Origin of the sequence: Serratia sp. 2723 (genome assembly GCF_050434425.1) — a bacterium.
Taxonomy (GTDB): Bacteria; Pseudomonadota; Gammaproteobacteria; order Enterobacterales; family Enterobacteriaceae; genus Chania.
In genome coordinates, this window is the sequence record NZ_JBNDIN010000011.1 from 1 (window position 1) to 57,671 (window position 57,671).

Consider the following 57,671-nt stretch of genomic DNA (forward strand, 5'->3'; position numbering starts at 1 on the left):
CCATTGATTAGCCCATGACGCTTCGGCAGTGATGAGTAAGAAGAAGGAAGAAGTATTACACAGGGAAAGTCGCGAGCTCGATCGGTTCCCTCTCCTGGGGGAGAGGGTTAGGGTGAGGGCACTATGCCTTTGTCTGCTTCAGCCACTGAACGATAAACCCAGCGATCGTTTCAGGCTGATTGATATCTAACAACGGCGCAATACCTTCAATTTTCTTATCGCTAGCTACGCCAATAACGTATTGATCCAACATATCTGCAAGCGGTTTACCGACCTCCTCGCGATAGAGAACAATTTTGCTGATCTGCTCATGCTTGAACCCTTCCACCAGGATCAAATCCACCTTGCTGTGATCGAATCTGCTGGCCAGATATTGGAGATCCAAAGGCTGTTGCTCCGGTGTTTCGCTCATTAATGCCCAGCGCCTATCGCTGGCAACCAGCGTCTGGTCTGCACCCGCCTTGCGCAGTTCATAGCTGTCCTTGCCAGGCGTATCTACATCCATATCATGATGGGTATGCTTGATCAGGCCAACTCGCACCTGTTGCTGTTTTAATAGCGGGATCAATTGCTTAAGCAGAGTGGTTTTACCTGTACCGCTATAGGCGGCGATAGCCAGCAAGGGGGGCAATAACCTCGTCATTGATCTCCCCCCTTTTCCTGCTGCCACTGTTGGCAATCTTCCAGGGTATTCAAATTACGGAAGGCATCTTGCTGCCCGCTGAATACCACCTGTTGTGCACCAATAGCCGCCATGAACAGCATCAATTTGCGTTCCCCTCGGGCTAGATAACGGGTGAGCTCCTCTGCCAGACTGATATGCAGTAAAGCAAAGGTAGGATGTTCACGTTCACCATCGCAAGCAAAGGCGGCCAAGGCAGTGCCCTTGTGCAGCCAAAGCCGTTCTACCAGATTGAGAGGGAAGTCGGGTACATCGCAGGGTGCGCAGACAATCCATGGTGTGCGGGCATAAGTGAGACCTGCCAATACACCGGCTAAAGGGCCTGGGTAATCTGCCGTCAGATCGCCGACGACCTCTAAGCCGCTTTGCTGATAACATTGCTGATTACGGTTGGCACTGATGATCACCTGGCTCACTTGCGGTGTTAATCGGCTCAGCACATGCTGGTACAGGGGTTTATCTCCCACTGGCACCAATCCTTTATCTTTCCCACCCATGCGGGTAGCGCGCCCACCGGCCAGAATAACGCCGGTTATATTTGCATGCATAGTCATCATCCAGCCCCTCTCTAATCCCCTGATTGTAGCGCTAAACCTGTTCAGACATCATGATTTACCTTTATTGACACGCTGGTTCTTTCACTAAGCAGTTAAGCCTGCTACTTTGTGGGTTTATCACTTCATTGGATGATATCTTGTTATGAAAACGCATCGCGTAAACGAATTGATTGAGCTTTTGCACCCGGCCTGGCAGCAGGATCCCGATCTCAACCTGATTCAGTTTTTGCAGAAGCTGGCGCAGGAAGCGGGTTTTCAGGGTGAGTTAGGCGATCTGAGCGATGACATCTTGATCTATCACCTGAAAATGCGCGGCAGTGCGGGCACAGAACAGATCCCAGGCTTGAAGAAAGACTACGAAGACGATTTTAAAACGGCGTTGCTGCGTGCTCGTGGCGTGATAAAAGATTAGCATTCATGCGTGGCGGTGATGTGATTAGCGCTACTATTTCTTATTCTTGGCACGCTGTTGTCAACTGGCGAACTGAACGGTTGTTATGAACAACTCTGCATTTAATTTTGAAACCCTTTCTCCCGATCTGATTATGGATGCGCTGGAAGGGATCGGCTTGCGTGTTGATTCTGGGCTGACAGCGCTCAACAGCTATGAAAACCGCGTTTACCAGTTTATGGATGAAGATCGTCAGCGTTACGTGGTGAAATTTTATCGCCCCGAACGCTGGAGTGCAGAGCAAATCGGTGAAGAGCACCGGTTTGCGCTGGATTTGTCGCACAACGAAATCCCGGCGGTCGCGCCACTGGTATTACAGGGAAATACGCTGCACACCCATGCGGGCTTTTTCTTTACCGTATTTCCGAGCGTTGGTGGCCGACAGTATGAGATCGATAATCTGGAACAGCTGGAGTGGGTTGGGCGTTTTCTTGGCCGTATCCACCAGGTGGGTAGCGAAAGTCTGTTTACCGAGCGGCCGACCATTGGCATTGAAGAGTATCTCACGCAGCCACGGCAGGTTTTGGCCAGCTGTGATTTAGTCCCCAAGGCCCAGCGCGAGACTTTCCTGCGGGCTACGGATACGCTGATTGACGCTATCAAACCGCACTGGCAGCTGGATTGGCAACCGCTGCGTTTGCATGGCGATTGCCACCCAGGCAATATCTTGTGGCGTGATGGGCCGCTGTTCGTCGATCTTGACGATGCACGCAACGGGCCGGCAATACAGGATTTGTGGATGTTGTTACACGGTGAACGTCGCGATCGGCTGATGCAGCTGGATATCCTGCTGGAGGCCTATGGCGAGTTTGCCGAATTTGATCAGCGTGAGCTGGCGTTGATTGAACCCTTGCGGGCCATGCGCATGGTGTATTACCTGGCATGGGTAGCACGCCGTTGGCAGGATCCCGCGTTTCCCAAAAATTTCCCGTGGATGGCGGAGTCTGATTTCTGGTTATCTCAGACTGCGGCATTTACTGAACAGGTTAAGCTGTTGCAGGAACCCCCTCTGCAGCTAATGCCAATGTATTGAAGCTTTAACATAATGGAGAGTTTAGTTTTATGAAAAAAATTTGGTTGGCACTCGTTGGTATGGTGATGGCATTCAGTGCTTCCGCTGCGCAATTCAGTGACGGTACGCAATACATCACTTTGGATAAGCCGGTAATTGGCGAGCCACAGGTGTTGGAGTTCTTCTCTTTCTACTGCCCGCACTGCTACCAGTTTGAAGAGACTTACCATATCTCTGATGCGGTCAAAAAAGCGCTGCCTGAAGGCACCAAGATGACCAAGTACCATGTGGAATTCCTGGGTCCATTGGGTAAGCAATTAACTCAAGCCTGGGCAGTTGCCATGGCACTGGGTGTAGAAGACAAAATTACTCAGCCAATGTTTGAAGCGATTCAGAAAACTCAAACCGTACAAACGCCTGATGATATCCGTAAGGTCTTCGTCAATGCTGGCGTAGCAGGCGAAGACTATGATGCGGCTTTAAACAGCTTCGTGGTGAAATCTCTGGTGGCTCAGCAAGAGAAAGCGGCAGAAGATTTGCAACTGCGTGGCGTGCCAGCGGTATTTGTTAATGGCAAATACATGGTGAAAAACGATGGCCTGGATACCAGCAGCATGGACGTTTACGTCAAGCAATTTGCTGATGTCGTTAAGTTCCTGACCGAACAGAAGTAACCTGCAGCAAGAAATCAACGCCGGTTAACCCGGCGTTTTTTTTAACTTATTAACGCTTGAGCCTGTCTAGCAAACCATCTTTTTCCTGCCATAACCTATTCAGCCAAATCTGGAATTTACGTTTAAACAGTTTGTCATTGAAGTAATCCCCGTGCAGTGACTCATCAATCGGCAGGCATTCAATCCTGACGACAATCCTTTGCAAACGGCCACACAACATATCCCTAAAGGGATGCTCACGGTTATCCGGATAGCACAAGGTGACATTCAGGATCTTATCAAATTGCTGACCAAGCGCGCTAAGCGTAAAGGCGATCCCGGCAGCTTTGGGGGCGAGCAAATTACGGTATGGGGAGCGGGTTTTAATTTTCTTGGCCTCGGTGAAACGAGAGCCCTCAACGAAATTGACGATAGTGGTCGGGCGCAGGCGAAACTTGTCGCAGGAACGCCGCGTAGTTTCGATATCCTTGCCGCGTTTTTCCGGATGTTTGTGCAGATAGGCCCGCGAGTAACGCTTCATAAAAGGCATATCCAGCGCCCAGCAGGCCAGACCGACGAAGGGGAACCAGGCCAATTGCTGCTTCAGGAAGTACTTATTCATAGGTATATGGTGACGGAATAACACACACAGCACCACAATGTCCGACCAGCTTTCATGGTTGCTGATCAGCAAATACCAATTCTTTTTCTCCAGCCCGTGTAGCCCTTGTATATCCCACTGCAATCGGGGATTAATTCGTAACAACACCGCAAGGCTTTGGCACCAGCACCACATCATCAGGTCAGCAAAGGCTGAAATGTATCGCCAAACGGCGGGCATGGGGATCAAAAGCTTAATGATACCGGCCAAAACAATCGGGATAGAGCACAGCATCGTCACGCCAACGGCAAGCAGCGCAGAAAAGATAAAAATAACAGGGGCTAGCAATTTTGGCATGGGTTTAGCGCTGACGGTTGAGGAAAACATCATTATACCCGTCGTCTTTCGAGCAGCAGCTTGAAATTCATAGGGTATAGATATGTCGGTACGTATCAACAAAAAATATTTTAACAGAATTTCGGCCAAGAACATGTGGCTAAAAGTAAGCGATTTTAACCAGGTAGAAATTGCCTGTTGTTTGCCGTTGGCGTGCAGGTTTTCAATCTTGTGCTATGGTGATTGAGGTAGCAAAATTGATTGCACATGCGATTAAACTCCGGCCCCAGTTATATCCACAAATTAACTGAAACACGATAAATAGCAAAATTGTCACTCCCCTCCTTCAACATTGTGATTTATCTATAAAATTTATTTTTCATTATAACGATATTCTCTTCGTTATAATTCAGTTGCCAAACTATGCACAAAGTTATCCACAGGTGGGATCTTGCGGATCGCTTCACAGGATCTCATCTAATTTGGCCATATTGCACGCTAAGATTCGTCACCAGCGGCTAGCTATGGCATGCTTACCCCAGTCCTTTTCACGAAAAAGAAACGTTATGGCCCAGATTGCAGAAAACCCATTAATCCTGGTGGATGGTTCCTCTTACCTTTACCGCGCTTACCACGCCTTTCCACCGCTGACAAACTCGGTCGGTGAGCCGACGGGAGCGATGTACGGTGTGCTGAACATGCTGCGCAGCCTGCTGCTACAGTATACCCCCAGCCATGTGGCGGTGGTGTTTGATGCCAAAGGGAAGACCTTCCGTGATGAGCTGTTTGCCGAATATAAATCACATCGGCCACCGATGCCGGACGATTTACGAGCGCAGATCGAACCGCTGCATCAGATGGTTAAAGCCATGGGGTTACCGCTGTTGGTCACACCTGGCGTAGAGGCCGATGACGTGATCGGTACCCTGGCGCTAGAGGCAGAAAAAGCGGGTCATGCCGTTTTGATCAGTACCGGCGACAAAGACATGGCTCAGTTGGTGACGTCGAATGTCACCCTGATCAATACCATGAACAACACCATCCTCGGCCCGCAGGAGGTCTGTGATAAATACGGTATTCCTCCTGAACTGATCATCGATTTCCTGGCGTTGATGGGGGATTCGTCAGATAACATCCCTGGCGTACCCGGGGTCGGTGAGAAAACGGCCCAGGCGCTGCTGCAAGGGCTAGGGGGTCTGGATCAGCTCTATGCCAATCTGGAGAGTATCGCCACGCTGAGTTTCCGCGGTGCCAAGACCATGGCGGCCAAGCTGGAGCAGAACAAAGAGGTGGCCTACCTCTCTTACAAACTGGCGACGATCAAAACCGATGTTGAACTGGATCTGACATGCAGTGAACTGGAAGTTAGCCCACCGGATGTCGATCAACTGCAGGCACTGTTTAAGCGCTACGAGTTCAAACGCTGGATGGCCGATGTTGAAGCGGGGACCTGGCTGGAAAACAAAGGGTCAGGCCGTAAGGCCAGCGCGGCAGCCAAACCAGCTGCAATGGCTGAGGCACCAAGAGCCGCTGCAGAACCTACCCTGTCGCAGGAAGGCTATGTCACCATTCTGGATGAGGAAACCTTCGCCGATTGGATGCAGCGCCTGAAACAGGCCGAAGTTTTCGCCTTCGATACCGAAACTGACGGTCTGGATACCCTGACGGCCAACCTGATCGGCCTGTCCTTCGCCATTGAGCCTGGCGTGGCGGCGTACCTGCCGGTTGCGCACGATTATCTGGATGCTCCCCCACAGCTGGATCGTAACCACGTGCTGGCCACCCTGAAGCCGCTGCTGGAAGACGAGAAGGCGTGCAAAGTCGGGCAGAACCTGAAGTTCGATAAAAGCCTGCTGGCACGCTATGACATCGATCTGCGCGGGATTGCCTACGATACCATGCTGGAGTCCTACGTACTCGACAGCGTCAGTGGCCGTCACGATATGGATAGCCTGGCCGATCGCTACCTGGGCCATAAAACCATCACCTTCGAAGAGATCGCGGGCAAAGGCAAAAAACAGCTAACCTTCAATCAGATCGTCCTTGAAGAGGCGGGCCCTTATGCGGCAGAAGATGCCGACGTTACGCTACAGTTGCATTTGGCGATGTGGCCGCAGTTGAAAGAGAGTGAGGACCTGCTAACGGTATTCAATGAGATTGAAATGCCGCTGTTGCCGGTGCTTTCCCATATCGAACGCACCGGGGTGCTGATTGATCCTAATATCCTTGCTGCTCACTCCATTGAGTTGACCAAGCGCCTGGCTGAGCTCGAAATACAGGCCCATGAACTGGCAGAAGAGCCGTTTAATCTGGCCTCGACCAAGCAGTTACAGACCATTTTGTATGAAAAGCAGAAGCTGCCGGTGCTGAAAAAGACCCCAGGCGGTGCTCCTTCTACCAATGAGGAAGTGCTGGCCGAGTTGGCGCTGGATTATCCGCTGCCGAAAGTGATCCTGGAATACCGTGGCCTGGCGAAGCTGAAAACCACCTATACCGACAAGCTGCCGTTGATGATCAACCCGGTTAGTGGGCGGGTGCATACGTCTTATCATCAGGCCGTCACCGCCACCGGTCGCCTGTCATCCAGCGATCCAAACCTGCAAAACATTCCGGTGCGTAACGATGAAGGGCGTCGTATCCGTCAGGCATTTATTGCGCCTGAGGGCTACCGTATTGTCGCTGCGGACTACTCGCAGATTGAGCTGCGCATCATGGCCCATTTATCGCAGGACGAAGGCTTGCTCAAGGCGTTTGCTGAAGGTAAGGACATACACCGGGCAACGGCGGCAGAAGTCTTTGGTCTGGCGTTGGATAAGGTCACCAACGAACAGCGCCGCAGTGCCAAGGCGATCAACTTTGGCCTGATCTACGGCATGAGCGCATTCGGTTTGGCTCGCCAACTGGGGATCCCGCGTGGCGAAGCGCAGCGCTATATGGATCTGTACTTCGAACGTTACCCTGGCGTGCTGGAGTATATGGAACGCACCCGTCAGCAGGCTGCCGAGCAGGGCTACGTCAGCACGCTGGATGGCCGCCGGTTGTATCTGCCGGACGTTCGCTCCAGCAACGGTATGCGTCGCAAGGCGGCCGAGAGAGCGGCGATTAACGCCCCTATGCAGGGCACTGCTGCGGATATCATCAAACGTGCGATGATTGAGGTGGATGCCTGGCTGCAAGGGCCTGAGCAGCCGCTGGTGCGTATGATCATGCAGGTACACGATGAACTGGTGTTTGAAATCCACGAGTCGGCTATCGAAGAGGCCAGCCAGCGCATTCATGAGTTAATGGAAAACAGTATGCAACTGGCGGTTCCGCTGCGGGTGGACATCGGCGTAGGTAAAAACTGGGATGAGGCTCACTGATTACCCTGGGTGATGCGTTATGGCCAGTTTCCCCTAACTGGCGAAAACCTAAGCATTTTTGGTAATTGAGCAACATTCTGCGGCGATTTTTTCGACTAAATTGCCGTTGTGAGTGCCCGGAACGTGTAACTAAACTACAAAAAATTCTTTTGCAGCGCGAAAAAATGATGTAGAGTTACAGGCGTAGGGTACAGAGGTAAGATGTTCTATCTTTCAGACCTTTTACTTCACGTAATCGGATTTGGCTGAATATTTAGCCGCCCCAGTCAGTATTGACTGGGGCGTTTTTTATTGTAAAAACAACGACAAACCATCGATTTTTGTTATCCCTTCTTTCTCTTCTCCCGCCGTTTCCCTGGCTGATTTATCTGCATTTATCCCCTGACAGCGTCGCATCTGCCATAAGTTTTGATGATGGCTTTTAGTCAAAATTGTAATTAGATAACGAAATGCGCCTCGTGCGGGGGTGAAAACGGACATAAAAAAGCCGATGTCTCGGCATCGGCTCTGCATGCATGTCCCTACGAAATACCCGCAGCGGTTATTATTCCCCGCCGAAATCTTCTTCCGGCAGCACTTCCGGTGGGATCTCGTTAAACCAGGTATTCAACTTCTGGCTAAGTTTATCGACGCCGATCTTTTTCGGTGACGAGAAGGCTTCTACCTGAATGTCTCCCATAAATGGCAGCACGGCCTCACGTACCATATTGAGTTGCGCTTTGCGGGCACCAGACGCCAGCTTATCGGCCTTGGTCAGCAGGACCAGCACTGGAGTACCAACGTCGACGGCCCATTGGATCATCTGTTGGTCCAGGTCTTTGAGCGGATGACGGATATCCATCAGCACCACCAGGCCTTTCAGGCAGTTACGCATTTGCAGGTATTCACCCAGCGCCCGCTGCCATTTCTTCTTCATCTCTTCCGGCACTTCGGCATAGCCATAGCCTGGCAGGTCGACCAGGCGAATGCCTTCTTCGACTTCGAACAGGTTAATCAGCTGGGTACGCCCCGGCGTTTTACTGGTACGTGCCAGGCTTTTCTGATTGGTCAGGGTATTCAGTGCGCTGGACTTACCGGCGTTGGAGCGGCCGGCGAACGCAACTTCAATACCTTCATCCCCCGGAAGGTGGCGAATATCGGGTGCACTGGTGACGAAATGGGTCACATGGTAATTGTAGTTCTTGCTGGTCAAAATTTTTCGTCTCCGTGAGGATGGCTATCTGGTGGGCGATTATAACTGCATCAGCGGTAAAAGGGTGTGTTTCTCGGTTTTTAAGCGATTAACCACAAAATCCTTATGGCAAAAAAGTACCTGCCGTGTGAGACATTGACCATTCGAATAGGGGGTAATGTCGCTTTATTCGAAAGTTACAGGTATTTTATGTGTTATAAAACAATGCATTATATTTTTTAAAAGCAAAAGATCGCCGTAAGCCGCCTGTAGGTATCTTGAGCATACCCCATAAAAGCGTAAAGTAGGTTGCAAGGCAGGAGGCCAAGGAAACAGGAACATCCAGGAAGGATGACAAATCTCAGGGAATACACAGGCAGTGTAATGAGTACCAGGATGATGTCAGATGGAATTGAGACTATTGGTGCCGGAGCGCATAAATAGTACACGGATGATGAAGTGACTGCAATTGGGATGCTCGCGGGAAGCGCACTCAGGAAGAGTGGAAGCGAATGGATCGCAGCACGGATGATTTTTTCTTTCAGGATGAAAGACGTAGTAGCAGGGAGCGCGGTTATCGCAGATGGAAAGACCGGGATGTTGAGTGTGCGCATGGAGCGCGGAGCAGGAATATCCTTCGACTGAAGGTGCGAAATAGGCGGCAGGTTTTAACCTGCCGCCTTTTTTCTTTGTCTGCTTTCTGCTAGATTCCGCCGCAACCGTATAGCAATTCTATACTGGATCTACATACCTAAGAGTAAAAGCCATGAACCAGCCATCAAAAGCACCTCGCAGCCCACGCAGCAGCGCGGCGACGTCAAAAAGTAAAAAGAAAAGTCGTGTGGAGCTCGATCAGGAAGCGCGTGAGCGCAAGCGTCTGAAAAAGCGCCGTGGCCTGGCTTCCGGTTCACGTACCCAGGTTGAGTCCGCCAACCAGAAAAATAAAACTGGTGCGCAACCCAAAGATCCTCGTCTCGGCAGTAAAGTGCCGGTTGCGCTGGTGGTTGACGCTAAAGTGAAGGCGACCAAGCCACAGCCAAAACCGAAGGCAGAAAAACCGCGCCTTACGCCAGAAGAAGAACTGACCAAGCTGGAAAACGATGAGCGTCTGGATGCCTTGCTGGATCGCCTGGACGAAGGTGCCACGCTGAACGCAGAAGATCAGGCTTACGTCGATCAAACCCTGGATCGTATCGATGCACTGATGGAACAGCTGGGCATCGAACTGGGTGATGAAGACGACGAAGAGCAGGAAGAGAAGCAGGAAGATATTCTGAAACTGCTGAAAGGCGGCAACCCGAAAGACGTATTTTAAGCGGTTATGTCGCTGATCCCGGCAATAGCCCTACTGTTGACATGTTATCTACTGTGGTTATTAGGTAAACTATGGCGGCTGTCGAAGCGCAAAACGCGTTTTCGCAGTGCTTCCGCGGCCAGACAGCGTAGACAACTGCCCATTTCCCGGCCCGGTAGGAAAAAATATCGGAAGGAGTGAGCAAGCATGTCAGAACAGACCATTGTCTGGGATTTGGCCCTGATCCAAAAATATAACTATTCAGGCCCGCGTTATACTTCATACCCCACGGCGCTGGAGTTTAACCAGGACTACGACGAAGCCGCGTTTCAACGCGCGGCTACGCGCTACCCTGAGCGCCCGCTGTCGCTGTATGTCCATATTCCTTTCTGTCACAAGCTCTGCTATTTCTGCGGCTGCAATAAGCTGGTTACACGCCAGACTCACAAGGCCGATGAATACCTGGCCGTGTTGGAGCAGGAAATCATCGCCCGTGCCCCCCTGTTTGCCGGCCGCAAGGTCAGCCAACTGCATTGGGGCGGTGGTACGCCAACCTATCTGGATAAGCAGCAAATCAGCCGCTTGGTCGCCATGCTACGCCAGCACTTTGATTTCCAGCCAGAAATGGAGATGTCGATCGAAGTTGATCCGCGGGAAATCGAGCTGGACGTGCTGGACCACCTGCGTGCCGAAGGCTTCAACCGCCTCAGCATGGGGGTGCAGGACTTCAATAAAGAAGTGCAGCGTCTGGTTAACCGCGAGCAGGATGAAGAGTTCATTTTTGCCCTGATCGCTCGGGCAAAAGCGCTAGGTTTCAACTCGACCAATATCGATCTGATTTACGGCCTGCCGAAGCAGACGCCAGAGAGTTTTGCCTTCACGCTGCAACGGGTGGCGGAGCTGAGCCCGGATCGCCTGAGCGTATTTAACTACGCCCATATGCCGAACCTGTTTGCTGCCCAACGTAAAATCAAGGACGCCGACCTACCGAGCGCCCAGCAGAAACTCGATATTCTGCAGCAAACCATCGCTTCGCTGACGGAATCGGGCTATCAGTTTATCGGTATGGACCATTTTGCCCGGCCGAACGATGAGCTGGCGATTGCCCAGCGCGAAGGCAAGCTGCACCGCAATTTCCAGGGTTACACCACCCAAGGGGACAGCGATCTGCTGGGCCTGGGGGTTTCCGCCATCAGCATGCTGGGTGACAGCTACGCGCAAAACCAGAAAGAGCTGAAGGTGTATTACGCTAGTGTGGAAGAGCAGGGGAACGCCCTGTGGCGTGGCCTGGCGATGACGGAAGATGACTGCCTGCGCCGTGACGTGATCAAGACGCTGATCTGTAATTTCCAACTGGCCTATCAACCGATTGAGCAGCAATACGGCATTGCGTTTGCGGATTACTTTGCCGCCGATCTGGAATTGCTGGCACCTTTCGAACGTGACGGGCTGGTGGAGCGCGATGACCACGGTATCCGCGTTACGCCTCGTGGGCGCTTGCTGATCCGTAATATCTGCATGTGCTTCGATATCTACCTGCGTAAACAGGCCCGCGCCCAACAGTTCTCTCGGGTTATCTGACGCGCAACACCACGGCGGATGTGTAGGGGCGCAGCGTGCTGCGCCCTGTTAACTGAAGAAATTTATCAGTGCGGCGCACAACACCGTGGCAACTGCCGCCTGCGGTGAATGGCTGACGGCAGAGCCGACGTCTGCGCCTTGGGTAAGAAAGACGATGAGTGTATCCAGCATTAAAAACCTCCTGAGTTTGCGTTTCGATCATACTGCTGTCGCAAACCCGGTAAAAGCCTTGAATCGCTGGTTTTTTGTGCGCTGGATTGTATTTTTAATCATCAATTACCCCTCACCCCAACCCTCCCACAGGGAGAGGGAGCTGGCACGGAGTTGATATCAGGTGGGGCGTTATTCTGTGACACTTCCCAAGAACAATGTAGCAACTGAGTGCAGGGGTAAATCAGTGGCACGTTCGGTCCCCTCTCCTTTTGGGAGAGGGTTAGGGTGAGGGGATATTATTTACTCCATCCCTAATTCTTTCAGCTTGCGCGTCAAGGTATTCCGGCCCCATCCCAACAGGCGGGCGGCTTCCTGTTTGTGCCCCTGAGTATGTCGTAGCGCGGTGGTGAGCAAGGTGCGCTCCATTTCCGGCTGAGCTTCGGACAACAGGTTTTGATGACCGGAACGCAACGCGCGGTCGGCCCATTGTGCCAATAACGTGGCCCAACTGTCCGGCAGGCCGTGGCTACTGGCTTGCGGCGCTGCGGTTTCAAACAGCTCCGAGGGCAGATCCTGGATCAGTACTTCTTGCCCGGCGGCCATCACGGTCAACCAGCGGCAGGTGTTTTCCAACTGGCGTACGTTGCCCGGCCACGGCAGGCGAGTGAGGGCAGTTTCGGTTTCCGGATGCAGGTTCTTCGCCTCCACACCCAACTCTTTCGCAGCCACCTGCAGGAAATAGCGTGCCAAGCGCGGAATATCCTCACGGCGTTCGCGCAGCGGGGGCAGATGTACGCGGATTACGTTCAGGCGGTGGAACAGATCCTCACGGAATTTGCCCTCCTGGACGCGCAACTCCAGGTTCTGGTGGGTGGCGGCAATGATACGTACGTCGACCTTCACCGGCGCATAGCCACCCACGCGATAGAACTGGCCGTCCGCCAGCACGCGCAGCAAGCGGGTTTGCACATCCAGCGGCATATCGCCGATTTCATCCAGGAACAGCGTGCCGCCGTCGGCCTGTTCAAAACGGCCCTGACGGATCTGATTGGCGCCGGTAAACGCCCCTTTTTCATGACCGAACAGTTCAGATTCGATCAGGTCTTTGGGGATCGCGGCCATGTTCAGAGCGATAAACGGCGATTTGACGCGTGGGCTGTGGCGATGCAGCGCATGGGCGACCAGCTCTTTCCCGGTTCCCGACTCCCCGTTGATCAGCACGCTGATGGAGGAACGCGACAGGCGGCCAATAATGCGGAACACATCCTGCATCGCCGGGGCCTCACCAATAATATCGGCGACGGGATCGTTGGCGGGCTGGCTGCGAGCGGGTTGCTGCTGCTCCTGATAATGGCTGATGGCACGTTCTACCAGCGCGACGGCCTCATCAATATCAAAGGGTTTTGGCAGGTAATCGAACGCCCCTTGTTGATAGGCGCTGACCGCCGCATCCAGATCGGAATGCGCGGTCATTATGATGACCGGGAGCATCGGATGACGCTGTTTGATCTGCTTGAGCAGCGCCAGGCCATCCATACCCGGCATACGGATATCAGACAGCAGCACGTCGGGAGTTTGCGTGGCCAATGCTTCCAACACGGCATTGCCGCTGTCGAAGGTGACGCTATTCACCCCGGCTCCGGTGAGCGCACGTTCGAGCACCCAGCGGATGGAGCTATCGTCATCGACGATCCAGACTATCCCTCGTTGCATAGCACAAACCTCACTGGCGAATAGGCAGGAAAACCGAGAATTCGGTGTGACCTGGCCAACTGTTAAATTCAATTTTTCCGCAATGCTGATCGATTAGATTACGGGCGATGGATAACCCCAGACCGGTACCGCCTTCGCGGCCGCTGACCATTGGGTAGAACAGCGTGTCTTGCAACTGGGCCGGTACGCCCGGGCCGTCATCCTCAACATCGATCCGTGCCGCCAGCCGGTAGCGGGTGCCGTGCAGGGTGATCTGAAACGCGGTACGCGTGCGCAGCGTGATGGTGCCACCGGTTTCGCTCAGCGCCTGCAGCGCGTTGCGGGTGATATTGAGCAACACCTGCTCTATTTGGTCGGGATCGTGTGCCAACTCCGGCAGGCTAGGGTCGTAATCACGCACCAGCGTGACGTTATCAGGTTTCTCCAACGACACCAATTGGCAGACCCGTTCCGCAACCTGATGGATACTCTGGGTAATATGTTGGCCGGGGCGCTGTGGCCCTAGCAGGCGATCTACCAGATTACGCAGCCGGTCGGCCTGTTCGATGATCACCTTGGTGTATTCCGTCAGCGAGGGGTCTGGCAAGGCTTTGGCCAGCAACTGCGCGGCACCCCGCAAACCGCCGAGCGGATTTTTGATTTCATGGGCCAGGCCGCGCACCAGATCGCGAGCCGCAACCTGTTGAGCGTGCTGTAACTGCTCCTGGCTGAGGCGACGCTGATTGTCCATTGGGGCCAGCTCGAGCAGAATAAAGCCTTCAGGCAGCGCTTGAGCGGTCAGGGAGAGGATATGGGCGCGGCTGTCGACCACCAGGGTCACTTCGTTATCGGTAAAGCCCTGGCCAGCATGCAGGCTCTCGCGCATCAGATCGATATTCAGCGAAAAATAGCCAAGTAAATCGGGCAGCGGTGTACCGAAAAGTTTACGAGAACTCTGTGCCAGCAGCTGTTGTGCCGCCGGGTTGGCGTAGTGGACCGCCAGTGTGTCATCCAACAGCAAAATGCTGTTGATGAGAGAATTGAGGATCTGCCCAGCATCGGGCAGCTTGCCGGTTGCCATACAGCAGTCTCCTGCACCTTTTTAGTGCATCCATCCTACTCCATCCGTAACCATCACGGTATGAAATAGTTTTGCAGAACATACGGTGGAGAAAAAAGCCCATCCGAAGATGGGCTAAAAGTTTCCACGGCAACAAAAAAACGGCTTAGATAAATAGCGAGCGATGCGCCATCCGTAGACAGCGCGGGTATGGCTTAAACGCTGTAGTACAGTTCGAACTCAACCGGGTGTGGCGTCATGCGCACGCGATCCATCTCTTCCTTACGCAGTTCGATGTAGGCATCGATCGCGTCGTCGGTGAATACGCCACCGCGGGTCAGGAATTCACGGTCTTCGTTCAGTGCGGCCATTGCTTCATCCAGTGAGCCAGCCACTTTTGGAATTTCAGCTTCTTCTTCCGGCGGCAGGTCATACAGGTTTTTATCCATGGCATCGCCAGGGTGGATCTTGTTGATCACGCCGTCCAGGCCAGCCATCAGCAACGCGGCGAAGCACAGGTATGGGTTAGCCGCTGGGTCCGGGAAGCGAGCTTCGATACGGCGCGCTTTCGGGCTGGCAACCACTGGGATACGGATAGACGCAGAGCGGTTACGGGCAGAGTAAGCCAGCATAACCGGCGCTTCGTAACCTGGGACCAGACGCTTGTAGGAGTTGGTGGTCGGGTTGGCCAGGGCATTGATCGCTTTAGCGTGCTTGATGATGCCGCCAATGTAGAACAGCGCCATTTCAGACAGGCCGCCGTACTTGTCGCCAGCGAACAGGTTGGTGCCGTTCTTGGACAGTGACATGTGGCAGTGCATACCTGAGCCGTTATCGCCGAACATCGGTTTTGGCATGAAGGTCGCGGTTTTGCCAAATGCGTGAGCCACGTTGTGAACCACGTATTTGTAGATTTGGATTTCGTCGGCTTTCTTGGTCATGGTGTTGAAGCGGGTAGCCACTTCGTTTTGACCGGCGGTTGCCACTTCGTGGTGGTGAGCTTCAACCACCAGGCCCATTTCTTCCATGGTCAGACACATGGTAGAACGGATGTCCTGTGAAGAGTCGACCGGTGGCACTGGGAAGTAACCGCCTTTTACCGCTGGACGGTGGCCTTTGTTGCCGCCTTCGTATTTGGTGCTGGTGTTCCAGGCGCCTTCGATGTCATCAATGCTGACATGGGAACCACGGATGCTGCTGCCAAAGCGCACGTCGTCAAACAGGAAGAACTCCGGTTCCGGCCCGAACAGCACGGTATCGGCGATGCCGGAAGAGCGCAGGAAATCTTCGGCACGCTTGGAGATCGAACGTGGGTCACGATCGTAGCCCTGCATGGTGCCTGGCTCGAGGATGTCACAACGGATGATCAGGGTAGATTCTTCGAAGAACGGATCCAGAACCGCCGTGCTGGCGTCTGGCATCAGGACCATGTCAGATTCGTTGATGCCCTTCCAACCACCGATTGAGGAGCCGTCAAACATTTTACCTTCTTCGAAGAAGTCGGCATTTACCTGATGAGCAGGGATGGTGACGTGTTGTTCTTTACCCTTGGTGTCAGTGAAACGCAGGTCTACGAATTTCACTTCATGCTCATTCAGCATCGTCAAAACGTGTTCAGCGGACATACTTAACTCTCCCGGATTTATCGTTGTCATCGTCGTGGAACGAATCTGTGTACTGGCCTGTTTTGCCCTGTCTAGGCTCTTATTTAAAACAAAGCGAAAACTGTGCCAACTTTTAAAAAGCGAAAAAATCGCCGGTTTGTGCGGGTTTTGCCCATCGCCAGTATGCACCATTAGCGATGCAATGCACTATGGTGGTGCAAATAACCTGGGGTAGAGCACTGGAATGGTGCAAAACATCATCGATTGCTGCTTTTTGCACCGTGAAAGGGATCACAAACTAGCCTGTACACAGTTGTTTATAAGAGAGTGTTGTGATCTTGTTTAGTCCCTCGCTTAATACGTGTACAATAGCGCGCTATTTCTAATGCCTGAGGCAAAGCTGTGATCGAAAATTTGCGTAACATCGCCATTATTGCCCACGTTGACCATGGTAAGACCACCCTGGTTGACAAGTTGCTGCAACAATCCGGTACTTTCGGAGAGCGTTCAGAAGCGACAGAACGCGTAATGGACTCCAACGATTTGGAGAAAGAGCGTGGGATTACCATCCTCGCAAAAAACACCGCCATTAATTGGAAAGACTACCGCATCAACATCGTGGATACCCCAGGACACGCCGACTTCGGCGGCGAGGTAGAGCGCGTGATGTCAATGGTCGACTCGGTGCTGCTGGTTGTGGATGCAATGGATGGCCCAATGCCGCAAACCCGTTTCGTGACCAAAAAAGCGTTTGCTAATGGTCTGAAACCGATCGTGGTAATCAACAAGGTTGACCGCCCTGGCGCGCGTCCTGACTGGGTTGTGGATCAGGTCTTCGACCTGTTCGTAAACCTGGACGCTACCGACGAACAGCTCGACTTCCCAATCATCTATGCATCCGCATTGATGGGTATCGCGGGTCTTGACCATAACGATATGTCCGAAGACATGACTCCGCTGTACCAGGCGATTGTCGATCACGTCTCTGCGCCGCAGGTTGAGCTGGAAGCCCCCTTCCAGATGCAGATCTCCCAGCTGGACTACAACAACTACGTGGGCGTTATCGGCATCGGCCGTATCAAGCGTGGTAAAGTGAAGCCTAACCAGCAGATCACCCTGATCGACAGCGAAGGCAAAACCCGTAACGGTAAAATCGGTAAAGTGCTGACCCATATGGGCCTGGAACGTATCGAAGCCACCGTTGCCGAAGCGGGCGACATCGTTGCCATCACCGGCCTGGGCGAACTGAACATCTCTGACACCATTTGTGATGTGAACGCGGTTGAAGCGTTGCCAGCACTGTCGGTTGATGAACCTACCGTAAGCATGTTCTTTAACGTCAATACCTCACCGTTCTGTGGTAAAGAAGGCAAGTTCGTGACTTCACGCCAAATCCTTGAGCGTCTGAACAAGGAACTGGTGCACAACGTGGCGTTGCGCGTTGAAGAAACCGAAGATGCTGATGCATTCCGTGTTTCAGGCCGTGGTGAGCTTCACCTGTCGGTCCTGATCGAAAACATGCGTCGTGAAGGTTTTGAACTGGCGGTTTCCCGTCCGAAAGTTATCTTCCGTGAAATCGATGGCCGCAAGCAAGAGCCGTTCGAGAACGTGACGCTGGATATCGAAGAGCAGCACCAGGGTTCTGTGATGCAGGCGATGGGTGAGCGTAAAGCTGACCTGAAAAACATGGATCCAGATGGCAAGGGCCGTGTGCGTCTTGACTACGTGATCCCAAGCCGTGGCCTGATCGGTTTCCGTAACGAATTCATGACCATGACTTCGGGTACGGGTCTGCTGTACTCCACCTTCAGCCACTATGACGATGTGCGTCAAGGTGAAGTGGGCCAGCGTCAGAACGGCGTGCTGATCTCTAACGGCCAGGGCAAAGCGGTAGCGTTCGCTCTGTACGGTCTGCAAGATCGCGGTAAGCTGTTCCTGGGCCACGGTGCTGAAGTGTATGAAGGCCAGATCATCGGTATCCACTCACGTTCTAACGACCTGACCGTGAACTGCCTGACCGGTAAGAAGCTGACCAACATGCGTGCATCGGGTACCGATGAAGCGACTACCCTGGTTCCGGCCATCAAAATGTCTCTGGAGCAGGCTCTGGAATTCATCGATGATGACGAACTGGTAGAAGTCACGCCAATCTCGATCCGTATCCGTAAACGTCACCTGACGGAAAACGATCGTAAGCGTGCCAACCGTGGTCCTAAAGAAGCTTAATTCGCCGATTTAATCCGCAATACTTAGGGCGTGCACAGCGCCCTGAGTTTTTTACTCTGTCTTTCCCCCTTTCTGCGGCGCGCCATGCGCTTTTCACTCCGCTCTCTGTTCAGCTTTAACTTTTCCCGTTACAGTGAAATCTCACTGGCCCATGGGAGAGGACTATGCTGTATATCTTTGATTTAGGTAATGTGATTGTCGATATCGATTTCAAACGTGTACTGGGCGTATGGAGCAACCTGAGCGGCACACCGCTGGCGACGTTGTCCGAACGCTTTAGCATGGGCGAGGTATTCCAACAACACGAGCGCGGCGAGGTCAGCGACGAAGACTTTGCAACCAAACTGTGTGAGGAGATGGGGATAGCGCTCAGCTTTGAGCAGTTTGCTACCGGCTGGCAGGCGGTGTTTGTCGCCTTGCGCCCTGAAGTGATCGAGATTATGCACCGTCTGCGCAACGAAGGACATCGCGTGGTGGTGTTATCGAATACCAATCGTCTGCACTGCAATTATTGGCCTCAGCACTACCCTCAGGTTGCCGAAGCGGCCGATCACATGTACCTGTCGCAGGATCTTGGCATGCGCAAACCCGATGCCAACATCTATCAGCACGTACTGAAGGCGGAAAATACCCCGGCGGACCAGGCGGTATTCTTTGACGATGTGGCGGCTAACGTAGAAGCGGCCGCAGCGCTGGGGATCGAGGCGGTGCACGTCATCGATCGCCAGGTTGTACCGGCTTATTTTGCTCAATAAACACCGTACGTTAAGCTTAAGGCGTCCAGACTGACATTTAGGATGAAGAAGCCATGTCGTTTTTCCGCCGCAAAAAGCTGCCATCGTCGATCAAACCCGGAATAACCTTCGGGCGGTTGCTGATTAAACGTATTGATGAGGATGGCCTGACCATGTTGGCGGGCCATCTGGCCTATGTTTCGCTACTTTCGCTGGTGCCGCTGATCACCGTGGTGTTTGCGTTGTTCGCCGTTTTCCCGATGTTTGCGGACATCAGCGTCCAGCTGAAAAGCTTTATTTTCTCCAACTTTATGCCCGCTGCCGGTAATGTGCTGCAACGTTACCTGGAGCAGTTTGTTGCCAACTCCAGCAAGATGACCGCCGTGGGGATCTGCGGCCTGATTGTCACCGCGCTGCTGCTGATCTCTTCGGTGGATAGCGTGTTGAACACCATCTGGCGCAGCAAGAATAAACGGCCGATCGTGGTTTCCTTTGCCATTTACTGGATGGTGCTGACCCTCGGCCCACTGCTGGTGGGGGCCAGTATGGCGATCAGCTCTTATCTGTTGTCACTAAACTGGTTGGCGCAAACCGGCGTTAACAGCCTGGTGGATGAGGTGTTGCGCATCTTCCCGCTGATCCTGTCCTGGGTCTCTTTCTGGTTGTTATACAGCGTGGTGCCTACGGTACGCGTGCCTGCGAAAGATGCGCTGGTCGGGGCGCTGGTGGCCGGGGTGCTGTTCGAACTGGGTAAGAAAGGCTTTGCGCTGTATGTCACCATGTTCCCCTCCTACCAGCTGATCTACGGCGTGCTGGCGGTGATCCCGATTTTATTTTTATGGGTCTATTGGAGCTGGTGTATCGTGTTATTGGGCGCCGAAATCACCGTTACGTTGGGCGAGTCCCGCCTTTACCGGCAGCAGAAAGCAGAACAACAGCAAAAACAGGAGCAGGAAGGATCGTTATGATTGCGTTAATTCAACGGGTATTAAACGCCAGTGTTACGGTAGAAGGTAAGACGGTAGGCAAGATTGGCCCCGGTTTGTTAGTGTTATTGGGCGTCGAACAGGATGATAACGAGCAAAAAGCCCAACGCCTGTGTGAGCGAGTGCTGGGGTACCGGATCTTCGGCGACGAGAATGACAAGATGAATCTCAACGTTCAGCAGGCCGGTGGTAGCCTGCTGGTGGTGTCGCAGTTCACCCTGGTAGCCGATACCCAGAAAGGCATGCGGCCGAGCTTTTCGCGCGGTGCGGAGCCCCAAGAGGCCGATCGGCTATACCGCTATTTTGTTGGGCAGTGCCAGGAACGTGGTATTGAAACCCAGACCGGTGAGTTTGCTGCCGATATGCAGGTGGCATTAGTGAACGATGGCCCGGTGACGTTCTGGCTGCAGGTTTAAAGATCACAAGAGAAGGCGTCTATGTATCACCTACGAGTACCCGTTACAGAACAAGAACTGAAAGAGTATTACCAGTTTCGCTGGGAGATGCTGCGCAAGCCATTACACCAGCCGGTGGGTTCGGAAAAGGATGCCTATGATGCCATGGCGCACCATCAAATGGTGGTGGATGAGAACGGCCGGATTGTGGCCATTGGCCGCCTGTATATCAATGCCGATAACGAAGCCGCTATCCGCTTTCTGGCGGTTGATCCAACTGTACAAGACAAAGGTCTTGGCACGCTGGTGGCGATGACTCTGGAGTCTGTAGCGCGTCAGGAAGGGGTGAAGCGGGTGGTGTGTAGCGCCCGTGAGGATGCGGTGGACTTCTTTGCCAAGCTGGGCTTTATCAACCAGGGCGAAATCACCGCGCCGCAAACCACACCGATCCGCCATTACCTGATGATCAAACCCGTGGCCACGCTGGACGATATTCTGCATCGCCCCGATTGGTGTGGACAACTGCAGCAAGCCTGGTATGAACATATCCCGCTCAGTGAAAAAATGGGGGTGCGCATCAGCCAATATACCGGCCAGCGTTTTGTTACCACCATGCCGGAGGTTGGCAACCAGAATCCACACCATACGCTGTTTGCCGGTAGCCTGTTTTCCTTGGCGACGCTGACCGCCTGGGGGTTGATCTGGCTGCTGTTGCGTGAGCGCCATCTGGGGGGCACGATTATTCTGGCGGATGCCCATATTCGCTACAGCAAACCGATCACCGGCAGGCCGAGAGCCGTTGCCGATCTGAGCTCATTGAGTGGCGATCTGGCCCGTTTGGCGCGCGGTCGCCGGGCGCGCGTGCAGGCAGAAGTGCATTTATTCGGTGACGACGACAAGGGGGCAGTATTTGAAGGAACCTATATGGTGCTGCCGGCCGAACCGGAAGAGTCGTTGGACAAGGGCGGTTCAGAGGCGATAGCGAGCTGAGCATCAAGCCGTGTGGGGCGGCTCTGTGACCAAACCTATCCAGGCGGGTGCTGCACATGCGGCGCCCACTTAACGGTTGGGCTTAATTGATGACTTAATCTGTCGTATAAATTGGGTACAGCGGCCGATTATTTTTTAACCAGAAAAATCCGTGCCTATTTGGCATAATTGACTATTTAATTTGCATGTAGCAAATAAAGTAAATGGATTGAAATGGTTTCAGAATATATACCCCTCCTCACTCTGAGATTTATTCCAATTACGATGCCTCGAAGTCCCGCAAAGTCACCATCTCTTGCTTGTCTGATGCCGAATTATGTCGCTAGAATGCCGAAAAATCATTAAGGCGATTTATCTGAATGGACTCAGTAACTCAGCGGTTGGCAGTATCATGGTTGTTTCTTTCTCTCAGTTCTGCGGCTGGTGCCAATATGCTCAGCCCGGCGGATCGAGATACTATCCAACAGCAACAACGTGAATTGTTGCAGCAAAACCAACAACAACGTCAGGAATTGCAACGCAGCCTGACGCCGGTGCTGCCACAAACGCCAGCAGCCACAGCCCCCGGCGGGCCGTGCTTCACCATTACGACCATTCATCTTGAAGGTGCCAGCCATCTGCCCGCCCGTGCGCGGCAAGCCTTGACGCAACCCTATCTGCAACGCTGCCTGAATCTGGCCCAGATCAACACTCTGGTGCAGCAGGTTTCCGATTGGTATATCGAACGGGGCTATATCACCAGCCGCGCTTTCCTGACCGAGCAAGACCTGTCCCATGGGGAGTTGAAGCTGCTGGTGCTGGAAGGGCAGTTGGAAAAGATCTTGCTGGACCAACGGGATGACCGAATGCTGAAGATGGCATTCCCCGGCCTGGTGGGCAACATCCTTAACCTGCGCGATATCGAACAGGGCATGGAGCAGATCAACCGCCTGCGTCAGCAACCAGTGCAGATTGAAATCCTGCCCGGCAGCCAACCGGGCTATTCGGCGGTCAACCTGACTGCCAAGCCCGAGTTCCCGGTGATGCTGGGGCTGGGTTTTGACAACAGCGGGCAGAAAAGTACCGGCACCGGACAGATCAACGGCTCATTGACCGGCAATAACCTGCTGGGGCTGGCGGATCAGTGGTTTGTGACCGGCGCGCGCAGCAGCGATTTCGCCAACGATCACGATGCCCGCAGCGTCCAGGCCGGTGTCAGCCTGCCATATGGCTACTGGCTGATGGATTACAACTACTCCTACAGCGACTACCTCTCGACGATCGACAATCAGGGCTTTGACTGGCGGTCTACCGGCGACAGCCAGACCCATCGCTTCAACATTTCGCGCGTATTGTTCCGTAACAGTGACATGAAAACCGGCCTGGCGCTGGGCCTGACCCACCGTATCAACCGCAACTATCTTAATGACACCCGGCTGGACAGCAGCAGCCGCAAACTGACCAGCGTATCTCTGGGCGTGAGCCATAGCCAAAAACTGTGGGGCGGTTTTGCCACGCTCAACCCCTCCTACAGCCGTGGCGTTCCCTGGTTAGGCGCGGAAGATGACAGCGGCAAGGCCAGTGAAGCCCCTAAGGCTGAATTTAATAAATACACTCTCTCCGGCAGCTATTACTTGCCGTTGGCGCAGAACTGGAACTACCTCACCAGCCTGTACGGCCAGTGGACGCCCGATCGCCTCTACGGCAGCGAGCGCCTGACCCTCGGCGGTGAAAGTTCGGTGCGTGGTTTCAAGGAACAGTATCTCTCCGGCGACAAAGGCGGCTACTGGCGTAACGAGGTCAACTGGTCGCCGCTCAGCCTGCCGTATCTGGGCGATATTTCCGTATTGGCTGCCGTAGATGGCGGTTATCTGCGCCACGACTCCGTGGACGCCTACGCTTCCGGCACGTTGTGGGGCGGTGCGGTGGGACTGGGCAGCCGCAACCGCTATTTCAGCAGTCAATTTACCGTTGGCTGGCCGCTGGCGCATCCGAGCTGGTTAGAGCCGGATCGGGTGTCGATTTACTACCGTATTAACATCGTTCTTTAATTCACAGGGAAGGGTTTCAAGGATGACGCAGAAAGAAAATCAACCCGTTCATGCCAGCCAGCGTTGGCTGAGTTATACCCTGTGCAGCCTGTTGGCTTGGCAGCCGTTGCTGCCTGCCTTGGCGAACGGTGTTAACGTCGCCGAAGGGAATGCCCGACTCGATCAGGCTGGTAATGGCGTGCCGGTGGTCAACATCGCTACGCCTAATCAGGCGGGCATTTCCCATAATAAATACAATGAATTCAACGTGGGCAAAGAGGGGCTGATCCTCAACAACGCCAGCGGGCAGCTCAATCAGACCCAGCTTGGTGGCCTGATCCAGAACAACCCCAACCTGAAAGCCGGGCAGGAAGCCCAAGGCATCATCAACGAGGTTGTCGCCCCGAACCGCTCCCAGCTGCAAGGCTATCTGGAGGTGGCGGGCAAACAGGCGAACGTGATGGTTGCCAACCCTTACGGCATCACCTGTGATGGCTGCGGCTTCATCAACACCCCGAATGCGACGCTGACCACCGGTAAACCGGTGTTAGGGCCTGATGGCAAACTGCAGGCGCTGGAAGTCACGCAAGGGGCGATCAGCATTCAGGGCAAAGGGCTGGATGCCAGCCAGAGCGGGAAATTTGCCCTGATTGCCCGTGCCACCGAGATTAACGCACAGCTGTATGCCCAGGATGCCACCATCACGCTGGGGGCCAACCGTGTGGATGCGCAGGGCAATGCGACCCCGATCGCGGGCCAGGGAGAAACGCCCAAAGTGGCGGTTGATACCGGTGCGCTGGGCGGCATGTATGCCAACCGCATTCATCTGGTTTCCAGCGACAAAGGCGTGGGTATCAATCTCGGTAACCTCAATGCCCGTGCCGGGGATATTACCCTGGATGCCAACGGCAAATTGACGCTCAATAATTCGCTGGCGCAAGGTGGTGCATTAACGGCGACAGGGCAAAGTATCAGCATGTTGGGCGACCACAAGGCCACCCAGTCCATCACGTTAAACAGCCAGGGGGATCTCACTCAACAGGGAGGAACACTGGTCAGCGATCGGGATATTGCTCTCACCAGCGGCGGTACGTTGCAGATGAGCAGCGGCAAGTTGACCGCCGGCAACGATGTCAGCCTGCGGGCTCGTGACGCGCTGGTGGACAGTTCCAGCCAGATTGATGCTGCCCGCCATGTCGACATGACGTTGTTCAATAGCGGCATGACGCAGGGGCAAGTGACCGCCGGGCAAAACCTCACCCTCAGCGGTGCCAGCTTGGTCAACAGCGGCACGCTGGCGGCCAATGGGGCGATACAAAGCACCCTCTCCCATCTGGGGAATAGTGGAACCGTTCAGAGCCAGAGTAACCTGTCGCTGAACGGCCAATCACTCGCCAACAGCGGCAAGATACTGAGTGGGGGAGCGCTGGCCGTTACCAGCCAGACGTTGGATCAAGACGGCACCTTGAGTGCCAAAGGTAAAGCCGAACTGACCGTCAGCGATACATTGCGAAATGGCCGCTACGGCGAGTTGCTGAGTGACGACAGCCTGACGCTGTGGGCTGGAACGCTGCAACAGAACGGCCTGCTCTCTGGCGCGACGGGATTAACCCTCAACAGCGATACGCTGACCACGGCGACAGATGCCCTCACCACCAGCCAAGGTAATATCACGGTTAACGCGGGTAACGCCACGTTAGGCGGGGAATGGAATGCGGGGGGCGATCTGGCCTGGCATGGCACGATGTTGAACACGCAGCCGGGTGCTCAGGTACAAAGCGGAGGCAATCTCACCCTCCAGGTCCAGCAAGCCATGTTGGCGGGTACCCAAACGGCGAAAGGGGCATTTACGGTAGAGGCTGGCGCACTGCTGCATAGCGGGAAAAGCCATGCTGCAACCCTGGCTATGAAGGCGGACACCCTGACCAATCATGGCACGCTGGTCGCTCCTGTCTTGAAGATTAACAGCCAGACCCTGACCAACAGCGGCTTGCTACAAGGCAGTCAGACCCTGGATCTTATCGCCCGCCTGATGGACAACCAGCAGGGCGGCACAGTGTATACGGCCAATGCCCTGTCGCTGGCCATCCCGACGCTGAAAAACGCCGGCCTGATCACCACCGATCGGGATTTGGTCCTCAGTGGCGATCAATTGCTCAACAGCGGTGAAATCAATGCCGTGAACCTGACGGCCAAAACCCAGCGGGTCGATAACCAGCAGAGCGGTTTGCTGCTGGCGAAAGATAAGCTGTCACTGAGCGGTAAGGCGTTATCCAATGCCGGGCAACTGGCCGCCGATCAACTGACCCTGAGCACCAATAGCATCGCCAATAGCGGCACGTTGCAGGGTGACAGCGCTCTTGCTATCAAGACGGCGGAAGCCACCAACCGTGGTCGTGTACTCACTGGCGGTTCGCTAAACCTGATTGCAGACACCGTGACCAACGCCGGGACGATGCAGGCGGTCATGATGGTCTTGTCACTGGCCAAACAGTTCAGCAACCAGCAAAACGGCTCCGTCAACGCAAGTGGCTCCCTGGCGCTGGTTGCCCCTCAGTTCAGTAATGACGGCCTGCTGGCCGCAACGACGCTGGCCTTGGATACCACGACCCTGTTCAACACGGGGACTCTGCAAGGCAGCCGCCTGCTTAATGTTGGCACCTCCACGTTAGACAACCAGCTCGGTGGTGCTTTACTCAGTGGCGGAGCACTGACACTACGGGCAGATTCGCTGACCAATAGCGGATTGCTTCAGGGCCAGACACTGGATCTGTCCACCCAAGAGTGGCTTAACAACGGCAATGCGCTGAGTGAACAAACGGCGGGCCTGGCAGTCGCCAATACGTTGACCAACCAAGGGAAGATCCTTGGCCAGCACGGGATGAATGTCTCTGCTGGCTCAGTGGACAACGCGGGATGGCTGGCGGCCACCGTGCTCTCTGTCGTGGGCGACGTGATCAACAAGGGGCTGATACAGGGTAGCCAGTCCCTGCAACTTTCCGGCACTCATCTCAATAACGCAGCCGCAGGCCAGATGTTATCGAGCGGATCGTTACGCCTTGAAGGCCAACAGTTGGTCAATCAGGGCGCTCTGCAGGGGCAACAACTGGCAGTGAAAGCCCAGACCTGGCAAAACAGTGGCAGTGCCCAGGCGCAAGATCGCCTGACGGCAGACCTGACCGGTGACCTGCTTAACAGTGGCCTGTTACTGAGCCAGGATCGGTTTGACCTCACGGCGGCCCATATTCTGAACCAGGGCACCCTGGCGGCAGACAAGGTGGTATTGACCGCGCCACAGCTGACCAACAGCGGCCTGCTACAGGGCAACAGCCATCTGCAACTGGCGATCCCCAATATCAGTAACCTTGCCGGCGGGAAGCTGGTCAGCGGCGGTGCGCTGGAGCTGGCGCTCGATCAACTGGACAACGCTGGCCTAGTGCAGGTGAACGATGATTTGTCTCTCACCGGCCAGCAATTCACCAACCAGGGCAGCATCCTGGCGAACAACCTGAACCTGGATGTGCAGGGTGGCTTGGTAAACCAGCAAGGCGGCCAACTGGTGGCCCGTGAAAATGCCACCTTCCGCAGCCAATCGGTGAACAACGCCGGGGTGTTGGCGGGCAATATGCTGGCGGTGGACAGTGGCACCGTGACGCACAGCGGCATCATGCAGGGCAATACCGGGCTGACTCTGAACAGCACCGCGCTGAACGTGCTGGCCGGTGCACAACTGTTGAGCGATGGTGAGCTGGCAGTCAATGGTGGCGCAGTCACCAACGCCGGATCCTGGCAGGGGAATAGCCTGACCTTTGGCGTCGATAGCCTGGATAACAGCGGATCGATAAACGCGGTTGCGGGCCTGACCGGCACCGTGGCTAATACGATGCAAAACAGCGGACAGATGGGAAGCCTGGGTACGCTGAACCTGAGCGGCGACTATTTAACCAACAGCGGCAAGCTGGTGGCCAACCGGTTGACGCTGGATGCCGCTACGCTGAATAGCACGGGATTATGGCAAGGTAGCGAGTGGCTGAATGCCCACGGTGGTGCGCTGACGCTGGGGGCATCAAGCCGTACGTTGGCAGGGGGGGCGTTGTCGCTGAATGCCGGGCAACTGACCTCGGAAGGGCTGGTTCAGGGCAGACAAACCCACGTCACGGCCACGGGCTGGTTGAACCGTGGCAGCCTGCTGGGTACCGATTCTCTGGCAGCCAAAGTCACCGATGAACTGGTGAATGAAGGGTCACTGCTTAGCCAGGGTAACAGCGAAATACAGGCGCGGACGCTGACCAATGACGGTGCCGTCCTGAGCGACGGAAATCTGTCTTTGGCGGGCACTACGTTGAATAACCAAGGTGCCGTACAGGGTAACATCCTCAACCTGACGCAGAACTTGGTGAATAACGCAGGCACGCTGATCGGCCTGCAGTCGCTGACGTTGGGCATTCAGGCATTCTCCGTCCCGTTGTTGACGCTGGTGAACGGCAGCCAGGGCTCACTCCTGACGCAGGGAACGCTTTCTGTTAATGGCAGTACGGTGACCAATGACGGTCGCTGGCAGGGGCAACAGATCCTGCTGAATGCTCAGACGTTGAATAACAGTGGCGCAATCCAGAGTGCGGATGCGCTGCAAATGGCTCTGTCTGGGGCATTGAATTCGACGGCTGGCAGCAAAATTACCGCCAATGGTGCAGCTGCATTACAGGCACAGTCGTTGACCAACGCCGGGCAGTGGCTGGCAAAAAATCTCACCCTACACGCTGACACCCTGAATAATCAGGGCGAAATCAGCGGCGTTGACGGCCTGACGGTCGCGCTGAGCGGGGATTTCACCCAACAGCAAGATAAAACCCTGCTGACGGCAGGTGACCTGAAACTGGATGCGGCCTCGGTCACCAACCTTGGGCGTATCCAGGGGAACGGCGTGTGGGTTAACGGCGGTACGTTAACCAACAGTGGGCGCGTACAAGGTGAAACAGGCTTAACGCTGAACCTTACCGGTGGGTTGACCAATAACGCCACGGGTAGCCTTCTCAGCCAGAACGCACTCACCATTACCTCGCCGTACTGGGTCAACAGCGGCCTGATGCAAAGCGGTGCCGACACACGGTTCGAGGGGACGATATCAGGGCGTAATGACGGAAGCCTGCTTGCTGGCTCCGATCTGTCACTTCATGGATCGCAATTTACCAACACCGGTTGGCTACAGGCAGGCTCCCTGTTACTGAATGCGGATGCGTTGGACAACAGCGGTACCTTGCTGGCAGAACTGCAGGGAACGTTGACCGCAGGCAGCCTGAACAATCAGGGCACGATCCAGGGAAGCAACCTGGCGTTGAATACCCAGCAACTGACTAACGGTGGCACGCTGCTTGGCACATCCGGGCTTGGCATCAATGCCGGTCAGGTGGCGCTTCAAGAGACAGGGAAAATGTTCAGCGGGGGCGATTTACTGCTGAGCAGTGGCGATTTTGATCAACGTGGCCAGGTCGTGGCGTTGGGCAATCTGACGCTGCAACTGGTGAACGCCTTTACCAACCAGAATGTGATTGCCGCAGGCCAGAGCCTGAACGTTAACAGCCAGGGGGCGTTGATCAACCAAGGCACTCTGCAGGGGCAGAGCATCAACCTCACGGCGTACGGCATCTTGACCAACAACGGGCAAATCACTGGTGGAAGTGGGGCCAGCACCCTCAGTGGCAGTGCTATTGCCATGAACGCGGCCGGAACGCTGCAATCAGGGGGCGATGTAACCCTGAACAGCCAGAGCGATATCACCGTTGACGGGTTTACCGGTACGCTGGGCTCGATGACGCTGAATGCGGCTGGCAGCCTGATTAACACCGCTCTGCTGTATGCCGGTAACAATCTGTTCCTGCTGGCCAACAGCATCAAAAATCTGCGCGGTGACATCCTGGCGGGCAATAGCCTGTGGATGCAGCGTGATATGGCGGGTAATGCCAACGCAGAGGTGGTGAACAGCTCTGGCACTATCGAGACACAAAACGGTGATATCACCATTAACACCGCCCATTTGCTGAATCAGCGCGATGGATTGAGTGTGGTTAGCTCGGAAGGCAGCGCACCGCAGTATCCCTGGGTGACAGATTTTGAGGCCAAAATACCGTTAACCTTCTTCAACAAAGGCGACTACGGCTATGTCATCAAGTCCTGGGAATCGGGCGGCGGCAGCCCAGGCCACGGAGCGTCTCCGACAAGGTATTACAGTTCAACGCCAACGCCTTATCTTAATCAACGGATGAAGGAATTTGCCTCTGGCGTTTCGACGGTCACCGTCACGGCAAACGGTGGCGCAGCCCGTATCGCGGCCGGGCGCGATCTCAGCCTTTATGCCGGCCAACTGGACAATCAGGCCAGCAATATTTTAGCCAACAACAATGCGTATCTTTCAGGGAGTAACCTGAATAACCAATCCTGGTTCTCGGGCAGTGAAACCCGCTATCAAACGTATCAGTATGGTTATGGCCTGAGCACAGTTCCGGTGCCAGAAACCAGTGTTTCTAAAGGGGAGATTACATCCAACTACATCGTCTACACGGCGACGGGCGAAGTACGCTATGAACGTGGAGAAGGTGAAATCTACCGTTCCGTTATTCAGGCGGGTGGTAACGTTGTGGCCAACTTTGCCAACGATCTCAGTAATACCACCACCTCACCCAACGCAGGTGGGGTAAGCCACACTCTCAATGCCCCAACGCTCAATACCCTGAGTCAGCAAACTATTGGCGGTGCCGTAGAGAAACAGACATTGTCTGCAGGTGATAAGGCTGCGGTCAACTCACCCGAATGGCAAGACAGCCTACAGAATGCCCTGCAACAGATTAACGGGGGCAGTGGCCTGGATAACGCTACGCCTGAGCTTACAGGGTTAGGGAAATACAACGACGGTGGTCAGGGCAGCGCCAATCTGGGGGATGGAACTGCGTTACAAAATACCGTCACCGATGGCAAGGATCTGGTCGGCACGGGCGGCAAAGGCTTAAACCAGTACCAAGGCAAAACGGTCGATACCAGTGCGTATCCTCTGCCTACGGGCGAGAACGGCTATTTTGTGGCGTCCACCGATCCGGATAGCCCGTATCTGATCACCACCAACCCGAAACTTAACGGCCTGGGGCAACTCGATCCGAATCTGTTTGGCGATCTCTACGCGCTGCTGGGGATTAACCCAGGCCAGAGCCCGCGTGAAACCAACGAACAGTTCACGGTAGAAGACAAATTTATCGGCTCTTCCTATTTCCTGGACCGCCTGAACCTCCACCCGGATTACGACTACCGTTTCTTGGGGGATGCAGCCTTTGATACCCGTTACGTCAGCAATGCCATGCTGAATCAGACGGGCAGCCGTTATCTGAACGGAGTAGGTTCAGACCTGGAGCAGATGCAAACCCTAATGGACAACGCTGCCAGGGCGCAACAGTCGCTGGGGCTGAAGTTTGGGGTTGCGTTAACGGCGGAGCAGATCGCCTCCTTGGATCACAGTATTGTGTGGTGGGAGGCTACCAGCATCAATGGCCAGACGGTGATGGTGCCGAAGCTCTACCTGTCACCGAAGGATGTGACGATCAATAACGGCAGTGTGATTGCCGGGAAAAATGTCTCGCTCACCGCCGGTAACGTCACCAACAGTGGCAGCACGCTGACAGCACAGAACGCGCTGACGCTCGATAGCCAGAACAGCATCAGCAACCTCAATGCTGGCCTGCTCAATGCGGGCGGCAACCTGCAACTGAGCGCGATTGGCGATATCAACAATATCGGCTCAATCATCAACGGCAAAACGGTGCAGTTGGAAAGTCTGGATGGCAGCATCATCAACCAGACGTTGACGAATCAGTGGAATACCCAGGGTCCCCTGGGTGGCTGGATGTCACAAAGCCTATCGTTGTCACGTACGGAAATCGGCGATATCGGCACCATCCAGGCATTGGACACTTTGAGCCTGAGCGCTGGCAACAACATCGACATTCTGGGGGCCAAATTGACTTCCGGCGGTGCGATGGATCTGCTGGCGGGGGGCGATATCAACGTCCTGGCCAACAGCACCTACAGCGCAGATAAGTATCAGAGCTGGCGGAATATAAGAGAAAGCGAAACTCACAGCAGCCAGGGCAGCGAAATTAGCGCTGGTGGACCGCTGACGGTTGATGCAGGCCGTGATGTCAACGTGAAGGCCAGCCAGGTTGGCAGCCAGAGTGATACTACCCTAATAGCTGGGCGCGATATCAACCTGCAAACGCAGGAAGCGAGCACCTGGCAGAAAGATAACGGCACTGAACAGCGCAGTAACGATGCAACGCGCACGACCCTCACCAGCGGCGGCGATTTAACGCTGGATGCAGGCCGGGATGTGAACTCGCAGGCAGCGGCGATAGTGGCGGACAACAACGTCAACCTGAACGCCGGGCGTGACGTGAACCTCAACACCCAGCAAACCAGCGAATACCGCGAGAGCAAGGAAGGTAAACGCCAGCAGGTGGATGAGTCTATTCGCCAGCAAGGAACGGAGATCGCCAGCGGGGGGAACACCACCATTCGCGCCGATCGTGATGCCACCTTGAATGCGGCACAGGTGCAGGCCAGCGGTGACGTGGCGGTAAGTGCCGGGCGCGATCTGACGCTCAACAGCGCCACCGAAAGCGACTACTCCTTCTTCGAAGAAACCAAGACCAAGAAAGGGTTCCTGTCGAAGACCACCACTCACACGGTGCGGGAAGATTACGCCACGCAGGAAAAAGGCACGCTGCTGAGCGGCGACAACGTGTCGCTGTCTGCGGGTAACGATCTGACGGTGAAGGGGTCTTCGGTTGTGGGTGACAGCAAAGTTAACCTGCAAGCAGGCAACAACGTCGAGATCGTGGCGGCGACGGAAGAACAGTCCAGCTATCGGTTGGATGAGAAGAAAAAGAGCGGTGTGTTTAGCAGCGGTGGGCTGGGCTTTACCGTGGGGACGTCTTCATCGCGCCATCAGGTAAATGAAGATGGCACCACGCAGAGCCAGAGCGTGAGCACCATCGGCTCGACCGGGGGCGATGTGAACATCGTTGCGGGCGGCAAGGCACACATTGGCGGTGCGGATCTGATTGCGAACAAGAACCTGTCGGTGACGGGGGATAGCGTGCAGATCGACCCGGGGCAGGATATTTATCGCCGGGATGAAACGTTCGAGCAGAAGCAAAGTGGCTTGACGGTGGCGTTGTCTGGCCCGGTCGGCAGTGCGGTCAACACTGCCGTCACCACGGCGCAGCAGGCGCAAAAAGAGACCGATGGTCGTCTGGCCGCCTTGCAGGGGACGAAAGCGGCCTTGTCTGGCGCTCAGGCCGTGCAGGCGGGGCAGTTGGTGCAGGCCCAGGGGGGAGATGCGAAGAGCATGGTGGGCATCAGTGCGTCACTCGGCTCACAAAAATCATCCTCACAGCAGCATCAGGAACAGAACACCGTCAGCGGTTCGACGCTGAATGCGGGCAACAACCTGACGGTCAGCGCGACCGGCAAGGGGCATTCCGCCGACAGCGGCGATATCCTGATCGCAGGCAGTCAGTTAAAAGCGGGTGGCGATACCACGCTGGATGCGGCCCGTGATTTACAGTTGCTCGGGGCGGCCAACACGCAAAAAACCGAGGGCAGCAACAGCAGCAGTGGCGGGAATATTGGCGTCAGCCTGGGTGTGAGCGGGCCGAGCAGTGGCTTGAGCGTGTTTGCCAATGGCAACAAGAGCCAGGGCAACGAGCACGGCGACGGCACATTCTGGAGTGAAGCCACCGTCGACAGTGGCGGTACACTCTCGATGCACAGTGGCAGGGATACCACGCTGGCCGGTGCGCAGGCGAGCGGTGAAACGGTAAAGGTGGATGCCGGACGTAACCTGACGCTGCAAAGCCAGCAGGACAGCGATAACTACGACGCGAAGCAGACCAGCATCAGCGGTGGCGTCAGCGTAGCGGTTGTAGGCGGTGGTGGATCGGCTAACCTGAGCATGAGCCGTGACAAACTGCACAGTAATTACGACAGTGTGCAGGAGCAAACCGGCCTCTATGCTGGCAAGGGCGGTTTCGATGTTAAGGTGGGTGAACATACCCAGCTTGATGGCGCGGTGATTGCCAGTACGGCAGATGCTGATAAAAATCGGCTGGATACCGGCACGCTGGGCTTTAGCGATATCCACAATCAGGCGGACTTCAAGGCCGAGCATCAGGGCGGAAGCCTGAGCAGCGGTGGCCCGGTAGGTTCAGACCTGCTGACCAATCTGGGTGGTATCGCGCTGTCTGGTCAGGGCAATAAGGGGCATGCGGAAGGCACCACCCAGGCGGCGGTGTCGGGCGGTAGCGTGGTTATTCGTGACCAAGCCAACCAGCAGCAGGATATCGCCGACCTGAGCCGGGATACGGACAATGCCAACGGCAGCATCGGGCCGATCTTCGACAAGGAGAAGGAACAGAACCGGCTTAAAGCAGCGCAGCTGATTGGTGAGATTGGCGGGCAGTCGATGGATATCATCCGTACGCAGGGTGATATCGACGGGCTGAAAAAGGCGAAGGAGAAGTATCCAACCTTGACCGCAGATGAATTGCGGAAGACCGATGTCTATCAAACGGAGATGCAGAAGTACGGCACGGGCAGTGATTTGCAGAAAGCGGCCCAGGCGGTAACTGCAGCATTGCAGGGGCTGGCTGGCGGGGATATTTCCCAGGCGCTTGCGGGTGGTTTGAGCCCGTATGCGGCAGAGCAAATCAAGAAGTATACCGGCACGAATGCAACGGCTAACGCGCTTGCTCATGCGGTGTGGGGAGCGATAGCGGCAGAAGTGAGTGGTAACTCGGCAGCAGCGGGTGCCGTGGGGGCCGCTGGCGGTGAATTGGCAGCGCGTTATCTGGCCGAGAAGTTATACGGTGCAGACACACCGGATAAAATTGCTAAACTGAGTGAGGAGCAGAAGCAGAACCTCAGTGCGCTGTCGACGATTGCAGCGGGATTGGCTGGTGGCGTGACGGGCGATAGCACTGCGAATGCTCTGGCGGGTGCTCAGGCCGGCAAGAATGCGGTGGAGAATAACTTCCTGAGTCAGGGAAGCCCGAAAGACTTCACCGAACAACTGAAGGGCTGCAACGGAAACCCATCCTGTGAGCAGGGTGTTCGTAAGGATATGGCCAGGGAGTCAGCGGAAAACATCCTGAAGCTGAAATCATGCTGGGATGCCGGTGACACAGCCTGCGTGACGCAGATGCGTACTCAGATTGAGCTGAACGAAAAAGCATACACAGAGTTGCGCATTCAGGATAATCTGGCGGGCCGAGCCTATGAGGACTCAGCGAAGTGGTACGCCGACATCATCGACAACTGTAATGGAAAGTGCGAGTGGTTGTCGGCAAGTCTGCAAAAGACGTTTGCAGACGGGATGACAAATGCGGCGTATGGGGTGCTGGCGGTAAGTACGGGGAGCCTGCCGAAACCGGGACAAACTTTAAGCGCGAACGATCTTAAGGTTGCCAGCGAAATTAGTAAGGATATAGCATCTGTTGGGAAGCAGACAGACATTGGATTTGCGGCAAAGCAAACTAAGAAAAGTGCAGGGCAAATAGTTATTAAAAATATAAATCAATCTGAGGCAATTGAAAACTTATCTGCCAATGGTTATATAAAATCAGTTTCGAAAGATGGTTCGGTTACTGTTATGACAAAGGGCGAGAAGGTATATAGATTCTATCCATCTTCAACTGGAGGTGGGATCGCTGGTGCTGAATCTGGGGTACCGTCTGCCTCTGTGTCAGTAAATGGTAAAATCATTTCTAAATTACGTTTCCCAGGAGAGTGATGCCGTGACTATCGAACATGATGATGCAATGACTCGACTTAAAAATGTCGTAAGGCTCGGAGTTAATCTTCCTGCTCACGTTTTTCACAAAAAATTTGCAAGATATTTCTTTTTTGATAATGATATCTGCACATCAGACGATTTGATTAGTGCGACTAAACTAGTTATTGGTGAGTCTTTAGGGTATGACTTAATTGCGAACGTTTTCGCTAGTTCAGATTTTCAATACTTAGGCGATCTACATATGAATGAGGATTGGGTCGCTAAAATAGTTTCCTTAAGCACTGAAATGAATGGCTCTGGTGATTATGGAGGTCTAATTATTTTAGATCAGAAAAAACAATGGGCGATCTTCCAGAAAACCCCTGTTGATGAGGGTGTGTTGGGGTTCAATAGCAATAAAAAAATAGAGACCATAAATAATTTAATTTATGAGAATTTTGTTGATTGCGAGAAATTTAAAGAATGGCTTGAGGAAGGGACATCACATGATGTTGAATTAGTCAAATCCATGGGGAGAGATTATTTAATGAGCATAATAGAAAACTATAGAGAAGCATAGTTTACGTATTGCTTACTGCTCGACTATTATCACAAAACCCCGAAAGCGATAATGGTAGGGGTGACGCTGGCTGGTATGATGTTGCGGTTGGTTGCTCTTTAACAGCGTTGGGGAAAATGGCGTAACGGGCTGAAAAAGCGCGTCTGGGGAAAAAGTTGCCTGGGCCAGAATGCACAGGGAAAAAGCGGTTGTAAGCTGCTGAGTGTGCTAGGAAAAATGCTGTTCGCTGGCTGACTCCGCACAGGATAAAGTTGTTGTAGAGAATAACTATCTGAGCAGCACGGAGAAGAGCCGCCAGACATATCTCAACAACAAACAGAACCTGACGCCAGAAGAGCAGAAAGATAAAGAGGCGTTAAATCGTAAGGATCTGGAAAGCGATCTGGCTGCTTACGCGGCCTGCAGTGGCAAAGGTGGTGACTGTCAGGTAGAAAGAGCAAAAGCGAAGGCCGCGCAAGATACGTACTTCAACCAGACTTACCAGAACCCGAAAGAGGCTCAGGCAGGGTATCAACAGATACAGAATCTGTTGAACTCAACAGACCCGAATGCGAAGGAAGTGTTTAACATTCTGGAAGGGTATACGCAGGCGTTCATGTCGTTTGGGTACACGGAGGATGAGGCCAAAGCGAGAGCAGGAGCCTATGTTGGTTCCATGTACATCGCGGGGGGTGTGAGTGCTGTAGTCGCATCTGGAGCACTGACGAAACAGTTTGGGAAAGATGTTGCACCGGGTGCGAAACCTGGAAACTCGACGGCAAAACCTGTAGAAAATGCACCAAACTCATCTGAAACTTATTTTCGGGTTGAAGGTGGTGGAAATGGTACACAAACAAGCCAAAATAGAATTAATGTGAACTCTGACGGAAGTGTAACTATTAACTCGGGTTGTAGTGGGCAATTGTGTGTTAGCACTAATGGACCAAATCATGCTGCTTATTATCTGACCAATAGAAGGCAAGATGGTAGCGTAGTCGTATTTGAAGTCGATGCGGCTCTCCATAAACAAATAATGGATGCAGCAGTACCTCAAAGGCCAATTCCTGGGGTACCGAAAGATCCGGATGCTCCTAAGATTGTTGATCCTACAAAAGGTCAACCTAGCGTTTCGCTTGAACTACCTAAGGTGTGGGATAGGCTGATAGAGCAAAACTCATCAAAAGCTCGCGTATTAACAAAAGAGGAATTTCTGAATGAATTTAACAAATGATTATCAGAATTTACTCGATGCTATTTTTAATGGTGATAAAGATATAGCTATCTTTGTTGTGGATGGCATTCATTATTATATTGTTGATAATAAGGATAATTACTGCATCGATGTTAGGCCGGAATATAAGGCGTATATAGCTAAAGGATGGATGAAAGAGTCTCTGTATGATGAGGCAGTAAGTTCATTCAGAAATGGAGTTCCTGTATTATCTAAGGATAGCTTTAAAGATTACATAACCAAAAATGATGTTACTATTTATACAGTTGACTGGATGAGATCATTCTTCACATTGGGCAGATCTGACGAGCAGCTTGTCAGTTTTTATGATTATGTTGAGCGATTTTTATCTACATTAACAGACCCGGTATCAGTTGAATGGGATAGCTGGAGAATGCGGCTACCTAAGTTTTATATCAATTTTGACAAAAAAATATATCGCCATACTGATTGGGATAGAAATCACGAAGCGTCTGTACCTTCTGATTGGAACGCTCAAGCAAATAGTGATTTTGGCTTGTTAGTACCAGACAAAGAGCAATACTGGCTTATTAATGGCATGAATTTTTGGAAATTACAGATGTAAATGGTGAAATCCCGCCCTCAGTGGCGGGATTATTCTATGAGTCAGCCAGTTATCCTTCAACTGCTAGCCGGATGATCAACTGACCCGGTTCGGTGATCACTTCGATCTTCTGCCCGGTAGTAAATCCGAGCGGCTCTAGCCATCTTCCCCTAATCGTCAGTTGTGGAGGTGGGTTCGGTCTGCCACCGTTGGGGCGGTAGCCGACAATACTCTTACGGGCTTGGGGTGTGGCGGGTTCTGACTTATGATGGGGCGGTTGGTTGCTCTTTAACAGCGTAGGGGAAAATGGCGTAACGGGCTGAAAAAACGCGTCTGGGGAAAAAGTTGCCCGGGCCGGAATACACAGGGAAAAAGTGGTTGTAAGCTGCTGAGTGTACTGGTAAAAAAGCTGTTCGTTGGCTAGCTCCGCATCGGAAGAAGTTGTTGTGGAGAATAATGCGCTGAGTGCTACACAATCCCTCGCATTCGATAAAGAGATGCAGGCGTGCAAAGCCTCTGGTGGAGATTGCCAGTCGGTGATTGATAAATGGAAGAACATCAGTGATGAGCAAAGTGCTGAAACCGATCAGAAGCTGATAGATAACCCACTTGAAGCACAGGTTGTTGATAAGGAAGTGGCTCAGGGTGGTGTTGATATGGCAGAGCGTCCGAGCTGGCTGGGTAAGATCCCTGGCGTGGACGTAATGACCAGCGATGAGGCAAAGGCTTACGTTCAGGAGTGGAACGGTCAGGATCTGGCGAATATTGATGTAAACAGCCCTGGCTGGACGAAGTTCGCGGCGTTTGCATCAGACCCAGAAAACCAAGCAGCATTGGCTTCACTGGGAGTATTGGGTAAAGATCTAATCAATCTTGCTAAAACAACTGTATCAAATCTCGTTCAGGGTGGCGCATCAACCGGTATAAAAAGCATGCAGGTAGGGCTAAGAAACCCACAGCAAATAGATCAAATAAAAAATGATATGACATCAGGAAATTATAGATTTACTTCACCTGAAGGTCGTATTGCTGGCTATATAGATAGCAAGGGTAATTATTATATATCGGAAGGTAACCATCGAATGGTAGCTGCTCAGGAAATATATAAAAAGACGGGAGATAGATCTTACATAGAGAAATTACTACAAAACGGCTCATGGACTCAGACAAAGAATGCTCCAGCGGGGGCTAAACCAATGCCGACAAGGAAGTGAGGACCTTATGGAGAATGTTATCCCTATGAAAAAAAATGAGATATATGTGAAAATGTTATCTCTTTCCTTGCCTTATATCAGGAATGTCCAGTCGTTAGATAAAAAGGATAAAGGTCGAGATATATCGTGCTATTTTGAAGCTGAACTAGTGCATAATATAATGCATACATTACTAATTTCGGAATTTGTTGAGCATGATTTATGGTTCTTAAATAATCAGGCTAAATATTATTTTGAAAAATGTAACGAGGATATATCACCTAATTATAACCAACACATCGAATATATTAGAGCCTTATTCAAAATGGTGCCTGATAGTTTAAAACCTAAGTTGTTATGGCAAGGTCCTTGATAAAAATCCCAGCCCTTATGGCTGGGATTTTTACTTTACAGGTCAGTCGGTTATGTATATTCCGCCAGCCTGATAATCAACTGCCCTGGCTCGGTGATCACCTCGATCTTCTGCCCGGTAGTAAAGCCCAGCGGCTCCAGCCATCTTCCCTTGAGGGTCAGTTGCGGCAGCGGGTGGGGCCTGCCGCCGTTGGGGCGGCAGCCGACAATGCTCTTGCGGAATTGGTTTTAAGTTGCTGATTGTGATAGTAAAAATGCTGTTCAATGATGGGCTCCGCACTGGAGAAAGTTGTTGTGGAGAATAATGCGCTGAATGCTAATGGTTTTGGTAAGGGCATGGCGGATTACGGCATGTCGCAAACCTCGCTCGGTGCCTCCATGCTGCAAAGTGGAGCTTCACCGGATGAAATCGCAGCAGCTTTGGTCAAGAACGCCCAAGGAGATATGCCAGAAGGTCAGGATGCAGTTAAAGGTCGTCTGTTGATTGCCTGGGGCGAGTTCTTTGGGGGCCGGTCAGTGCATTAACTGCTGATGGAGAAATGACGCCGCAAAGAGCAGCGGAGATCGTGGCAAGCGGTGTGCCGACCAGTGAAGCTAAGTTAGTTCAGTATGTGGAGGCGAAAGCTGTTCTGGCCGTGACGAAGACACCAAGTACAGGCTCTACAAGTGCCGCTGAAAATGCGACCAAAACAGTTATTGATCCCAAGAAGTTTGATTATCTCTTTGGTAATGTAAAAAGTAGTGAGCATAACGCAGATTGCTCTACTCAGTTAGCTCAGACAATGAACCGTTTGGGATTAGAAACCAATGAGAAAGGGGCCAGTGTACTTACCGAACACTTAAAGCAGGTAGCAAATACGAAAGGTAATGTTGTAGATACCTATACGAAAGGAAATCAAGCCTTTGAAGTGCGGGAGTCATTGCTTATTGGCCCTTCAGGAAAGGCGGCTAAATTAGAAACTGCTTTTGAGATCATGCCTGATGGTTCTCGTAGATTTGTCACAACTATTCCTAAAGATGGTAAAAAGTAATGTTTATTAAGTCATTCCCTTATGAAATTGATTTATTGGGGTTTTTTGAGTCACAGCCCATGGCAATTAGTGCAGTTGCTGATTTACATTTTGCATATCAAACCAATGATGATAATGGGTTAGAGATTATTTTTTCATTCTGTGCTACGGCTGGCTGGATACAAACGGTCATCTCGTTTAATGAGAAAGAAGTGTCTAGGTACCTTTCCGAAAATGTTAGCGAGATAAAGCTGCAAAAGGATACTACAGGCGAATATCTATACTCTGAAATTATTACCGATGAGTTAATTACGAAAGTCGTAATACGTGTAAGGCCATATATATCAGTAAGTAGTAGCTCTTTAGTTAGATAAAAAGATCCCGGTCAACTGGCCGGGATCTTTGCTTCTAACCCGGCTTTGTTGAATAAATCGAAATTCTGACTGCAATCAGGATCAGATCACCACATTCCTGATACTGGAGTGGTTTCCCGTGGCAAAGCAAAAGTTCAAGATCACTAACTGGGCGGCCTACAACAAGGCTCTCGTCAATCGTGGCAGTTCACCGAACTCCTTCTTATCACGGCACCTGCTGCTCCAGAGTCTGCCCATCCTTGCTGGTAGCCTGCAGCTGGCCCTGCAAAGACGCTTTAAACGGCCCATCACTGTTGAGTAATCCCTTCAGCTGCAACTGCAGATTACCATCACCCTCCAGCGGCACATGCTGCCAACCCCATTGCTGCAAGGTATTCACAGGCACCGAACGCCCGTTAAGGGACAGCGTAAACGGTTTACCAGGCAGTTGGCTGACGTTGGCCTTGGCATCCAACAAGCCATCGGGCATAAAGGCGCTCAGCTCGGTAACGTTGATCTGCTGTGCATCCGCATCCAATGCCAAAGAAGGGCGGCGTACGTCGATCTTGTTAAAGGTGGCACCACCGGCGTTGAGTTTCAGCGAGCCGGACCAAATCCCCCACTGATGGTCACTGGCCAGCAGCAGGTTGCTGCCGTAGCCATCCAGCGAGGTGAGCTGGAACGGGAAATCCGGGTTGATATCGATGATCAGGTTACGGTTGGTGCTCATCTTGGCGACATACACCTCCGCCAGCCAGCTTGGTAGCGGTTGTAACCAGAGTTCATGCCAGTTGCTGGGCAAGGTGTACTCCAGCGCAGAGACGGCCACCTCGTCGAGTTGCAGGCGCTTATTGGCGCGCAGCCAGTTGCCGGTGGTACGCAGCAATCCACCTTCCCAGCGGGTGCTGAACTGACCAATGGCAATACCCGCTGGCGAGAGCCGCATATCCATAATCGGATCGATGAGATGGAAGTTGCCATTGATCAGGTCGTCGGCGGTGAAGTTGATCGCGCCATCCTGACTGCTCCAATCCCCCTGCTGGAAGGTGATATTTTGCATCGACAGATCGAGATCGTTCGCCGCCCAGGCGTTTCCTTCCAGGCGGGCGTTAATCAGATCAAAGCGTTTTAACGTAATGGGTGGCAACGCCGTGAATCGGCTCCAAAACTGTTCTAGCGTCATTGGTACTTGTAGGCGGACGTTGCTCAGCCGCAACCGTTCAACCAACCAACTGCCATCGGCAGCTCGGCTTGCTACCCCGGTCAGATCGCCTTGTGCCAGATCGGCACCAAAGTCGCTCAATATCAGCTGATTTTGTTTGATTTCACCCTGGATCAACACCTGTGAGGCCGGAATTCCGTTGACCACCATTGAACCGGCGCTGAACTGGAACTGATTGTTATCCCCGAGCAAATGACCTGCCGTTGGCTGCCACGGGTTAATCCCTGCATTGACCTTCTGCGCATTAAGCTGCCAGCTCTCATCGTTGGATTGCAGCGCCATATTGCTCAGTTGTAGCACATCGGCCTGTATTGGCAGCGGTGCGCCCTGCAAAGGCTGAACGTTTAGGGTGCCGTCGCGTAGCGTAATGCTATCGAAATAGCGTGGCTCGGTGATTTGCCGCAGGCTGAAAGCCATATCGACCTGCTTGGCCGCCAAGAGCTGCGGTTGGTTGGTGCGGGCGAGGGTTACGCCCTCTAAGCTGAGTTGCCCTGGTTTGCTCCACGAATGCGTTATTTTTTCTACCGACAGCTGGTAATCACCACGATCGCTGATCCAGTGACTCAACCAGCCTGCGGCCCAGCGGGTTTGCCCCACCACGTAGAGCAGCACAATGGCCAGCGCTATCAGCAGCAGCAACGTGATCAATAGTTTTCCGATAAATTTCATCGTGTGGATCCGTAGCGGTCAGAAAAGATACCCTGTTTATGCCGCAATTAGTCCGTCAGCTCAAGGGCAATGGCCTGAAAGACAATAAAAAAACGGCCAGTAGCGTTTCGCCAATGGCCGTTGGTTTGCTGCGGGGAGCGCTTATTTTTCTTCTGGTGGGAACAGCAGGTTCAGCACAATGGCGGTGATACCACCGGCGGCGATACCGGAAGAAAGCAGGGTTTTCAGCCAGTCCGGTGCAAACTGCAAGATTAGCGGCTGTTGGGAAACCCCCATGCCGACGGCCAGAGACAGCGCCATAATCATGATGGCACGGCGGTTAAGCTTCTCGCGGGAAACGATACGCACGCCGGAGGCTGCAATGGTGCCAAACATTACGATGGTCGCGCCGCCCAGCACTGGTTCAGGAATATGCTGCACAAAACCGGCAACGGCAGGGAACAGCCCCAGCAGGATCAGCATCAGTGCCACCACAAAACCGACGTAGCGGCTGGCAACGCCGGTCAGCTGGATCACCCCGTTGTTCTGACCAAAGCAGGAGTTCGGGAAAGTGTTGAACACCGCTGACAACATCGAGTTCAGGCCGTTGGCCAGCACGCCGCCTTTCAGGCGTTTCATATATAGCGGGCCGCTGACCGGCTGTTCAGAAACGTCGGAGGTAGCGGTGATATCACCGATGGTTTCCAGCGACGTGACCATAAAGATCAGCATCAGCGGCAACAGCAGGTTCCAGTCAAAGCCCAGGCCGTAATACAGCGGGGTAGGCACGGTGATCAAGGTCGTTTGGCTGGCTGGCTCGGTTTCCGGCAACATGCCCATGGCCCAGGCCAGCAGATAACCCACGGCCATGGCGATCACCAACGAAGCGACGCGCAGGTAAGGGTTACGCTGGCGGTTAAGCAGAATAATCACTACCAGCACCGCGCCTGCCAGCAGCAGATTCTTGGGCGAGCCGAAGGTGTGATCGCTCATCGCCGCATAGCCGCCGCCGATAGAGGTCAGCCCGACCTGGATCAGCGACAGGCCGATAATCATCACCACAATGCCGGAGACCAGCGGGGTAATGATGCGGCGCGCCAGGTGCAGTACGCGTGACAGCAGGATTTCGGTACAGGAGGCCACCATCAAAGTGCCGAACAGTGCGGCCATCATGGTGGGCACGTCTGCACCGCCGTTTTTCAGCGCCAGCCCGCCCATAATCAGCGGTGAGACAAAGTTAAAGCTGGTGCCCTGAATAGACAGCAGGCCAGACCCCACCGGGCCCCAGGTTTTGATTTGCAGGATCGAGGCCAGACCGGAAGCGAACAGCGACATGCTGATGATGTGCTGTGTATCCTGCGCTGGCAGGCCAAGTGCCTGGCAGATCAACAGGGCCGGGGTGATCACGGCAACAAACATCGCTAGCAAATGCTGACTGGCGGCAAACAGCGTTTGCGGCAACGGCGGGCGATCTTCCAGGCGGTAAATCAGTTCACTATTGTGTGAAACGGGGGCTGATGCTTTTTGCGCGGCATCAAGCTCGGCGGTTTGGCTGGACATGGTGTGGCTTTCCCAAAGGCGGCAAAGAAGGCATTTTAATGATCTGTCTCACAAAAGCAAACGGTTGCGCCTTAATATTTTGCACGATGCTGAAACCATTAATGTCGCATTTTCGTTCATTTTTTCTTGTGTTATTAGCCGTTTTTACTTTTAATCCCCCCTTCATCAAGTTAAAAAACTGAGTAAATTTTATAACTTATTAATTTATTGGATTTTATTACTACACGGAGTAGCTAGATGTTTCATCTCGATACTTACGGCACTTTAGTTGCCGCCACGCTGGTCCTGCTGCTTGGGGGCAAATGCGTGCGCTCCATTCCTCTGCTGAGAAAATATACTATTCCTGCTCCCGTTGCCGGTGGTCTACTGGTGGCGCTCCTGCTCTTGGTTATGAAGAAAACGGTGAACTGGGAAATCGGCTTTGATATGTCGCTGAAAGACCCACTGATGCTGGCCTTCTTCGCCACTATCGGCCTGAATGCCAACCTGGCGCGCCTGCGGGCGGGGGGCAAGGCACTGGTCGTGTTCCTGTTTGTGGTGCTGGGTCTGCTGTTGGTACAGAATGCCATCGGTATCGGCATGGCGAAAATGCTGGGGCTGGATCCGTTGATGGGGCTGATTGCTGGCTCGATTACGCTTTCTGGCGGGCATGGCACTGGGGCGGCCTGGAGCAAGGTGTTCATCGAACGCTACGGGTTTGAAAATGCCACCGAGGTGGCCATGGCCTGCGCTACCTTTGGTTTGGTGCTGGGCGGCCTGATAGGTGGCCCGGTAGCTCGCTATCTGGTGAAACACTCCTCAACGCCGGAAGGCACACCGGATGACAGCGTGCAGCCGAGCGGCTTTGAAAAGCCGGAAAGTGGCCGCTTGATCACCTCGCTGGTGATGATAGAAACCATCGCCATGATCGCCATCTGCCTGAGTATCGGTAACTTTATTGCCGGGTTATTGAACGGCACCGCTTTTGAACTGCCGACCTTTGTCTGCGTGCTGTTTGTTGGTGTGATCCTCAGCAACACCCTGTCGGCAACGGGCTTCTACCAGGTGTTTGAGCGAGCGGTCTCCGTATTGGGTAACGTGAGCCTGTCGCTGTTCCTGGCGATGGCGTTGATGAGCCTGCGCCTGTGGGAGCTGGCTTCACTGGCCCTGCCGATGTTGGCGATCCTGGCGGTGCAGACGCTGGTCATGGCGCTGTATGCCATCTTCGTGACCTACCGCGTGATGGGTAAAAACTACGATGCTGCCGTGCTGGCTGCGGGGCACTGCGGTTTTGGCATGGGGGCGACGCCAACGGCCATTGCCAACATGCAGGCGATCACCGATCGTTTCGGCCCTTCGCATCTGGCATTTTTGGTGGTGCCGATGGTGGGCGCGTTCTTTATCGATATCGCTAACGCCATCGTGATTAAGCTGTACCTGATGTTGCCGTTGTTCCCGGCGATTGGTTAAGTGATGATAACCCCTCTTGGCGACAAGAGGGGTTAATTGATTAGGCGTTGGAGTAGCGAGCGGTTTCCGGCAGCCAGCGCTCAATCAGTGCGTGAGCATGCTGCGGATACTGCTGGTGAATATGGCGCGCTACGCGCTGAACTTCAGGGATCATGGCCTGATCGCGCAACAAATCGGCTACTTTAAACTCTGCACTGCCGGTTTGGCGCGTCCCCAATAGCTCACCCGGTCCACGAATTTCCAAATCTTGCTGGGCAATCACAAAGCCATCGTTACTGTCGCGCAGCACCTGCAGACGTTTTTGGGCGGTTTTGCTGAGCGGGGTTTTATACAGCAGCACGCAGTGAGAGGCGACTGCACCGCGGCCAACCCGGCCACGCAACTGGTGCAGCTGGGCCAAACCAAGCCGCTCCGGGTTTTCGATGATCATCAGGCTGGCGTTTGGTACATCAACGCCCACTTCAATCACCGTGGTGGCTACCAGCAATTGCAGTTCGCCCTGCTTGAAGGCCTGCATCACCGCCTGTTTCTCCGCTGACTTCATGCGGCCATGCACCAGCGCCACCTTCAGTTCGGGCAACGCAATCTTCAACTCTTCCCAGGTTGCTTCCGCGGCCTGGGCTTCCAGCAAATCAGACTCTTCGATCAGCGTGCAGACCCAATACGCCTGGCGGCCTTCTTCGATACAGGCACTTTTTACCCGCTGGATGATATCGGCCCGGCGCGTATCGGGGATCGCCACCGTTGTCACCGGCGTACGGCCCGGCGGCAATTCATCGATCACCGAGGTGTCCAGATCGGCGTAGGCGGTCATCGCCAGCGTGCGTGGGATTGGCGTGGCGGTCATGATCAACTGATGAGCATGGAACCCTTGCTCTTCGCCTTTCTCCCACAGCGCCAGCCGCTGATGCACGCCAAAGCGGTGCTGTTCATCGATAATCACCAAAGCCAGGCCATTAAACTGCACCTGCTCCTGAAAAATGGCGTGCGTCCCGACCACCATCGACACCTGGCCGCTGGCAATGGCTTCCTGCTGGGCGAGGCGTGCCTTGCCCTTTTGCTTGCCTGCCAACCAACCTACCTCAATCCCCAAGGGTTCAAACCACTGGCGGAAATTATTGGCGTGCTGTTCGGCAAGCAGCTCAGTAGGGGCCATTAGCGCCACCTGTTTACCGTGAGCAATGACGCGTAGTGCGGCCAGGGCAGCAACCAGGGTTTTACCTGAGCCGACGTCGCCCTGCACCAGGCGCATCATCGGGAAACCTTTTTGCAGGTCCGCTTCAATATCTGCCACGACCCGAGTCTGAGCACCGGTAGGCGAGAAGGGGAGCTGGGCCAGGAAGCGGTTTTTAAGCCGATCGTCTGGGGTTAGCGATAATGCCCGATAGCTTTGCGCACCGGCACGAACGGCCAACATGCTGAGGTTATGCGCCAGCAGCTCTTCAAGGATCAGGCGTTTTTGTGCCGGGTGCTTACCCTGTTCCAAATCAGCCAGTTGGATATCCGGTGGTGGACGGTGCAGCATATGCAGCGCCTGTGGCAGACTCATCAAGCCACCGCTTAATTCCGGTGGCAGCAGCTCGGCAATCGCACAGGTATCCAGCAACTCCAGCGCCTGATCGGTCAACTTGCGCAGCGTGGCCTGGCGGATCCCTTCAGTAGTGGGATACACCGGCGTCAGGGCTTCTTGCAGCTCGACCTCGCTGTTTTCCCCCTGGACACGGTATTCCGGATGGATGATCTCTGCGCCGTGGGCCCCGCGTTTGACTTCGCCATAGGCCGTTACGTGGCGGCCGGTTGCCAGGCTGTTCTTCATCGCCGCGTTGAAGTTGAAAAAACGCATGGTCAGAATGCCGGTGCCGTCGCTGATCTGGCAGGTGAGCATACGGCGGCGGCCAAAGCTGATATCGCTGCGCAGTACTTCCCCTTCCACCGTGGCAAAAATGCCCGGCAGCAGATCGTTGATTGGGTAGAGGCGGGTGCGGTCTTCGTAACGCAACGGAAGGTGCAGCAGCAGATCCTGGATGGTATTCAGGCCGATTTTGGCCAGTTTCCCCGCCTGGCTGGCTCCAACCCCGGAAAGTGTAGTGAGTGGGACGGCATCCAGCAGGCGGCCTTTCATCGGCGTACCGTCGTTGCCTGCATGGCTGCCCACCATTCGGCGTCGGCAACCACTTGGCCTTGATCGTCAATCTGCGGGCGCGGTAGCCGTTTGCGTTTGGCTACGTTGGCTAACACCGGGTAGCCGCCTTCAAACAGCAGGCGTTGCTGTTCCTGCTCATCTAACGCGCTGAGATCGCGGCGATACATACCGGCGTTTTGCCGCTGGCGTTGGGCCTCATACAGGATCAGAGCTGCAGCGACAGAGACATTCAGCGACTGCACCATACCGATCATCGGAATGATAATGTCCTGATCGGCCAGGGCTAGCGCCTCTTCGGTGATGCCGGTTTTTTCCTGCCCCAGCAGAATGCAGGTGGGGCGGGTATAGTCTATTTCGCGAAAATCGACGGCGCGGGCAGAAAGGTGAGTTGCCAGAATTTGCATCCCTTGACCTTTCAGATGCGTAACTGCATCGGCGATGGTGGGGTGGGTTTTGACGCTCACCCAGCTATTGCTGCCCGCAGCGGAGGAGACCAGGGTACGCATCCGCGGGGTAGGCCACACGGCATGCACCTGGTGTACGCCGACGGCATCGGCGGTACGGATAATCGCGGAGACGTTATGCGGTTTGTGAACCTGTTCCAGGCAGACCGTCAGATCGGGCTGCCGGGTGGCCAGCATTTCACAAATCCGCGCATAGCGTTCGGGGCTCATAGGCGCTAGTTTCGGTTACGGTTAACTTTAATCACATCCGGCATGATACGGATTTTACGCATAATATTTGCCAAGTGGATGCGGTCGCGGGTGGTCAGGCGGATAAAGGCGCTGTAGACCCGGCCATCTTTCTCTTCGGTATTCAGGCTTTGAATATTCGATTCGGCCGCGTTGATCGCCGCCGTGAGGTTGGCCAACGCACCCTGATGGTTGAACATGTCCACCTTGATTTCCGCAATGAACTCCTGCTCGGTTTCCATATCCCATTCGACCGCCATGAATTTCTCTGGCTCTTTCTGATAGCCGCGGATATTACGACAGGATTCATGGTGAACCACCAGACCTTTGCCCGGGCTGACATGGGCAATAATCGGGTCGCCTGGAATTGGGCGGCAGCACTTGGCAAAGGTGATCAATACGCCATCGGCGCCTTTGATGGCCAGGTTGCGCACGCCGTTCGACGAACCCAGGCTGGACTGATCGCCCTGCAGGTTCTTCGCGACTACCACGCTCATGGCGTTACCTAGGCCGATTTCTGCCAGCAGATCGTCCAGCGTGGCCAGCTTCATGCGGTCCAGTTCATGCTGGATATTCTCTGGCGGCACTTCCGAAAGTTTGCGGCTGCCCCCGAGCGCATGGTTGAGCAAACGGCGGCCCAGGCTGACGGAATCATCGCGCTTGAGGTTTTTCAACATCTGGCGAATTTTGGCTCGGGCTTTGGAGCTCACCACAAAGTTCAGCCAGGCGGCATTTGGCCGGGCACCCGGAGCGGTGATGATCTCTACCGTCTGGCCACTGGCTAAAGCTTGTGACAATGGATGCGGCTGGCGATCGACACGTGCGCCAACGCAGGCGTGGCCGATATCGGTATGCACGGCGTAGGCAAAGTCGACCGGTGTGGCACCGGCTGGCAGCTCGACAATACGGCCTTCCGGGGTGAAAACGTAAATCTCATCGGGGAACAGATCGGATTTTACGCTTTCAATAAATTCAAACGAGCTACCGGCGCTTTGTTGCAGCTCCAGCAGGCTCTGCATCCAGCGCTGGGCGCGGATCTGTGCGGTGGTGCCGCCGGTTTCGCCCTGTTCCTTTTCTTTATAGGCCCAGTGCGCGGCGACCCCCATTTCGGCCATCTGATCCATATCTTCGGTACGGATCTGTACCTCAACCGGCACGCCGTGCGGGCCGATCAGTGAGGTGTGCAGCGATTGATAGCCGTTGGCCTTGGGAATGGCGATATAGTCTTTTACCCGGCCCGGGCGTGGCTTATACAGGCTGTGTGCCTGGCCCAGCACCCGGTAGCAGGTATCCACTTCCTTGACGATCACCCGGAACGCGTAAATATCCATGATGGAATGGAAGCGCTGTTCTTTCAGGTGCATTTTGCAGTAGATGGAATAGAGGTGCTTTTCCCGCCCGCTGACGCGGCAGGGGATACCGGCTTCGGTCAGACGCCCTTCGATCTCGGAGAGGATTTTCTGGATCATCTCCTTACGGTTACCGCGCGCGGCTTTCACCACTTCTTTGATGACGCGGTAGCGGTTCGGGTAAAGCGCTTCAAAACCCAGCTCTTCCAGCTCGGTTTTCAGATGATGAATACCCAGGCGGTGGGCCAGTGGGCTATAGATTTCCAGGGTTTCACGGGCGATACGCCGCCGTTTGTCCGGGCGCAGCGAACCAAGCGTTCGCATATTGTGGGTGCGGTCGGCCAGCTTGATCAGCACGACGCGGATATCCTGCACCATCGCCATGATCATCTTGCGGAAGTTCTCCGCCTGCGCTTCTTTCTTATCCTGGAATTTTAATTTGTCTAGCTTGGATACGCCCTCAACCAGTTCGGCAACGCTTTTGCCAAACAGTTGTTCCATATCCTGATAGGTGGCCGGGGTGTCTTCGATGACGTCGTGCAGCAGGGCTGCCATCAGCGTCTCATGATCGAGACGCATTTCCGCCAGAATGCATGCCACGGCAACCGGGTGAGTAATGTAGGGCTCACCACTGGAGCGTGTCTGTCCCTCGTGAGCATCACGTGCGACGAGGTATGCCTGTTTGAGGCGCTTAATCTGCTCCTCAGGCAGGTAACGTTGAATCAGCAGATTCAGGCTTTCAAACAGGTACAAGGCAGACTCACAGTCTAATTAACGACGACCTTCAGCAATCGCGGTAACCGCCTGGATCTCTGCGGCTTCCTGCTCTTGCTGTTCCTGGCGCTCACGAACATCGAGGATCTGGCTGTTGATCAGGCCTTCTTCGATTTCGCGCAGAGCGATAACGGTGTACTTATCATTCTCTTCAGGTACCAGTGCATCCTTACCACCGGTCTGGATTTGACGTGCCCGACGAGCAGCGACCAACACCAGGTCAAAACGGTTACCAATTTTCTCTACAGCGTCTTGAACAGTTACGCGTGCCATATTTGTGCTACTCCACAGGTGACGAAAAGACTGGGCATAATACTGAAACTGTCTTCAGTCTGCCAATAGTTTGCTGATTAAAGCATCATGCCGCAGCATTTGACGGCCCAAACGCAAGCGTTCGGCGCGAATAATGGTCTTCAGATCGGACAAGGCCAGATCGAAATCGTCATTCACGATTAAATAATCATACTCCGCGAAATGCGTCATCTCCGCGACGGCCTGCGCCATGCGCCTGGCGATCACGTCATCCGCATCTTGCCCACGGCCACGCAGGCGGCGGCCAAGCTCTTCCTTCGACGGTGGCAGAATAAAGATGCTGCGCGCCTGGGGCATTTTGGCACGGATCTGCTGTGCACCCTGCCAGTCGATATCCAGGAAGACGTCAACGCCGGTCGACAGTACCTGCTCGATAGCCGCGCGGGACGTGCCGTAATAGTTGCCGAACACTTCTGCGTGCTCAAGAAACGCATCCTGCTCAATCATCCGGCGGAATTCGTCTTTGGAGACGAAAAAGTAGTGTTCGCCATGATTTTCACCCGGGCGGTTATCGCGCGTGGTGTGTGAAACCGAAACCTGCGTATCGTACAGCGGTTGCGTCTTTAACAAAGCCTGAATCAGGCTTGATTTCCCTGCGCCACTTGGAGCAGAGACAATATAAAGCGTGCCTTGAGCCATGATGATGTTCGTTGCTAGCGGTTGATAAGTCAGTTACAGCGGATGTGTAAATTCTCCGCACAGTATACACGGCTAACGGGCGGTATGCAGCGTTAGCTCGCATTTTGGCCGCCGCTTTCTGCTAAAAACAGCGGAAAAAAGTCAATTTGCGCGGCGGATCTGGAAATTTTTGCCGTTTTCAGCAAATGCACATTCCTTTTGGGAAGCGTTGCGCACCTCCGTTTTTTGGCGTTAGCCAGCAAAGGCAATTGAGTATTTACTGCCGGAAAGCATGGAGGTGCTCAATGTGGAAAGGTATTTACCGGGCGCTGGTGGCGGTGGGATTGCTGTGTAGCTCGGCATGGGCTGGGTGTCCAGCGTGGTCGCCAGAGCGTTTACAACTGGAAATCACGGCGCTGGATGATCAACTGGGGCGCTGGGATGAGGCTTATTATCGCCTGGGCAACAGCCCGATCGACGATGAGCTCTACGACAGCCTGTTACAGCAACTACAAGATTGGCGGCGTTGTGTCGGTGTGGTGGAAGAGGATACGCGGCCATTGCCAGCGGGCAAAGTACCGCATCCAGTAGCGCACACGGGATTGCGTAAACTGCGCAATTCGCGTGCTGTAGAGCAATGGATGCAGGGCCGCCACGACTTGTGGGTGCAACCCAAGGTTGACGGTGTGGCGGTCACTTTGGTCTACCGGCAAGGCATATTGGTGAATGCCATTAGCCGGGGGGATGGGCTGAAGGGTGAAAACTGGCTGGAAAAGGTGAAAGGGAGCCCCGCTATTCCCAACGTTTTACCGGAGGTTACGGCTAATTTGGTACTGCAAGGGGAGCTGTTCCTGATGGTGAGCGATCATCAACAGCAAACCCAAGGGGGTATCAACGCCCGCTCCAAGGTTGCCGGGATGCTGATGCGTAATCCGCCCACTGCACAACTTGCGCAGCTTGGCCTGTTCGTCTGGGCGTGGCCCGATGGTCCGCCAACCATGGCCGAACGCCTGCAACAGCTTGCCGACATGGGTTTTACGCTGCCGCAGCAATATTCACAGCCTGTCACTACGTTGGCGGAAGTGGAGCAGTGGCGGGCGGCTTGGTACAGCGGCCCTTTGCCGTTTGTCACCGATGGCGTGGTGATCCACCAAGGGCAAGAACCACCGGGGCGTTACTGGCAGGCCAAACCCAATGACTGGGCGGCTGCCTGGAAATATCCCCCGGCCCAGCAAGTGGCCAGAGTCGCGGATGTTGAGTTTGCCATTGGCCGCACCGGCAAAATTGCCGTGATGCTACGCCTGGATCCGGTGCGTATGGACGATAAATGGATCCGGCGGGTTAACGTGGGCTCGCTGGCCCTGTGGCAAAAATGGGACATCGTGCCTGGCGATCATATTGCGATTAGCCTGATGGGGCATGGCATCCCGCATTTGAAACAGGTGGTCTGGCGTGAGGTTGCAAGGGCAACACCCAGTGCGCCAATACCGGCGGATTATCATGCGTTGAGCTGCTTTACCTTGCAGCCCGGATGCCGCCAGCAGTTTCTGGCGCGGCTGGTTTGGTTGAGCAGTTCCAATGGGCTGAACATCACCGGGTTGAATAAAGCTGGCTGGCAGGTGCTGATCGATCAGGGATTAGTGAATAACCTGCTGGATTGGTTGGATTTAACCCCGGAACAGCTCAGTTCGGTGCCCAGCCTGGGGGTGAAGCGTGCGCAGGCCCTTTATCGTCAATTTCGTCTGGCGCGGCGGCAACCTTTCCAGCGTTGGCCGATCGCCCTCGGCGTGCCAATTTCGTCATCACAGCTGGCTACGCTGCAAAATTGGCCGCAGGTACAGCAAATGACGTTGGCACAGTGGCAGGAGCTTGCTGGTATTGGTGAGCAAAAAGCCAGCAAAGTGCAGGAATTTTTGCAATACCCTGCCTTTCTGGCACTGGTTCAAACCCTGCAGCAGCACAATATCAGCGGCTTTGATACGGTTGCCGATCACGTCGAACTACCTGGTAGCGCGTTAGCGGATTAGTGGTCGGGGTGCTGATAGTTAAACACCGGCAAGCCAAGACGAAAACGCAGTGCGATCAGGCGAGCGCTGAGGCCAGCAACCAGGGTAATAATAATCACCATGTTATGCGGCAAGCTAAGGTATTGCAGGCCGATATACAGCCAGGCAGCGGCAAAGGCGATGCCCGCATAGATTTCCTTCTGGAAAACCAACGGGATACGGTTGCAGAACATATCGCGCAGCACGCCGCCGAAAACGCCGGTGATCACGGCGGCAATGGCTGCGATCAGCGGGGCATGGCCCATATCCAGAGCCACCTGCGCACCGATGATCGAGAAAACGATCAGCCCAATGGCGTCCAGCACCAGGAACAGATGGCGCAGGTGGCGCATCAGCGGCGCCATCCAGGTGGTGATAATTGCCGCTATGGCTATGATAACAATATACTCAGGGTGTTTTACCCAACTCAGCGGGAAGTGCCCAAGCAACATATCACGCACCGACCCCCCGCCAATGGCGGTAGCAGAAGCGATAAAAATCACGCCAAACAAATCCATTTGGCGGCGGCCTGCGGCTAACGCGCCGGTCATGGCTTCTGCGGTGATGCCAATGATATAAAGAATGCTCAGTAACATAGGGGATTCACAGGGTCGGAGGGCTAGAATGTCAACGCCTGAGGGTAACCAGCCTAGGAGAGCATCACCACTGAGTTTTTCTAAGGATGAAGGTTTCGAATTACTTTATCTAATGCGTAATATGAATTTTTAACCTATTTTTAGTGTTCATTACTACTTGCGATTTAAACTGGCTATTAGAAATTAATCGATAATTTCTGTTGGTGATTATACATTCTGTCTTGATAACACCCGATGTTCAGCCTTGCTCCTGACTGGCGGCAAAATTAAGGAAAGTGAATACCAGATGAAAAACACCCCGATAATTGCGACAGCCGTCGCGATAACCTTGCTGTTGAGTGGCTGCGTAGCGCCTGTGCAAAAGGCCTCACCGCTGAAACCGGCTGAGTTGTGCAGCACCGGAGAGTCGATGACCCAAACCACGCTCTATTTTGGTCTGAATCGCCCGGCAGGGCCGGTAATTACGGCGGCAGAATGGCAGACCTTTGTCGATCAACAGGTAACTCCGCGCTTTAAAGACGGGTTATCGGTCTTTGATGCCAAAGGACAATGGTTGGGTAACGATGGCAAGCTGGCGCGGGAAAACAGCAAGGCGTTGATGTTGATCCATAGCCCTGATGCGGCCAGTGAGCAAAATATTGAGGCGCTGCGCACCCGCTATAAGCAACAGTTTGCCCAGGACTCGGTGATGCGTGTCGATGCGCCGGTGTGCGTCGCGTTTTAATGAATTCCCGGCTTGCCGCACAAGCAGCAGGCCGGGTTGTCGTTCTACAGTACCAGCCCGGCAACCGCTGCCGAAAGCAGGCTGACCAGCGTGGAGCCGTAAACCAGCTTCAGGCCGAAGCGGGAAACCACGTTGCCCTGGCGTTCGTTTAACCCCTTGATGGCCCCGGCAACAATACCGATGGAAGCAAAGTTGGCGAAGGACACCAGGAATACCGAGAGAATCCCCAAACCACGCGGGGACAGCTCTGCCGCGATTTTTTTCAGTTCGATCATTGCTACAAACTCATTGGAGACCAGCTTGGTAGCCATGATACTGCCAGCCCGCAGCGCATCGGGCGCCGGAATGCCGATCAGCCAGGCCAGCGGGTAGAACACGTAGCCCAGGATCTGCTGGAAGCTGATACCAAAAATAGCGGCAAAAATGGCGTTTACGGCGGCGATCAGGGCGATAAAGCCGATCAGCATGGCGGCAATGATCATCGCAATTTTGAAACCCGCGAGAATGTATTCCCCCAGCATTTCAAAGAAGCTCTGCTGTTCATGCAGTTTATTCAGCTTGAGTTCTGGCTCGTCGTCCACCTGATAAGGGTTGATGATCGAGAGAATGATAAAGGTGCTGAACATATTGAGGATTAACGCGGCCACTACGTATTGTGCGTCGATCATCGCCATATAGGCACCCACGATCGACATCGAAACCGTCGACATCGCGGTGGCTGCCATGGTGTACATCCGGCGTGGGGAGATATCCGCAATGATGCCCTTATAGGCAATAAAGTTTTCCGACTGGCCCAGCACCAACGTGCTGACGGCGTTGAAGGATTCCAGCTTGCCCATGCCGTTCACTTTGGACAGCAGGGTACCCACGACGCGGATCACCAACGGCAAGATGCGGAAATGCTGCAAAATGCCGATCAGCGCAGAGATAAAGATAATCGGGCACAACACGCTGAGGAAGATAAAGGCCAGCCCCTGGTTGCTCATGCCACCGAAAACAAAGTCGGAGCCTTGTGCTGCAAAGGCCAGCAGGATGGCAAAGAAATCAGCCACGTGCTTGATAACGCCCAGTCCGCTGGCTGAATGCAGGAAGAAATAGGCCAGTGCGGCTTCAATCACCAGCAACTGAATAATATAACGTGGGCGGATTTTCCTGCGGTTATTACTGACCAATAACGCGAGAATGACAATAACCACCAAGGCTAAAATAAATTGCAAAATTTGCGACATAAACAATCCGAACGGCATACAGGCTAGGAAAACGCTATTTAGCCACAGCCCGTGGTGCCTTTCATTACCCCGCATGACGATTAGAACAAAATACTTTGGGCGAGTGTTATGCGTTCAGATTATTGCTAGCCATCGGCGGCTGGCAGCGTTTGATCGTGAAATTCCCCCTATAAAAATAGGGGGTTAAGCGTTATTTCGCCTGGGCCAGCACGTTACCTTCCCAACCCTGTTGGGCATAGTCGTTAAGATGGGCGATCTTACGCACCGGTTGCCCTTGGCTGAAGTTGATGTCATGCAGCGGAACCCAAACCTGCGAGGCCGCAAAGGCCGACTTGAAGTGATATTCCGCATGGCTCAGATCTGAAATCGCCGTCCAGTAAGTCCCGATGCCTTTGTTTTGATCCGGGCGCTTGCCGTATTTGGCATACATATCGGTGACCTTTTGTTCGCTTGGCTCTGCCGGTGAGCCGATCGGGTAAGCCACGTTATTAAGCACCGATAAGATGAAGCCCTGAGCCTGGTTTTTATTGTCCGGTTGCGGCAGGTTTTTCAAATCGTAGCTGGCACGCACCAGGCGCTCATCCGCTTCCAAGCCACCAGGGATCTCGCTGCGCTTGGCATTCTGATACTTGGTCAGATTTTTGAGTTGCTGGTCGTAAGAAGGGGGATTGGTCATCACCCGATAATTTTTATCGTGATAGATATTCACTTTGCCGTTATCGATCTCGATGATGGCCGAATCACCGCTAACGTCTTCGATGGCGATGTGTTTGGTATCCGAAGCGTAATCGATAGGCATACGGGCGGCAGCCAGGCGTACATCGTTGCGGATGGCTTTAACCGCTTCATCAACGGTGGCGTAATTATCCAGAATATAGCTCAACCAGGCGCGGCTTTCGATCACCGGTTTGTCCTGATTGTCCTGCTGCACCTGGCTACCGTTCATATAAAACAGCGTATGACCGGCCAGGCCCTTTTCATTCATACCGTCCATTGGGAACACGCCATCGGCGTAAACCACGACGCTGCCGTATTGGGTTTGCCACTGGGCGGCGTTCTTCGCATCCCCACCGTTATGTGCAATACCGCGTGGTGTGATCACCAGTGAGGGATCTACTGGCCCGAAGAAATCCAGATTACGGGCGCTGACCATATAGCCTGGGTACATATTCATAAAGGCGCGGGTGCAGGCTTGCGCCCCGGTTGCCAGGCTGGCGCTGAGTGCGGCACCAACCAATAGTGCTGATACGCTGTGTGTGAGCTTCTTCATGGTTATTTTCCTTACCTGAATGAGGTGAACAAAATAATGGTAAGCCCGCAAACTAATATCGTAGAGTGGATGAACGGGGGGAAATCCCCCGCAATTTTGTGGAGGAGAGATGGGGAAGATTGGTTTTTCGTTGGCGCAGATTGAAGCTTTCGCCAGCGTTTGTGAGACCGGCAATCTCACTCAAGCCGCCAAGCGGTTGGGGAAGGATCGCACCACCGTCAGTGAACTGATCGAAAATCTGGAATTGGATCTAGGCTATTCCCTGTGCGATCGCCGTACCCGCCCATTGCAATTGACCGAGGCGGGCCAGCGCCTTTACCGGCAAGCTCGGCTGTTTTTGCAGGAGGCAGAGGCCCTTAGCCTGCTGGCCCAACATATTCCGCAGCAGGTGCG

At 53.9% G+C, this 57,671-nt stretch carries 42 protein-coding genes and 3 pseudogenes (1 of these 45 running past the window's edge); 25 read left to right on the forward strand and 20 right to left on the reverse strand.

What is annotated here, in order from left to right; all coding sequences use genetic code 11:
* Nucleotides 1-121: 121 nt before the first annotated feature.
* Nucleotides 122-643: a molybdopterin-guanine dinucleotide biosynthesis protein MobB gene (gene mobB / locus ABIE29_RS16410; RefSeq protein WP_429619762.1), complete on the reverse strand. Its 522-nt coding sequence runs from the start codon at nt 641-643 to the stop codon at nt 122-124.
* Nucleotides 640-1,230, reverse strand: coding sequence for a molybdenum cofactor guanylyltransferase MobA (gene mobA / locus ABIE29_RS16415; RefSeq protein WP_429619763.1), 591 nt, complete (start codon nt 1,228-1,230; stop codon nt 640-642). The genes mobB and mobA overlap by 4 nt, the downstream gene beginning before the upstream one ends.
* A 151-nt stretch (nt 1,231-1,381) precedes the next feature.
* Here mobA and ABIE29_RS16420 point away from each other — a divergent pair, with 151 nt between their 5' ends.
* The 3 genes from ABIE29_RS16420 (at nt 1,382) to dsbA (ending at nt 3,376) form a co-directional block, all read left to right on the forward strand.
* Nucleotides 1,382-1,651 (forward strand): YihD family protein, encoded by a 270-nt coding sequence (locus ABIE29_RS16420; RefSeq protein ID WP_024527814.1) that lies wholly within the window; start codon nt 1,382-1,384, stop codon nt 1,649-1,651.
* An 85-nt stretch (nt 1,652-1,736) separates the two neighbouring features.
* Entirely contained in the window at nt 1,737-2,723 is a 987-nt protein-coding gene (locus ABIE29_RS16425; protein ID WP_429619764.1) for a serine/threonine protein kinase, read from the forward strand.
* A gap of 29 nt (nt 2,724-2,752) precedes the next feature.
* On the forward strand, nt 2,753-3,376 hold the full coding sequence (gene dsbA, locus ABIE29_RS16430; RefSeq protein ID WP_429619765.1) for a thiol:disulfide interchange protein DsbA: 624 nt from the start codon (nt 2,753-2,755) through the stop codon (nt 3,374-3,376).
* Nucleotides 3,377-3,425: 49 nt separating this feature from the next.
* On the opposite strand, the gene ABIE29_RS16435 is transcribed toward dsbA, so the two are convergent.
* The gene (locus ABIE29_RS16435) at nt 3,426-4,313 is read right to left on the reverse strand and encodes an acyltransferase (RefSeq protein ID WP_429619881.1); all 888 of its coding nucleotides are present in this window, start codon (nt 4,311-4,313) and stop codon (nt 3,426-3,428) included.
* Between the two features lie 545 nt (nt 4,314-4,858).
* On the opposite strand from ABIE29_RS16435, the gene polA reads away from it, so the two are divergent.
* The gene (polA, locus tag ABIE29_RS16440) at nt 4,859-7,654 is read left to right on the forward strand and encodes a DNA polymerase I (protein WP_429619766.1); all 2,796 of its coding nucleotides are present in this window, start codon (nt 4,859-4,861) and stop codon (nt 7,652-7,654) included.
* A 544-nt stretch (nt 7,655-8,198) separates the two neighbouring features.
* Here polA and yihA read toward each other — a convergent pair.
* Nucleotides 8,199-8,846 carry a ribosome biogenesis GTP-binding protein YihA/YsxC gene (gene yihA / locus ABIE29_RS16445; protein WP_429619767.1) on the reverse strand — a complete coding sequence of 216 codons (648 nt, stop codon included), beginning with the start codon at nt 8,844-8,846 and terminating at the stop codon, nt 8,199-8,201.
* 745 nt (nt 8,847-9,591) lie between these two features.
* On the opposite strand from yihA, the gene yihI reads away from it, so the two are divergent.
* Both yihI and hemN read left to right on the forward strand, forming a co-directional pair.
* Nucleotides 9,592-10,140 carry a Der GTPase-activating protein YihI gene (yihI, locus tag ABIE29_RS16450; RefSeq protein ID WP_429619768.1) on the forward strand — a complete coding sequence of 183 codons (549 nt, stop codon included), beginning with the start codon at nt 9,592-9,594 and terminating at the stop codon, nt 10,138-10,140.
* Between the two features lie 186 nt (nt 10,141-10,326).
* Complete coding sequence (gene hemN, locus ABIE29_RS16455; RefSeq protein ID WP_429619769.1) at nt 10,327-11,700, forward strand: oxygen-independent coproporphyrinogen III oxidase; 1,374 nt, start codon at nt 10,327-10,329, stop codon at nt 11,698-11,700.
* Nucleotides 11,701-11,748: 48 nt separating this feature from the next.
* On the opposite strand, the gene ABIE29_RS16460 is transcribed toward hemN, so the two are convergent.
* The 4 genes from ABIE29_RS16460 to glnA form a co-directional block, all read right to left on the reverse strand.
* The gene (locus tag ABIE29_RS16460; protein ID WP_137751101.1) at nt 11,749-11,871 is read right to left on the reverse strand and encodes a YshB family small membrane protein; all 123 of its coding nucleotides are present in this window, start codon (nt 11,869-11,871) and stop codon (nt 11,749-11,751) included.
* 282 nt (nt 11,872-12,153) lie between these two features.
* Complete coding sequence (gene glnG / locus ABIE29_RS16465; RefSeq protein WP_024527821.1) at nt 12,154-13,566, reverse strand: nitrogen regulation protein NR(I); 1,413 nt, start codon at nt 13,564-13,566, stop codon at nt 12,154-12,156.
* 10 nt (nt 13,567-13,576) lie between these two features.
* Nucleotides 13,577-14,626, reverse strand: coding sequence for a nitrogen regulation protein NR(II) (glnL, locus tag ABIE29_RS16470; RefSeq protein ID WP_429619770.1), 1,050 nt, complete (start codon nt 14,624-14,626; stop codon nt 13,577-13,579).
* Between the two features lie 194 nt (nt 14,627-14,820).
* A complete protein-coding gene (gene glnA / locus ABIE29_RS16475) occupies nt 14,821-16,230 on the reverse strand; it encodes a glutamate--ammonia ligase (RefSeq protein ID WP_024527823.1) in 1,410 nt (469 codons plus the stop codon).
* Nucleotides 16,231-16,611: 381 nt separating this feature from the next.
* Here glnA and typA point away from each other — a divergent pair, with 381 nt between their 5' ends.
* From typA to ABIE29_RS16525, 10 genes are all read left to right on the forward strand, one after another.
* Nucleotides 16,612-18,435 carry a ribosome-dependent GTPase TypA gene (gene typA / locus ABIE29_RS16480; protein ID WP_024482961.1) on the forward strand — a complete coding sequence of 608 codons (1,824 nt, stop codon included), beginning with the start codon at nt 16,612-16,614 and terminating at the stop codon, nt 18,433-18,435.
* A 164-nt stretch (nt 18,436-18,599) separates the two neighbouring features.
* On the forward strand, nt 18,600-19,190 hold the full coding sequence (gene yihX / locus ABIE29_RS16485; RefSeq protein ID WP_429619771.1) for a glucose-1-phosphatase: 591 nt from the start codon (nt 18,600-18,602) through the stop codon (nt 19,188-19,190).
* A gap of 53 nt (nt 19,191-19,243) precedes the next feature.
* Complete coding sequence (locus tag ABIE29_RS16490) at nt 19,244-20,137, forward strand: virulence factor BrkB family protein (RefSeq protein ID WP_429619772.1); 894 nt, start codon at nt 19,244-19,246, stop codon at nt 20,135-20,137.
* Nucleotides 20,134-20,571: a D-aminoacyl-tRNA deacylase gene (dtd, locus tag ABIE29_RS16495; protein ID WP_429619773.1), complete on the forward strand. Its 438-nt coding sequence runs from the start codon at nt 20,134-20,136 to the stop codon at nt 20,569-20,571. The genes ABIE29_RS16490 and dtd overlap by 4 nt, the downstream gene beginning before the upstream one ends.
* Before the next feature lie 21 nt (nt 20,572-20,592).
* Nucleotides 20,593-21,540: a fatty acid biosynthesis protein FabY gene (gene fabY, locus ABIE29_RS16500; RefSeq protein WP_429619774.1), complete on the forward strand. Its 948-nt coding sequence runs from the start codon at nt 20,593-20,595 to the stop codon at nt 21,538-21,540.
* 359 nt (nt 21,541-21,899) lie between these two features.
* Complete coding sequence (locus ABIE29_RS16505; protein ID WP_429619775.1) at nt 21,900-23,570, forward strand: ShlB/FhaC/HecB family hemolysin secretion/activation protein; 1,671 nt, start codon at nt 21,900-21,902, stop codon at nt 23,568-23,570.
* Between the two features lie 22 nt (nt 23,571-23,592).
* Entirely contained in the window at nt 23,593-35,382 is an 11,790-nt protein-coding gene (locus ABIE29_RS16510) for a hemagglutinin repeat-containing protein (RefSeq protein WP_429619776.1), read from the forward strand.
* Nucleotides 35,383-35,386: 4 nt separating this feature from the next.
* Nucleotides 35,387-35,944, forward strand: coding sequence for a hypothetical protein (locus ABIE29_RS16515; protein WP_429619777.1), 558 nt, complete (start codon nt 35,387-35,389; stop codon nt 35,942-35,944).
* A 559-nt stretch (nt 35,945-36,503) separates the two neighbouring features.
* Nucleotides 36,504-37,154 carry a hypothetical protein gene (locus tag ABIE29_RS16520; protein WP_429619778.1) on the forward strand — a complete coding sequence of 217 codons (651 nt, stop codon included), beginning with the start codon at nt 36,504-36,506 and terminating at the stop codon, nt 37,152-37,154.
* Nucleotides 37,138-37,740 carry a hypothetical protein gene (locus tag ABIE29_RS16525; RefSeq protein ID WP_429619779.1) on the forward strand — a complete coding sequence of 201 codons (603 nt, stop codon included), beginning with the start codon at nt 37,138-37,140 and terminating at the stop codon, nt 37,738-37,740. Before ABIE29_RS16520 ends, ABIE29_RS16525 begins: the two co-directional genes overlap by 17 nt.
* A 49-nt stretch (nt 37,741-37,789) precedes the next feature.
* Here the strand turns inward: ABIE29_RS16525 and ABIE29_RS16530 are convergent, their stop codons facing one another.
* Nucleotides 37,790-37,948, reverse strand: coding sequence for a SymE family type I addiction module toxin (locus tag ABIE29_RS16530; protein WP_429619882.1), 159 nt, complete (start codon nt 37,946-37,948; stop codon nt 37,790-37,792).
* 217 nt (nt 37,949-38,165) lie between these two features.
* Between ABIE29_RS16530 and ABIE29_RS16535 the strand changes: the two are divergent.
* Together ABIE29_RS16535 and ABIE29_RS16540 are read left to right on the forward strand one after the other, a co-directional pair.
* A pseudogene (locus ABIE29_RS16535) lies at nt 38,166-38,933 on the forward strand (hemagglutinin repeat-containing protein); the annotation flags it as partial.
* Between the two features lie 25 nt (nt 38,934-38,958).
* Nucleotides 38,959-39,285 (forward strand): zinc ABC transporter substrate-binding protein, encoded by a 327-nt coding sequence (locus ABIE29_RS16540; RefSeq protein ID WP_429619780.1) that lies wholly within the window; start codon nt 38,959-38,961, stop codon nt 39,283-39,285.
* Between the two features lie 50 nt (nt 39,286-39,335).
* Here the strand turns inward: ABIE29_RS16540 and ABIE29_RS16545 are convergent, their stop codons facing one another.
* A complete protein-coding gene (locus ABIE29_RS16545) occupies nt 39,336-39,494 on the reverse strand; it encodes a SymE family type I addiction module toxin (RefSeq protein WP_429619883.1) in 159 nt (52 codons plus the stop codon).
* Between the two features lie 75 nt (nt 39,495-39,569).
* Between ABIE29_RS16545 and ABIE29_RS16550 the strand changes: the two are divergent.
* The 3 genes and pseudogenes from ABIE29_RS16550 to ABIE29_RS16560 all read left to right on the forward strand — a co-directional run.
* Nucleotides 39,570-39,928, forward strand: a pseudogene (locus ABIE29_RS16550) (hemagglutinin repeat-containing protein); the annotation flags it as partial.
* A gap of 386 nt (nt 39,929-40,314) precedes the next feature.
* On the forward strand, nt 40,315-40,668 hold the full coding sequence (locus tag ABIE29_RS16555) for a hypothetical protein (protein ID WP_429619781.1): 354 nt from the start codon (nt 40,315-40,317) through the stop codon (nt 40,666-40,668).
* Between the two features lie 85 nt (nt 40,669-40,753).
* A pseudogene (locus ABIE29_RS16560) lies at nt 40,754-40,855 on the forward strand (hypothetical protein); the annotation flags it as partial.
* A gap of 18 nt (nt 40,856-40,873) precedes the next feature.
* Here ABIE29_RS16560 and ABIE29_RS16565 read toward each other — a convergent pair.
* Both ABIE29_RS16565 and ABIE29_RS16570 read right to left on the reverse strand, forming a co-directional pair.
* Nucleotides 40,874-42,538, reverse strand: a complete 1,665-nt coding sequence (locus ABIE29_RS16565; protein ID WP_429619782.1) for an AsmA family protein — start codon at nt 42,536-42,538, stop codon at nt 40,874-40,876.
* Nucleotides 42,539-42,679: 141 nt separating this feature from the next.
* Nucleotides 42,680-44,077 (reverse strand): nucleobase:cation symporter-2 family protein, encoded by a 1,398-nt coding sequence (locus ABIE29_RS16570; RefSeq protein WP_429619783.1) that lies wholly within the window; start codon nt 44,075-44,077, stop codon nt 42,680-42,682.
* Between the two features lie 237 nt (nt 44,078-44,314).
* On the opposite strand from ABIE29_RS16570, the gene gltS reads away from it, so the two are divergent.
* Complete coding sequence (gene gltS / locus ABIE29_RS16575; protein WP_429619784.1) at nt 44,315-45,526, forward strand: sodium/glutamate symporter; 1,212 nt, start codon at nt 44,315-44,317, stop codon at nt 45,524-45,526.
* A gap of 40 nt (nt 45,527-45,566) precedes the next feature.
* On the opposite strand, the gene recG is transcribed toward gltS, so the two are convergent.
* The 5 genes from recG to gmk are packed head-to-tail and all read right to left on the reverse strand — an operon-like array spanning nt 45,567 to nt 51,435.
* Nucleotides 45,567-47,648 (reverse strand): ATP-dependent DNA helicase RecG, encoded by a 2,082-nt coding sequence (recG, locus tag ABIE29_RS16580; protein WP_024527837.1) that lies wholly within the window; start codon nt 47,646-47,648, stop codon nt 45,567-45,569.
* A complete protein-coding gene (gene trmH / locus ABIE29_RS16585) occupies nt 47,645-48,343 on the reverse strand; it encodes a tRNA (guanosine(18)-2'-O)-methyltransferase TrmH (RefSeq protein WP_418348621.1) in 699 nt (232 codons plus the stop codon). The genes recG and trmH overlap by 4 nt, the downstream gene beginning before the upstream one ends.
* A gap of 5 nt (nt 48,344-48,348) precedes the next feature.
* Nucleotides 48,349-50,463, reverse strand: a complete 2,115-nt coding sequence (gene spoT, locus ABIE29_RS16590; RefSeq protein WP_024482946.1) for a bifunctional GTP diphosphokinase/guanosine-3',5'-bis pyrophosphate 3'-pyrophosphohydrolase — start codon at nt 50,461-50,463, stop codon at nt 48,349-48,351.
* An 18-nt stretch (nt 50,464-50,481) separates the two neighbouring features.
* Nucleotides 50,482-50,757 (reverse strand): DNA-directed RNA polymerase subunit omega, encoded by a 276-nt coding sequence (gene rpoZ, locus ABIE29_RS16595; RefSeq protein ID WP_024482945.1) that lies wholly within the window; start codon nt 50,755-50,757, stop codon nt 50,482-50,484.
* Nucleotides 50,758-50,811: 54 nt separating this feature from the next.
* Entirely contained in the window at nt 50,812-51,435 is a 624-nt protein-coding gene (gmk, locus tag ABIE29_RS16600; protein WP_429619785.1) for a guanylate kinase, read from the reverse strand.
* Between the two features lie 284 nt (nt 51,436-51,719).
* On the opposite strand from gmk, the gene ligB reads away from it, so the two are divergent.
* Nucleotides 51,720-53,441: an NAD-dependent DNA ligase LigB gene (gene ligB / locus ABIE29_RS16605; RefSeq protein ID WP_429619786.1), complete on the forward strand. Its 1,722-nt coding sequence runs from the start codon at nt 51,720-51,722 to the stop codon at nt 53,439-53,441.
* Here ligB and ABIE29_RS16610 read toward each other — a convergent pair.
* Nucleotides 53,438-54,055 carry a trimeric intracellular cation channel family protein gene (locus tag ABIE29_RS16610; protein ID WP_429619787.1) on the reverse strand — a complete coding sequence of 206 codons (618 nt, stop codon included), beginning with the start codon at nt 54,053-54,055 and terminating at the stop codon, nt 53,438-53,440. The genes ligB and ABIE29_RS16610 overlap by 4 nt on opposite strands.
* Before the next feature lie 286 nt (nt 54,056-54,341).
* On the opposite strand from ABIE29_RS16610, the gene ABIE29_RS16615 reads away from it, so the two are divergent.
* On the forward strand, nt 54,342-54,779 hold the full coding sequence (locus ABIE29_RS16615; RefSeq protein ID WP_429619788.1) for a DUF3574 domain-containing protein: 438 nt from the start codon (nt 54,342-54,344) through the stop codon (nt 54,777-54,779).
* Nucleotides 54,780-54,823: 44 nt separating this feature from the next.
* Here ABIE29_RS16615 and ABIE29_RS16620 read toward each other — a convergent pair whose 3' ends face one another.
* The gene (locus ABIE29_RS16620; protein ID WP_429619789.1) at nt 54,824-56,008 is read right to left on the reverse strand and encodes a NupC/NupG family nucleoside CNT transporter; all 1,185 of its coding nucleotides are present in this window, start codon (nt 56,006-56,008) and stop codon (nt 54,824-54,826) included.
* 190 nt (nt 56,009-56,198) lie between these two features.
* Nucleotides 56,199-57,278: a linear amide C-N hydrolase gene (locus tag ABIE29_RS16625; protein WP_429619790.1), complete on the reverse strand. Its 1,080-nt coding sequence runs from the start codon at nt 57,276-57,278 to the stop codon at nt 56,199-56,201.
* 109 nt (nt 57,279-57,387) lie between these two features.
* On the opposite strand from ABIE29_RS16625, the gene ABIE29_RS16630 reads away from it, so the two are divergent.
* Nucleotides 57,388-57,671 carry the 5' end (the start) of a LysR family transcriptional regulator gene (locus ABIE29_RS16630; protein WP_429619791.1) on the forward strand. Its footprint extends 604 nt past the window's final position, so the window shows 284 of its 888 coding nt (coding positions 1-284); the start codon lies at nt 57,388-57,390; its stop codon lies beyond the right edge, outside the window.

Bases quoted from the DNA above. Each gene is read 5' to 3' on its own strand.
- mobB (WP_429619762.1), bottom strand. From the start codon at position 643: ATGACGAGGTTATTGCCCCCCTTGCTGGCTATCGCCGCCTATAGCGGT.
- mobA (WP_429619763.1), bottom strand. From the start codon at position 1,230: ATGCATGCAAATATAACCGGCGTTATTCTGGCCGGTGGGCGCGCTACC.
- ABIE29_RS16420 (WP_024527814.1), top strand. From the start codon at position 1,382: ATGAAAACGCATCGCGTAAACGAATTGATTGAGCTTTTGCACCCGGCC.
- ABIE29_RS16425 (WP_429619764.1), top strand. From the start codon at position 1,737: ATGAACAACTCTGCATTTAATTTTGAAACCCTTTCTCCCGATCTGATT.
- dsbA (WP_429619765.1), top strand. From the start codon at position 2,753: ATGAAAAAAATTTGGTTGGCACTCGTTGGTATGGTGATGGCATTCAGT.
- ABIE29_RS16435 (WP_429619881.1), bottom strand. From the start codon at position 4,313: ATGCCAAAATTGCTAGCCCCTGTTATTTTTATCTTTTCTGCGCTGCTT.
- polA (WP_429619766.1), top strand. From the start codon at position 4,859: ATGGCCCAGATTGCAGAAAACCCATTAATCCTGGTGGATGGTTCCTCT.
- yihI (WP_429619768.1), top strand. From the start codon at position 9,592: ATGAACCAGCCATCAAAAGCACCTCGCAGCCCACGCAGCAGCGCGGCG.
- hemN (WP_429619769.1), top strand. From the start codon at position 10,327: ATGTCAGAACAGACCATTGTCTGGGATTTGGCCCTGATCCAAAAATAT.
- ABIE29_RS16460 (WP_137751101.1), bottom strand. From the start codon at position 11,871: ATGCTGGATACACTCATCGTCTTTCTTACCCAAGGCGCAGACGTCGGC.
- glnG (WP_024527821.1), bottom strand. From the start codon at position 13,566: ATGCAACGAGGGATAGTCTGGATCGTCGATGACGATAGCTCCATCCGC.
- glnL (WP_429619770.1), bottom strand. From the start codon at position 14,626: ATGGCAACCGGCAAGCTGCCCGATGCTGGGCAGATCCTCAATTCTCTC.
- glnA (WP_024527823.1), bottom strand. From the start codon at position 16,230: ATGTCCGCTGAACACGTTTTGACGATGCTGAATGAGCATGAAGTGAAA.
- yihX (WP_429619771.1), top strand. From the start codon at position 18,600: ATGCTGTATATCTTTGATTTAGGTAATGTGATTGTCGATATCGATTTC.
- ABIE29_RS16490 (WP_429619772.1), top strand. From the start codon at position 19,244: ATGTCGTTTTTCCGCCGCAAAAAGCTGCCATCGTCGATCAAACCCGGA.
- dtd (WP_429619773.1), top strand. From the start codon at position 20,134: ATGATTGCGTTAATTCAACGGGTATTAAACGCCAGTGTTACGGTAGAA.
- fabY (WP_429619774.1), top strand. From the start codon at position 20,593: ATGTATCACCTACGAGTACCCGTTACAGAACAAGAACTGAAAGAGTAT.
- ABIE29_RS16505 (WP_429619775.1), top strand. From the start codon at position 21,900: ATGGACTCAGTAACTCAGCGGTTGGCAGTATCATGGTTGTTTCTTTCT.
- ABIE29_RS16510 (WP_429619776.1), top strand. From the start codon at position 23,593: ATGACGCAGAAAGAAAATCAACCCGTTCATGCCAGCCAGCGTTGGCTG.
- ABIE29_RS16525 (WP_429619779.1), top strand. From the start codon at position 37,138: ATGAATTTAACAAATGATTATCAGAATTTACTCGATGCTATTTTTAAT.
- ABIE29_RS16540 (WP_429619780.1), top strand. From the start codon at position 38,959: ATGAAAAAAAATGAGATATATGTGAAAATGTTATCTCTTTCCTTGCCT.
- ABIE29_RS16555 (WP_429619781.1), top strand. From the start codon at position 40,315: ATGTTTATTAAGTCATTCCCTTATGAAATTGATTTATTGGGGTTTTTT.
- ABIE29_RS16565 (WP_429619782.1), bottom strand. From the start codon at position 42,538: ATGAAATTTATCGGAAAACTATTGATCACGTTGCTGCTGCTGATAGCG.
- ABIE29_RS16570 (WP_429619783.1), bottom strand. From the start codon at position 44,077: ATGTCCAGCCAAACCGCCGAGCTTGATGCCGCGCAAAAAGCATCAGCC.
- gltS (WP_429619784.1), top strand. From the start codon at position 44,315: ATGTTTCATCTCGATACTTACGGCACTTTAGTTGCCGCCACGCTGGTC.
- recG (WP_024527837.1), bottom strand. From the start codon at position 47,648: ATGAAAGGCCGCCTGCTGGATGCCGTCCCACTCACTACACTTTCCGGG.
- trmH (WP_418348621.1), bottom strand. From the start codon at position 48,343: ATGAGCCCCGAACGCTATGCGCGGATTTGTGAAATGCTGGCCACCCGG.
- rpoZ (WP_024482945.1), bottom strand. From the start codon at position 50,757: ATGGCACGCGTAACTGTTCAAGACGCTGTAGAGAAAATTGGTAACCGT.
- gmk (WP_429619785.1), bottom strand. From the start codon at position 51,435: ATGGCTCAAGGCACGCTTTATATTGTCTCTGCTCCAAGTGGCGCAGGG.
- ligB (WP_429619786.1), top strand. From the start codon at position 51,720: ATGTGGAAAGGTATTTACCGGGCGCTGGTGGCGGTGGGATTGCTGTGT.
- ABIE29_RS16610 (WP_429619787.1), bottom strand. From the start codon at position 54,055: ATGTTACTGAGCATTCTTTATATCATTGGCATCACCGCAGAAGCCATG.
- ABIE29_RS16615 (WP_429619788.1), top strand. From the start codon at position 54,342: ATGAAAAACACCCCGATAATTGCGACAGCCGTCGCGATAACCTTGCTG.
- ABIE29_RS16620 (WP_429619789.1), bottom strand. From the start codon at position 56,008: ATGTCGCAAATTTTGCAATTTATTTTAGCCTTGGTGGTTATTGTCATT.
- ABIE29_RS16625 (WP_429619790.1), bottom strand. From the start codon at position 57,278: ATGAAGAAGCTCACACACAGCGTATCAGCACTATTGGTTGGTGCCGCA.